Genomic DNA, 55,800 nt, shown 5'->3' with positions numbered 1-55,800 from the left:
CGTCAAAAAGTGACAGGGAATCTAGCCGGATCGTTTTCGGCCCCTGAACAATTTGATTGATCACCGGCGGAGGCGGAGGGGGGGGAGTCCAGCTATTGATGGCGGTCTCCAGTGGTGCGACCAACCGCATCCCCTGATATAAGCCCAATGACATACGCATTGGTGCTCCGCTGCGCAGCCAACCATCCAGTAAACCGGCGTCGGTGCGTAATTGTTGCTGAGCAATGAGCTTTGGCGAGGAGGGTGTGCCGGTGAGACGGTTATACAGGGCGAGATGGTCACCCACGCTTTGCACCAGACGCTGGTTATTTACAAAAGACGCCAGCAGGGCGAAGAGCAGGAAAACACCACATAGCAGCCCTGCCAACTGACAGGCTTGCATCAGCCGGGAAACGCCATGACGTTGCGGCAGATAGGGCAGCAACACCTCCGGCAATGGCAGGCATTCTTGTGAATGGACAACGCCGGGGGTTAGCGTAGTCACGTCACCTATGTGCGCTTGCCACAGATTGTCCAGACTCCCGGCGACGGGCGTAAAACAAGCACCCCATGCGCAAGGGGTCAGCGAGGGGACATCGCTTTGCTGACGCGTCAGAATGCTGCTGACGTGAGTTTCAAGCCAGGGCAGCAGGCTTTCTATCCAGAAGACCGTGCTCAACCTTTCCTGAGTGTTTCTGATATCCAGTTGCTGGCTCCAATCCATCAGCGGTATGACGCCTGCCCCTGCTTCATGAACCTGAACGTTCTTATTTCCCGGAATGATGGTAAACCACCGCTCAGCCAGGGTGTCTGTTACCACAGGCGGAGATAGCCAGGTGCTGACCCAGACGGGGGGAATTCCAGCCAGCCAGTTTTTGCATTGCACAATGGCACGGTGCCAGACATGGAGTTTTTGTGCGAAGTCGTCCTTATTCTGATGTTGCTCGGGGACTATGGCCAGAAGAATGGAGATCTGGGCGATTAGCGCCGGGCGTTCTGCCGCGAGATGCTTTGCCAACAAAGGCAAGTGCTCTGGAAAAGTGACCGGCAGATACCAGCCCTGACCTGTTTCACGGAAAGGGACCGAGTCGGAGAACAGCGGAGCACTGTCGCCACAAACCAGCACAACAGCGCCCTGAAAATCCTCAGGCGGAAGAACAGCGTCCGAAATATGTGCATGTGCAATTTCATTACGGTGATTTTTACGCCACTGAATATAGCCCGTAGCACCACTAATGATGACCACCAGCATGCTCAGTGCCATACGGCTTCCTGTGCCGAGCGGCCAGAAGCCGAGAATCAGCCATAAGGACAAACAGGTCGCCAGAAGCAGCAGTATTAGCTGTGTTAATCCGCGCATCCGTCAGTGGTTCCCTGTCAACTGAGAGACCATACGTGTCAATTGCGTATTTAGGACGAACCAGAGCGCAATCAGAATCACGATGCCTGCAACCCATGAAAACCAGTAGGTTCTGCGTCCGGAGCGCAATCGCAGCGAACGTGAAACAATGGGCATTTCCTGAGCCGAGGCGAAAGGCGGCACTAACTGATTTAGCTTGCGAACCACATCTTCTCTGCGCTCATCCCCTTGTTCGCGATAACGGCCAGAGAAACCCAACGTCAGCGCACGGTAAAAGCAGGTGAGCACCGCAATATCAGGAGCAGGTTCATGGAGCACATTGCGAATACGTTCCCATAACTCTTCCCCGGCATTCAGAGTATTGAAGTAGCGTGCCTGAAGTGGGTCTTTAAGCCATTTGGTGTTTCCGCTATCGGGTTCCTGGCGGTTAAGTACACTTTCATCTAATAAGGCACATTGCGTATAAAGCATGTGGTCGCAACTAGATTCGCTGAATCCTGCGCGTGATAAGGATTCTCTCGCGCCATCAATCCAGTCGCAGGCGCGGCGGTAAAGAGCCTCACCATCTTCGATTTTCTGGCCGTTACGCAACTGGCTGACCATCAACCAGCAGGGATAAAAAACTTCATCAACAATTGATCCATTTATCTTGCTCATGAGCGCAACACCGCAAATAGTTCAAGTTTGATTTCACCCAGTGAACCTGGGGTATAGAAAGCGCAGTTTCCAGCATCCAGCATTGCCTGGGCGGCAGCACTGTTCAGGTCCAATGCAAAATATTGGTTTTCAAGGCGCAACGGGATAGCGGCCGGTACATGAGACAGCGCCCTCATTACGACACCATTCAATGCCACGTTGACCACGTCAGAAACATCCTCAAAACTCCCTGCTTTGCAGAGCAGCGGGAACTGAGTTTGCAGCAGGTGGTTTGGAATGGATGAGCGCACGGAAAGATAGAAATCAGCGCCGTCGCGCAGACGGGAATCATGCAGCGATCCGGTCCAGAACTGGCCTTCATGCGTCAGTTCAATCGCGACCATACGTGATGGCAGACTGGCTTCGAGCAGGGCATCCAGCAGGGTAAACAGCGGAGGGAAAACGTTTTCCGGCGCATTATGCTGATACAGAGGAATATCTTCTGCCTTATGCTCGAGGGAAAACGTCAGCAGACTGCCCGCCAGACGCACCAGTTCACGATAGAACAGTTCAGGATGGCGGGCAGGGGACTGATAAAGCTCCATCAGCACAGGTTCGGCACTGTTCAGTGCGTTCAGTAACCAGAACAACGATACGTCGGCTACTGCAAAGTCGGCCATTCGCTCATTGCTTTCGCGGCGCATCGCCATCAGGCGTCGACGGCGGGCCTGAAGGCGGTGAATTAAATCACCGAGTTCCGTCAGGACTGCCGGAGAGGACGACAACGAGAGCATTGGCGGAATGAACTCTGCATCCGGTGTCCATTGGCCTTGTGCATTACGCACAAGACGTACAACAGGGCAGGTCAGATACGCGCTGTTTTCCTGATGGGCAAAACGGAGCGTTATCGCATAACGCTGAATAGCCAGTTCTGTCCGTTCATGCCCTGATAACTCCTGCACGGTGACCCATTCCTGCTGCCAACGACGTGGACGTTCACTGTCCTGACCGTCATCCAGATTGCCGCCATTGGCTGAAAGCAGAGGTAATGCCAGCACGACATCAACGCTGTCCCGGTCAGAAATTGCAGATAAATCGCAAGCTGGAGGCAAATTATCCGCCAGCTCGGTATCAATCAGCGTCCCATCAGGAAAACGAACCTTCAGGCGTAAAGCATTCAACCTGGAAAGGGCTAATGAGCCGATGTCGAATGTTGCATCAATCACTCCCCAGGGATTTGCCAGAGCCATATGAGCAACCCTGTCAGACACAAAAGCATCCCAACGGGCTTGTTGCTGGAACTGTTGCGGGGCCAAAAAGGCCCCGTCGCTCCATAATGGGCGATAAATTTTCATCGTTTCTCCGCTTATGCCTTAGCTTTAGGCATCTGAGAAACCAGTGAAAGATTCACGTCCATACCTTCCACCTGGAAGTGCGGCACGGCGTAGAGTTTCACACGGAAGAAGCCAGGGTTGTCTTCGATATCTTCGACGGTCACTTTGGCGTCACGCAGCGGGTGAGAGGCTTGCAGGTCGTCGCCCGGGTCAGTCATTTCAGTGACCAGCGTACGGATCCAGGTGTTCAGTTCCAGTTCCAGCAGACGGCGATCTTTGGTGGTACCGATATTTTCACGCTGAATTAGCTTCAGATAATGCGCGATGCGTGACAGCAGGAAGATGTACGGCAGACGCGCATTGATGCGGCTGTTTGCTGTGGCATCAGCAGTGTCATACAGCGCCGGTTTCTGTGCGGAGTTGGCGGAGAAGAAGCAGGAATAATCGCGGTTTTTGTAGTAAGACAGCGGGATAAAGCCCAGATTGGCAAATTCAAATTCGCGGGTTTCAGGGATCATCACTTCTGACGGGATTTTCACCTGATTGCCGGTGCCGAGATCGTACAGATGGATCGGCAGATCAGTCACTGCACCGCCCGCCTGCGGGCCGCGGATTTGCACACACCAGCCATTTTTGATGAAGCTTTTCACCATGTTGGCCGCAAAGGCGAACGCCGCGTTTGTCCAAAGATATTTCTCGTGATCCGGACCTTTCACTTCTTCAACGTAGTTGAAGCTGCGAACAGGAACGGTATCCGGACCATACGGCAGGCGACCGAGTACGCGCGGCATGGTCAGACCGATATAGCGGGAATCGTCAGAATCGCGGAAGGATTTCCACTTGATGTATTCCGCACGGTCAAAGTAGTTGCCGATATCTTTAATCGCCGCCACTTCTTCCATGGAATCTTTCAGGAAGAATTTAGGGCCGACCGCACCGACGAATGGCATATGCGCAGCGGCAGATACTTTAGAAATGTTACGCAGCAGGGCGACATCTTGCGCCGACGCGTCAAACTCGTAGTTGGAAATCACAGAACCGATTGGCTCGCCGCCCGGTGTGTCATATTCCTGAATGTAGGTATGACGGTACAGGCCGCTCTGGATGATCTCAGGACAATCTTCGAAGTCCTGACGCAGGTCGTCTTTAGATACATCCAGCACTTCGATTTTTACGTTCTGGCGGAAATCAGTACGATCAACCAGGAACTTCAGGCCACGCCAGCCGGATTCAATACGCTGAAATTCCGGGTGATGCATGACCACATCTAACTGACGGCTGATCTGGCTGTCGAGTTCGGCGATATGATGATCGAGCAGGGTTTTGTCCAGCCGTTCAACGGTTTGGCCTGACAACTTCAGGCGCTCAAGGAAGACCTGTACAGCGGCAGTGACACGCTGATCAGCGGTAACATCTGCCAGCGCAGACGTATCCTGAAAATCGTTCAGATCACCCAGTGAGGACACAGGCGTCAGGTTGATTTTATCAAACAGGGAAGCGTATACCGTACCGGCTTCAGGGCGATCCAGAACCGTTGTCTGGCTGGAAGAAGAGTTTTCAGTGTTGACTGACATGAGCATTATCTCGCATTAATCCATTAAGTGGAGGCAATTACGCCTTTGGCGCCAGGGCATTAAGTTCAGTGCGCAGTTCATTGCTCAGCGCAGGATCTTTTAGAATGGCTTCGAGCTCTTTACGGAAGGTGACGTTGTCGAGCAGATTGGATTTGAGGTCACGTAATAAGTTACGCATTGCCAGCATCGCGCGCAGTTGGGGGATCTGACGGGCAACCTGTTCTGGCTCAAAATCTTTCATTTCATTGAAATTGAGAGAGATATTTTCTTCGCTGCGATCACCTGTTAGCGTATTTTCCACAGTCAGGTTCAGTGAAGGGCTGAATTCAGCCAGTACGCTGTTAAAGTTATTCTTATTAATGTTAACTTTTTCGCGTTCAGATAACGGACGGTTCTCTTTTCCATTACTGTAATCACCCATTACCATCAATTTTAACGGTAATTCGACTTTCTTCTGTGCGCCGCCAGTGTGTAGATCAAGTTTTATGTTAACGCGCGTTTTCGGAATTTCATTCTGGAAGCTATTAGACATGCTTATCCCTTACTTATAGAGTGATAAACGCTGCCAATGATTCTTAAAATATGATATTGGCAACCCTGCCAAAACTACATCCTTTTCCGAGGAAAACGTCGGAATAATTCAGGGTCACAAGCGATTCAAAATATTTATGAGAAACATTTCGCAGTGTGTTTTGAATTTTTCTGAAAATAATATTGCAGGTAAATACCTGTGGTGACATTTTAGGTAAATATTACGCAGCATTGACATTTAAATGGTGTAACAAAACATTTCTATTGGTGCGGCGTGACATATTCGCTTATGTTCATTGATATATAGGAGTTTTATCCAAACTTTCAGCAGGCCTTATAGAATGCGGGTGTGACTTAAGTAAAATTTTATGAGGGTATGCAGATTCAAGTGAAAAGTGACAAAAAATAAATTAACTATTCTTTTAAATTGCTTCATTAAAACCATTCAACTTAACTCAGTATCGTATTTAATTCATAATCATTTCTCTATAAAAACAATAATAGTATTCACGGTGGTAATGTTTACAATTAATTTTCAAAAATAGTTCCATGAAAATTTTTTCATTTTTAGTGGGGTTAGTTGTATTAATAACGATAAGCAGGGGGGTAAGTATCCTGCATGAGGTCATATTCATATCTTTAATATAAGTGTTAGCAATAATTTTTTTGGGAAACACTCAGATTACTCACAGGTGTTTTGACTGCAGTAAACGTCTTTAAACATGTTCGGAAATTTCTCCTACGATCGATCATCGTGCCACAAATTGCAGATAGTGCGCTGGAAATATTAAACATTTGAACAGGAATGCCGATAAACAGATTCCCGCTTTATTTTGAGAATCTCCCGATGTCGCTTAAAAAGTCGTCTTTACTTGTTCTTGTTATTCTTTTCGCACTCTTTTTCACCAGTATGCTTTCGAATGTTTGGCTGCTCATCCGGAGTAATCATTCACTGGATGATGTGAACAAGGAAATCCGTGTGGTGCTTTCTATTATCGACCCCATTAACCACAGCCGAACCTCGCGTGTTCGCGTGATGGAATATATGAAAGAAATTGAAAATGGAGACGGTCAGCAGTCAAAATCTGCTCTGGACAGAGTCACTGAGGTCATCGGTAAAGCCGATGCGGCGTTTCAGACGTATCTTGATGTGCCGAAATTGCCTGGTGAAAGTGAACTGGCCGATGAATACCGCAATACGTACCAGGACTATCGCCAGAACGGTATCCAGCCCTTGATTGACGCTGCAAAGTCCGGTGATCAGGTAGCGTTCAAAGCCCGGATCCCTGCGGTGGTGAAACTCGATCGTCAGTATGAAATCGTGTTGGATAAAGTGTTGGCCCTCCATGAACAGTACGCAAAAAATCTTAATAATGTTGCACAAAGTCATTTCAAATTTGGTATCGGTTTGACGGTCGGTTTTGGTTTGTTATTTCTGATCATCATTATCAGTGTTCTGGTGTTAATGAAGCGCTTTGTTCTGCTACCGCTGCTGAGTTCTCGCGATCACTGCCGTCAGATTGCTGAAGGTTATCTCGATACGCCAGTACCGGTGAAAGCCAAATCCCGCAGTGAGATTGAAGAGTTGATGCAGTCGATAGAACATATGCGCCAGTCGCTGACCAGAATTATAAGGCAGGTACGCGACACCAGCCATACCGTGGCGCATGCATCGCAGGAAATCTCCGCAGGTAATATTGATCTGGCTTCCCGCACTGAACAACAGGCCGCTGCGCTGACACAAACCGCCGCCAGCATGGAAGAACTTGGTGCGACGGTAAAACAAAATACCGAAAATGTCTCCCGGGCAAGCAGTCTGACACGTGAAGCTGTCCAAAACGCGCGCGCAGGCGAGAAAGTCGCTCAGGACGTGATTGGTACGATGGGGCGTATTAACAGCAGTTCGAAAAAAATCGAAGATATTACAGGTGTGATCAATAGTATCGCTTTCCAGACAAACATTCTGGCGCTCAATGCCGCTGTTGAAGCGGCACGCGCGGGTGAGCAGGGGCGTGGATTTGCAGTGGTGGCCAGTGAAGTGCGCAGTCTGGCGCAGCGCAGCGCCATGGCAGCAAAAGAAATCGAAAGTCTGATTTCTGAATCGGTGGCGAATATTCGCGAAGGTTCGGATGAGGTCTCGCGCACCGGCGATTCCATTTCAGCGATCATTTCCTCTGTCACTCAGATTAATATATTAATGGAACATATCTCGATAGCCTCTGATGAACAAAGCCGCGGGATTAGCCAGATTGAACAGGCGGTGACAGAAATTGATGGCGTGACGCAACAAAACGCAGCGCTGGTTCAGGAATCAGCTGCCGCAGCGGCCTCGCTGGAAGAACAGGTTCTTCATCTGACCCGCTCAGTATCAGCTTTCAGATTGGCAACAGTGTAATCAGATCGTTGTAATGACATAGCTTATTGAAATAGATGCGGTGATTAGCCGCCTCTATTTTACTCAATAACGTTACCGGAACACCCCCACGGCTTCAACCAGACGGTCGGCCTGTTGCTTCAGACCTGAAGAAGCATTGGCACCTTCCTGAACCTGAATTGAATTTTGATGTGTGATGCGGTCCAGTTCTTCAATGGCTTTAGCAATATCCAGTAATCCCTGATTTTGTTCGCCAGTGGCACTTCGGATTTGCCCGATCAGTGACGTCACATTTCGCACCTGAGAGACGATGTCGGCCATCGTTTTCCCTGCCTGATCAACCTGCTTCGATCCCGACACTACCGTTTCCACACTGCTGTCGATCAGGCGTTTGATTTCGCTGGCTGCGCTGGCACTTCGTTGCGCCAGGCTGCGCACTTCTCCGGCAACCACGGCGAAGCCTTTGCCTTGTTCACCCGCGCGAGCCGCTTCAACAGCGGCATTGAGCGCCAGAATGTTCGTCTGGAAAGCGATGCCATCAATAACATTGGTGATGGTGGCAATTTGTCGCGAACTGCCGGTGATTTCCTGCATAGTGCCGACAACTTCCTGCATAGCATTGCTGCCTTTTTCTGCCGCCGCACTTGCTATCAGTGAAAGTTTGTCGGCTTCGGCTGCCGTCTGTGTGTTGCTTTCAACTGTCGTGCTCATCTCATTCATTGCTGCAGCAGTTTGTCCAACGTTAGCGGCAGTTTGTTCAGTACGTTGACTCAGGGCTTCATTACCATTCGCCAGTGACTCACTGGCCGTGCGGACTTTGTGCGCCTGGTCGTTGACATCATCCACCATCCAACGGCAAATCAATCCGAGCTGGCCAACAGATCGTAACGTCATACCAATTTCATCGACCCGCTCCATTGGCGTGATCGTATGACTCGCGCCGCTGGCAACACGCAAGGTCTGACTGCAAAGCTGTTCGACCGGGCGGGTAATCTGCCATTCCATCCAGAAATTCAGCAACAGAATGAAAAATGCATTGAGTGCCAATGCGGTATTCATCTGTATCACGGGCAGGGTAGTCAGCGCAGAAATGACGAGTGAGTTAAGGACGAGTAAAACCAGCAAACCGCTGCGGATCCGCCAGCGCACAGAAAGTGTTTTTAAAATAGAAAAACTGCGGGTAATGCCGGTACGGATCAACAACCCCCGATGCAAGCGGCGGTTGTTCAGTTCGCCGCGATTCATTTTGTCATAAAGCGCCTGGGTCGCATTAATCTCTGCAGTAGTCGGTTTGGTGCGGACAGAAAGGTAACCTTTGGTTTTACCACCACGAATGATCGGTACGACGTTGGCACGAACCCAATAATGATCGCCATTGCTGCGGCGGTTTTTCACCAGTGCTGTCCAGGGGAAACCCTGTTGTAATGTAGCCCACATATCTTTGAATGCCGAAGGAGGCGCGCACAACATTGTGAGGCTGCCCGATAATATCTTCACTGGCAAAACCGCTAACTTCTATAAATGCATCGTTGGCGTAGGTAATACGGCTTTCGGCATCTGTCGTTGACATCAATGTTGCGTCGTCAGGGTATTGATATTCCCGTTGTGATATTGGCTGATTATTGCGCATAGTGACATTTCCATGGCCAGACTGCGGTTTAAGTGAGATTAAGGATCCTTAACTATTAACATTTCGGCATAAGCAAAATTTTCTTTAGGGAAACATGACGTTATTTATGACGACAATCGTTATTAGGGCGAATGCATACGGGTGAAAACGTCGATTTTTTCGCCAATCCATAACGTATAACGAAGATATGAGTAAAAAATATGCGTTATATCATTATGTCTGTCGATTTTATGAACAACACACAACGGCTGGCTCACCATAATTCCCCTTCATAATCGCTCTATTTTTCGTTATTAGTGATCTGTGTGACTCCAGACTTAATAGGTCTGGAGTCATAAACCTTTTGCCTAAGATCCTCAGGCTTGTTATAACTCCGGCCTGTGATTTTTGAGGTGAATTGGGCAGATGAGTAAGATCGGATCCGTAACAATAGTCGAAGGAGATTTTGCTGCCGGAAATGTTGGTCAGCATGTTTTGGCTTATCTGCAGAATGTGAAAATGACACCGCTTGCCAAACTGGATGATTTTGATGAGGAGGGCAATGCGACGGTCGGGCAGGTGATCAATATCTGGATCCGGCTTTCACTGATCCTGACACGACGTCGGCCAGAAATTGCTGTTTCATCCCTGATGAAACATGTGTTGCCAGTGATCGGCGAAGTGCCTCTGAATAAAATCACCCGTTTACGACTGAACCGTTTGTTTAATGTACTGCTGGCGGACGGGAAAGTTTCAGAAGCAAAACGGGTATTCGCGCTTTGTAAGCAATTTTTTGGCTGGGCAGAAACCCAGGGATATCTGGCACATTCGCCACTAAGTACCATGAAGCGCCGCGACGTCGGCGGTCGGAATACCCCGCCACGCGAACGAACGTTAACCGATGCTGAAATCTGGGTTTTCTGGCATGGCCTTGATTTATGGGATATTTCTGAACAATGTCGCTGGGCATTGCGGTTGTGCCTGCTGACTGCACGACGACCAGATGAAGTGGTGCGCGCCAGAAAAGATGAGTTTCATTTGCAGATCGGCATCTGGCGACAGGGTACGCGAAATAAATCGGCCCGTGATCACAGCCTGCCGCTGACGCCATTAATGATCACCTGCATCAATGCTCTTCTATCAGCCAGTCCGAAACACAGTCCCTGGCTGGTGCCTTCACCGCTCGATGCACAAAGGCCGTTATCACGCGGTGCGGTGACACAGGTTATACGCCGCCTGCTACGCGCGGAACGGGGGCCGGGGATTGATGCTTTTACCACCCGCGATTTACGCCGTACGGCGCGTTCCAAGTTATCCTCCCTGAATGTGCCGAATGATGTTGCGCGCAAAATTATGAATCATTCGCTTGAAGGGATCGACCGTGTTTATGACACTCACGATTATCTGCCGCAGATGAAACAGGCGCTGGAAGCATTTTCTGACAATATTCAGGGCATCATTGATGCACCAGATTACTACGATTTACGTCATCATTTTGAGGGCGAATCTCTGCATGTTCGTGAAAGTTCGCTGTTGTTTATGGAGAGATAGCGAGCATAGGCCCGATTTTAAGGTTATGTTAATGTCTGACGATTGAGAATATAAAGCCGGTAAAAACCAGACCGGGAATAAGCCAAAGATGTGACCTGCTACAATTGTGTATTGATTTGGCAACGCAAGAAGACAGAGGACTAATAATGCTTTCAACACAAAACAAGGCTATCGGGTTGCCAGAACCGACGCAGACCATTTTGCTAAGCACCGGAACAGCGGAAGAAAAACGTCAGGAAATTCGCGATTATTTCATTCAAACCTGGGAGCTGTACGAGAGCCTGTTTGATTGTCTCGCGGATGAAAGAGCCTATTTCAATAAGGCAATTTCGCTTCGCCACCCGCTGATTTTTTATTTCGGTCATACCGCCACTTTTTATATTAATAAGCTGATGGCTGCAGGGCTGATTCCTCAACGTGTTGATTCACACATCGAAGCGATGCTGGCGATCGGTGTGGATGAAATGAGCTGGGATGATCTCGACGATCAGAACTATAACTGGCCATCTGTTGTTAACTTGCGTCAATACCGCGACAAAGTACGTGAAGAAGTGCTCGGTATTATTGACACCATGGCGCTGAGTTTACCCATCGGATGGGACAGCCCTGCCTGGGTGATTCTGATGGGCATTGAACATGAGCGCATTCATCTGGAAACATCCAGTGTATTGATCCGTCAGTTGCCGGTGGAATGGGTTAAGCCACAATCTCACTGGCCTGTGTGTGGAATCGCCCGTCATGACCGCAACAGCGTACCTGATAACACTATGCTGGCGGTGAAAGGTGACATTGTCACGTTGGGTAAGCAGGATGATACCTACGGCTGGGATAACGAATACGGCACATCTCAACAGAAAATTCAGGCATTTAGTGCCAGTAAGATGCTGGTCAGTAACGCTGAATTTTATACTTTTATACAGGCGGACGGCTATCACGATGCCCAGTGGTGGGATGAGGAAGGGCTTGGCTGGCGGGATTTTGCGCGGGCTGAAATGCCCACTTTCTGGGTGGGTTCGCCCCGCGAACCTGAACGGCTGAAACTTCGCCTGATGACTGAAGAAGTACCGATGCCATGGGACTGGCCTGCTGAAGTTAATCAACTGGAAGCGGCAGCATTCTGTCGCTGGAAAGCGGCGCAGACCGGTGAATCAGTACAGTTGCCGACTGAAGCTGAATGGATGATTCTGCGTAATCAGGTGCAGGGTGATCAGCCAGACTGGGAAACAGCACCGGGAAATATCAACCTCGCATGGTGGGCATCATCCTGTCCGGTTGATCATTTCGAACAAGGTGATTTTTATGATGTTGTGGGGAATGTCTGGCAATGGGCGTCTACGCCGATCAGTGGATTTGACGGCTTTCGTGTTCATCCTTTATATGATGATTTTTCGACGCCAACATTCGATGGTAAACATTCCATGATCAAAGGCGGAAGCTGGATTTCAACGGGCAATGAAGCGCTAAAATCTTCGCGTTATGCTTTTCGTCGCCACTTTTTCCAGCATGCCGGTTTCCGCTATGTGATTTCCAGCCATCAGGAAGTGGTGAAAGTGAATCCTTATGAAACTGACGGGCTGGTGGCGCAGTATCTTGATTTCCAGTACGGTCCGCGTCATTTCGACGTAACGAATTATGCAGTTCAACTGGTTGATATTGCAGTTGAAAATACAGTTAATCGTGGCAGGGCGCTGGATATCGGGTGTGCTACGGGACGTGCCAGTTTTGAACTTGCACGTCATTTCGACTCTGTGGTTGGAATGGATTATTCCGCGCGATTTATTGATGTCGCTCTGGCTCTGGCACGCGGTGAAGCCTGTCGGTATGTAATCCCGGAGGAGGGCGAACTGGTGGATTATTGCCAGGCTTCGCTCGCTGATGTCAATATCTCAGCAGAGCAGACAGTGCGGGTGAATTTTGTGCAGGGTGATGCCTGTAACCTGAAGCCGCAGGCGGAATTATACGATCTGGTCCTGGCGGCTAATTTGCTGGATCGACTGCGTGAACCTGCACGTTTTCTGACAGATATTACGCCAATGATTCGTTCTGGCGGCTTACTCATGCTTTCTTCACCTTACACCTGGCTCGAAGAGTTTACACCGAAAGAGCACTGGCTGGGCGGGTTCCGGGAAAATGGTGAAGCTGTTACGACGCATCAGGCGTTGAAACGTTTGCTGGCGAGTGGATTTGAAGAGGTTAGGCAACCGGCAGATGTTCCGTTTGTGATCCGTGAAACGGCGAGGAAATTCCAGCATACCGTAGCGGAACTTACACTGTGGCGTAAGCGGTAAATTCTCTATTTCTGAAAGAGGTTAATGGTCGCTTATGCGGCCATTTTTTTATCCGTGCTGATGGAGGCTGGTCAATAAATCTAAGACACGTTCGTCCTGAAGAAATACAGAAGACACTTTTGGTTAAGTTTTTGGTGTTTTGATTTATCTGAATATATGTATGTTGTAACTAAAATTGGCTGGTATGATCTTATGGCTCGGTAATGAAAAAAGGGGGAAACGGTAAAGATTATGAATTCAGGCGTTGCAGAATAGCAAATGCCGGACACTGAGGTCCGGCATGACAAAACTCGCTACTTATTTCTCTGCCGGACCACAACCCCCGATCATTTTAGAAATTGAAATCGCAGGGTGCAGCAAATAAGTATAGTCACAATTTTTCTCTTTATTAAAAACGCTACCGGTACAGCCTGAAAGTGTCGTAACTACCGCAGCGAGAAGAGCTAACTTAAATAAGTTTTTCATATAAATTCCTTTTTAAAATAGATGATTATGTATATAGGCCGTCATTTTAAATTCAGGCAAACGCGAATATACGCTTAACATCCATAACAGGCAAATAAATACCCATCACTGCGCATTTTTAATATTACCCTGCCTTGCTTTATTTTAAGATATTCATTATTAATATGTTTATAAACTCAATGATGTCGATAATTTTGCGAGAGATTAATATTCATCAGATATATAATTAATGCATATTGTGACCATTTTTTTAAACACTGAATAGTCAAAAGACTTCTTTAACAGGTCATTTAATGACAAACTGCCGCTACTTAGCCGCCGGAATGAACGTTGTCTGATGAAAGCTCCCTTCTGCCTCTGCTTGCTTATGCTGTTCACCGCTACTGTTTTAGCTGCCCCTGAAAAAGGCCTCACCGAAGCACAGTGCGTCGCCTTAAAAAATGTGCATATCAATGCAGACGCAATCGGGCTTCCGACAAGGGGGGCGCGGGTCACCACAGTGGCAATGGCGGGCCATCCGGGTAATCAACATTGCAAGATTGAAGGGCAGATCAGGCCCGTCGATCTCAACGCGCCCGATATTAATTTTCAGCTTTACCTGCCGCTTGACTGGAATGGTAAAGCCCTGCAACTGGGTGGCAGTGGTTTTGACGGTGCGATTAAAGACGCTGATACAGCACGTCTGGCGCCGGCAGCAACACCCGGCGCAATAAAGCAAGGTTATGCCACGTTTGGCAGTGATTCAGGCCATCAGGGCGGAGTATCCGATGCTTCCTTTACCCTTAACGGGGAAGCCTGGGATAACTTTGCCGGTGCGCAAATCAAGAAAACACACGATGTGGCCGTTGCCTTGATCCAACAGGCTTATGGTCGAAAACCTGCTCACATGTATTTTCAGGGTAATTCGCAAGGCGGCCACGAAGCGCTTGCGGCGATCCAGCGCTTCCCGCTTGACTATGACGGCGCGATTGCCATTCATCCGGTGTATAACGTCGTTGAACTGCACATGGCCGGGATCAGTATCGGGAAGGCAATCTACAACACGCCGGGCGCGTGGATTTCGCCGGCCAAAGCCGCACTGATTGCCAATGCCGTTACCGGTGCCTGTGACAAACTGGATGGTCTGGCTGATGGTGTAGTCGCCAATCCGGATGCCTGCAGTTCGACATTTAAACTGGCTCATCTGCGCTGCCCGGATGGGAAAGATATAGGCGCCAACTGCCTTTCAGATACGCAAATCGCGCTGGTCCAGATGCTTAATAAACCGGTGCCTCTGGGTGTCAACCTGCTAACTGGCGATCACTTTGCCCCATGGCCAATTTTACGTGGTGCAGACGCTTCTGCGTTAGTCAGTGTTTTTGGTTCCGGTGCAAACAAGCCAAAACCAGAAGCCAGTAATATCATTATTTCATTCCCTTACATGATGGGCGATCAAGCTGTCCGCTACGAAGTGATGCGAGATGCAAATTACGACTCTCTTCAGTTTAATCCCGCAGCCCATGAGACGAGGCTGAAAGAACTGGCGGCACAAATCGATAATGATAGTGCCGATATTCACACTTTTGTGCAGCATGGAGGCAAACTTTTACTGATGCATGGCACGGCGGATATGGCTGTTCCGCCGGGAAACACCGTAGCGTATTACGAGAAGCTGAAAGCTGAATTTGGTGAGCAAGAACTTCATCAGTTTGCCCGTTTCTACCTGGCACCGGGTTTCACGCACAGCAGCGGGACATATCGGGTGAGTTGGGATTCATTAGGAACCCTGGATAAATGGGTTGTTCATGGGATAGATCCGGGTCAGCAAGTGATGATTGATACAAACAAAGCAACTGCCGGGCGCGAAATGCCGTTGTGTGATTATCCGTTATTCCCACGATACAACGGACAGGGTGACACGAAAATGGCCTCCAGTTTTACCTGTTCCGCCAGATAATATTTCTCATATTCACTTTTCTGCCTGCCTCGGCGGGTATGCTTTTGCAGGAGATTGCAAGTCATTTACCTATATAAATTCACAGGTGAATGAGCGTTCTCAAATAACTTGAACATCCGTTCAAGTCTTGGCATTATCCTCAGCTATCTACTTTTCTTCGGTTACTCCTGTGGCTTATCTGTGTAAAGCAGCATGGATGCCATGTCACGCCTGGAAACGCTCGGGCTGAGCGCAGACTGTGCAGAATACAATCTTAACCGCGCCATCGAAAATGAGCTTTACGCCTGCCGAACGGTATGTGAGGAAACCTCTGATGTCTAAAAAACGTTAGCCAGAGCGCGGATGCCATTGTAGTGCATATGATTTCAAAATCTGTCGCGTCCTAATCACGCGACTTTATTGCAGCACAGGGAGTTCATTTTGCAGAGCGAACAAAAACCTGATTTTCATGACGATTTGATCAAAGAGTTACTCTACTGGATCGAAGTCAACTTAAGTGATCGTCTGACCATGGAAAAAGCCTCAAAAAAAACCGGCTATTCACCATGGTATCTTCAGCGTTTGTTTAAAAGTAAAACGGGTTACGCACTAGGTAAATACATTCGTGACCGCCGTCTCACGATGGCCGCTATCGCGTTGCGTCTGACCAATATGCCTATCCTCGATATTTCGTTGTACTACTCGTACGATTCGCAGCAAACGTTCACCCGATCGTTCAAGAAGAATTTCGCCGAAACTCCCGGTACGTATCGCCGCAATGCATCATGGACCATGAACGGGATCACCGCGCCGCTTACCGTCGATGAGTTTCCGCAGCCGGAATATGAAATCGTAGAGTTACCGGTGATGGCGTTTGAAGGGGATACGATCTCGCATTCTTACCCCATTGAAGCCTTATTCAACAGTAAGAATCACGTTCACCGCGCGGAGTTGCTGCGTTATCTGGAAACACCGGAATCTCTGCGGGCACCGGTCTGGGGATTGTCGGACTGCCGGCCTGATACGAATGATGAAGTGGCGAATGCGTTGCAGATGGATTATACAGTGGCGCATCAGGTACACACCAGCGACAGCCACAACATCCTGGTTCCGGCCAGCCGTTATCTGAAGATCAACTATCCGTACGATCTTAGCCGGTTGAACGATTTTATTCTTTATCTGTATTCTGTGTTTTTGCCTACGCTGGGTCTTGAATTTATTATGCAACCGGACCTGGAGAAGTACTCGCGTGAATCTGCGCTCAAAGGCGTGACCTGCGAATACTATATTCCGCTGGCCACACAGTGATCAGGTAGAAAAGAGAAACAAAAAAGCCCCTCATTATGAGAGGCCTGACGGGCGGGAAAGGGGATCAGTTGAACACCATACCGCCGTCGATCAGCAAAGCCTGACCCGTCATGTAATCAGAATCCGGCCCGGCCAGATAAGAAACGCAAGCCGCGACATCTTCCGGCTCAGAAAGGCGTTTCAGCGTAATATTCTTGGCGAATTCTTGTGTACCATAGCCCGCCGGTTTTCCGGCTGCCGCTGACACCTGACGGTCTATTTCTTCCCACATCGGTGTTTTCACAATCCCAGGACAGTAGGCATTGACAGTAATACCCAGCGAGGCCAGGTCACGCGCTGCAGTTTGTGTCAGCCCGCGCACCGCAAATTTACTCGAACTGTAGATCGCCAGTTCAGGGTTACCCACATGCCCGGCCTGTGATGACGCATTAATAATTTTGCCGCCATGCCCTTGTGACTTGAACGCTTTGACCGCCGCCTGAATGCCCCAAATGACACCTTTCACGTTGATATTATAAACTTTATCGACGATTTCCGGGGTGATGTCTTCAATCAGTGTCGTCGGCGCAATCCCGGCATTATTAACGATGACGTCAAAACCACCGAGTTGCCTGGTGGCCGCTTCTACGGCAGCAAAAACTTGCTCCCGGTCTGAAACGTCCGCCAACTGAGCAATGGCTTTACCACCGGCATGATTAATTTCTTCGGCAACTTTTTTCGCTGTTTCCCCATTAAAATCCACCACGGCCACAGCAAAACCATCCTTCGCCAGACGCAGTGCAATCGCGCGGCCGATCCCCTGACCACCACCTGTCACTAAAGCCACTTTTCCATTTTTAGACATACGACTATCCTCTATGTATTCGGTATCTTCTTCAGGTGCTGCGCGCAAGACACGGTCTACCCGACCCGGTGCCGTTGCGTGAGCTATCCACTGGTTTACGCCTGCCGCTCCCAATGTGCAATTGTTAAGCACGGTCATTAACTTTTTCTGATTTGGTCAAACGCAAATGGCTGTTCCTGCCAGCAAGTCGTTTAGAATGGCATACGTGTAAGAGAGTAAGGATGCAGAAATGACCGGCAATAATATTGTTCTTTTCCGTGAACGCCTGACTGCACTGGTGCGTTCATTACAGATTGCGCCTGACGTTGCCGAAAATCAGGTACTGGACCGGATGGCGCTCTGCTTTCGCAAGTTGCTGAATTTTTTCGCTGAAAACAATGAACTGACGCAGCAGGTGTTTTTGCTGCCACCTCTGGCGCAAGAGACACAGCGTTTGCTGATCAACCTGATGGCAGAAAACCTCGTGCAAAATCAGCAAAGCAAACTTTTCCGCAAAGAAATTTCTGCCGTCATGCTCGCGCAATGTTTTACCGGCATGCTGGTACAATTCGCGCAAGATCCCGCAGATCCGGCATTACGTCATCAGCAAAGTCTGGCCTGTGCAAAACTGTTCTGCGAAGGCGTTTGGCTGCGGGAGTTATAGTTCAAAACTTCATAAAGAAAGCAAAAATGGTTGGTTCAGTTTGCCGTTCATAAAAGGTTTACTACGTTCATTCCCGCGGCAGGCATCGTTTGCCACGATTTTGAAACCAGCGTTAAAGAAAGCTTTGATTTTGAAGCTGCGATTAACCGGAGGCCTGTATGTCAATCACTGTACACACTGCTGAGCGCCGTTCGCTATGGCAACGTATCACGCACCGCAAGGTCAGTCATCCACCAGCGGAGAGGGCGCAGGATACATCCCGTCTGCTGGAAAGCTTTCTCGCCACAGGCTGTCTTTACGGTATTGATGTGGGGAACAGTGATCCGGCCTGGTTTCGCCGCTCCTGATCGTTATATCCGTTTATTGCGGTTCAGTTACTGGAACGAGCTGTGCCATGAGAGAAGCCTTCTCCTGAAATTATGTGCTGTACCCTGAATAGCCGGTGTTTCCGCTGCGGATAACGCAACCGTGACATCTGTTATGCAGGTTGTTGTGGAAAGTCTCTCTGACCTCGTCGTAGAAATTTTAGTTCTCTCTCATTTGTTGAGCCCATAACTTTCGCCGGTTATGGGTTTTTTTATGCAAAAAAAAGCCCCGCAGTCAGGCGGGGCGACATACTAACGCCGTTAACAGGGGTAAAACGGCGACTAAAAAGAATATAAGTAAAACCAAGGAAGGGTAAATAGGATTGCAGTGATGATTCCACAACCCGGAAATAAAGTACCACAGAAAAATATATAATTATAAATACATATTTTATATGAAATTAACTATAACATTCATTCGAAATATTGATAATACCGACAGAAATAATTAGTAATAAATAATAAAATTAAAACCGATAATTTATCTACAGAACCACGGAACTCTGCAGGTAATATTAATACGAGTCTAACTCATTGAAAATATATATATAATAAATTCAAGTATCCAATTAAATGATAAAGGAATACATCATGAAATTAAAAGCATTGGCACTTATTATCCCGGCATTACTGGTTGCAGGCGCAGCTCATTCCGCAGAAATATATAATAAAGACGGCAATAAACTGGACCTGTATGGCAAAGTTGATGCACGTCACCAATTTTCAGATGATGCAGGTCAGGACGGCGACGTAACGTATGTTCGTGTAGGCTTTAAAGGTGAAACCCAAATTACCGATCAACTGACCGGTTACGGCCAGTGGGAATACAACGTCCAGGCTAATAATTCTGAAAATACAGGTACATCAGGCAACGCCACCCGTCTGGGCTTTGCAGGTCTGAAATTCGCTGACTTCGGTTCATTCGATTACGGCCGTAACTACGGCGTTGTGTATGACATTGAAGCCTGGACCGATATGCTGCCAGTGTTCGGCGGCGATACCTACACCTCTTCTGATAACTTTATGGTTGGTCGTACTAATGGCGTTGCGACTTACCGTAATACAGACTTCTTTGGTGAAGTAAAAGGCTGGAACTTTGCGCTGCAATATCAGGGTGCGAATGATGGCGATAACAACAGCGAAGACATTAACTATACACCAGCAGGTGAAGGCACGAATAATGGCCGCGACGTTCGTCATCAGAATGGTGATGGCTATGCTCTTTCTACCACTTATGACTTCGGTATGGGTATCAACTGCTAACTGACTATTATTTAAGAGTAAATGTTCATCCCTGCAAAACTCCTGCAAAATTCTTCTGCAAAACGGCATCTTAATTAAACAACAACTTCCTTCCAGTCTTTCCCCCGGTCGTCGTTATACTTCTCCGTCATTTGACTATTTTTATGTCCAAGTAAAACTTGCGTGTTTATTCCTTGCTCTCTGAACAAGCGTTCCGACAATGACCTCTGTTCATGGAATGTTGGAGGATTCTCTCCCTCCCACAGCAGACCACTTTTATCTCGGGCTTCAGCAAATCCTTTTGAGAGTGTGCTTTTAGTTATCTGCCCACCACGGGTACAGTTTCTTCGTGAACGGTGATGATGCAAGATCCACTGACTCAAAACAGAATCTCGGCATTCAGCTATCACATCCTGAAGAGACAGTCCCAACGCCTCACATTTCAAAGAAAGGGGTATAGCTACTTTAGCCCCGGTTTTTTGCTGAACTACATGAAGTTTGTCATCCCAGATATCAGTAAATTTCAACTTTGATATATCTCCTATCCGTTGGCCTGTAATTAAGGCCAATAGCATTGCCCTGGGAATATGCACCGGTAACGTTAATGCAGCCGAATAAATGGCTTTCCATTCATCAAATGAAAGTCTCTGTCGTGAAACTTTTGCCCGAGGTTGTTTTGTTGCCTTCGCAGGGTTATAACCAGCCGGAACTTCACCTGCATGCTGAGCTTCTTTGAATACATCACTTAGATTCGAACGCACCATCTGCGCCATCCTTCCCTGACCTTTTTCAATGTAAATATCGAGGATCCCAGCAATATCTCTGGCACCGACTTCCGACAATGGTTTTATCCCGCAATGAGAAATTAATGCTCGTAAAGAAGGTTCCCGCAATTTCGCTGTATCGGGTTTTATTTCACCAGCTTTAACCCTTTCTAGCTGAATCGCTCTGTATTTATCAACCCATGCATTGGTAGTGATGCCTTTATTCACTTCACGGCTAATTTCATTTCTTACTCTCAGGAGATTTGCCATTTTCCTCTGATTGAGTTGCATATTCGCATCTATTGCGATTGCTTTTGCCTCCTCTTCGTTGTCCCCCAAACCGTGGAACTTACCTGTGGCTGGATGCTTGTAACGCCAGTAAACCTTATTGGTTCTGGCGTCCATGTAACACGACAGCCCGGGAATATTCACGTTATATTTACGTGGACGTGCCATCTTCGAGAATCCTCATTAAACGTGGATCTATATCCTTGTTGATCACAGGCTTCTCAGCTATCCCAATGAAACGCGCTGATGCTTCAACACGCCAGCACCGCCCAGCTTTAAAGGGCAGGGGGTATATCATTCCATTTTTCGCATACCTCATCAGCGTTGGTCTGCTAGGTATTGGCGCGGAAAACTCTTCGAGAGCCCATTCATCAAGCGTTAATGTTCTCGTCATATATCACTCCACACGTTTAATTATAGCCAGCTGCACACCGGTTTACTGACTGACCCGAAATCGGCCGTAATATTTTCCAGCTCGCCACCAGAGCATTTTCATACCTGGCGGCACTGCTGGCGCAAACTCAACCGGAACAAACCACAGATTCAGCATTCTTTTCACGCAAAACCGCCTGACGAAATGTGAACGGGTTGTCTCAGCCATGGCTTCTTTCCCTCTGTTCGATTACTTCCAAACCCAACTTTAAGGCCAGCGCATGTTCAGCTCTGGCGCCTGCGCTGAACTGCCAACCGGTAAGCAGGTAAATCGCTTCGGCGCGTTGCAGCATCGTCAGGCCGATAGCCATGTAATCAGCTTTTGTTAGGCCATCAGGCATGATTGCCGGATTCAGTGGCACATGCTTTTCAAATGACAGGTTTATAGCTGCCCGTTTGAAAGCAGGGCGGTTGAAATGTGGCAGGCCTGTCATTGGCCCGGCGATATAAACTTTCATTTCAGCCCACCCTCGTAGCCGTGCGCAGTACCTGATAAATCTGGTGTGCGATAGTGCGTTCATTACCCACAGGGCAGGCTTTGAAATATTCATAAGCGGCGGTGATCGCCACCTGGTGCTTTTCCAAAAAGTCGGTTTTAAGGCGCGCAATTTCGGCTTGTTCTTCAGTATTGCGGCGGAACCAAACGCTATAAGGGCCGTCCTCGGTATCGTGAATTGAGGCAAGGAACCAGCCTTCACCGATTGGCGGAGTAGGGTTCCACGCAGAAACATCAGCTTCGCCTACTTCATAGGCGGCCTGAATATCGTCAGCTGCTGGATCGGCATCAAGTGACAGGGTATAAACCTCGACACCCTGAGCTTTTGCCCACGCTTCAAATTCGCCGGGCGCTGGGTATTCGTTACCGTTGGCCGGTTCGAAGAAATCAGGGTGAGTCCAATATCCCAAGTTATCGGCATTGCGTTCTGGTGTGACCGGTTGAATAAGTTTCATGGCTGCATTCCTAAGTAAGTGATTTCCAGATTTCGGCGTGAGCGAATCCCTTGCCAGCATTGGCAATTAAATTTCAGTAATAACGATTCACTAAATGCCCCAGTGGACCAGGGCATTTAAGGCCGCGCTATCAGACTTTGAATTCGCCGATACCGCGGCGCACACCGCGAGAAATTACTCACACACATAGACAAGGGCGGCCGGTAATGCACAGGGCGTGCTGGGTGGGTGCCAGCGGCCCTTGTCTATGCCTGCGAAAAAATTGGCGGTGGTCATGATCAGAACATTATCTTCGCTCCCCCTGATGTTGGATGGTTGAAGAGTCATGCCACCGCCGAAAGACAGCTACACACAGCAATTATCGAGGTTCCACGTCGATCTGAATGGGCGGCGGGAGTCGAACCCGCAATCGGGTAGGGAACCCGACCATCACCTGATGCTGGCCACAACGGAGAGAGCACTATCGGGACTGTAGGATGTTGAAAGCTTTGCCAGCTTGCTCACCGTCAGTGCTCTTTACGTTATGCACTCATTCAAGAATCTAAACGTCTGCTATACTTATCATTGGAATAAGAAAATTCTTAATAATCTGATTAAGATCATCACTTATCCGTGAGTTAAAAATGCCCGATATAAAACTTATCTGCGAAAAATGTAATTCTGAGAGATTCAATGTCACTTCTGACGTCGTATTCTCTGAGACTATCTCCTCCATCGTATGTGCAGTGTGTAAGCATCCAGTTAACGTTCATGAAGTTGTAACCTTCCGCGAAATTCCATATCTGACGCTAGTCCCTGACTTACAGATCCACTAATCCCTAAACATCGGCAAGAACACTTTTCAACTGTGGTCATGAGTGACTTCGGTTGATGAGCTCCTCAACCCCAGTGTTCTTGCCGTTGTATGCCTGGTCACTTCTCCACCTCAGGCGGCGGTGTTATCTTGGTAGTTCTCACACAGCCAAGAAGGAAATGAAGGTGGAAAACGCTTCGACTAATTTAGTCACTTTAGCCCGTAGGATTGAAGCTCTTGAGAACGCATTCACGGTAGCGCTTCATTCCGTTTCAACCGCCTTACCCACAGTAAAAAGCGACGTCATTGAAAATCTAAATCGTCATGCTCAAGCTTATAAAGGTAAGGATCCTGCCGTTGCCTCGGCAACCAAGTTGCTTATTAACCGAATTGAAGCTTTCAATCCGAAGATAAGAGATTAATTTTGGTAATCTCGCCGCCTTCCAAAAAGGCGGCCACTTGGTGTGCATGCTTTTGCAATATTTCAGAAACAGTTTCTTCAATTAACTCTTCATTCGAAGATCCCAAACCAATAATTTTCGGTTCTTGCTTATCCATCCTGATACCTCATTAAGCTGCTGCGTTCTTGCCGTCGTGCTGCTGATACCTGAGAGAATCATTCGATGCTTCTTTGCCACCTGCAACTACTGCGTGGGCATCCACGTTGATCACTGCTGATGGTGTAAATCTAAAATAATTTAGTTTTTAATGCAACGGTTAAAACTAAAAATATTTAGATTTTTAACTGGAAGGTGTTTTGAATGAAGTAGGGCTAGTAGGAAGGGGGGATCAACGCCGTCTGAATTTTCGGTGCTCTACCATTACGCCAATTATTGATATGGGTTCTTGGTCAGAATGTTTTGTTGGGAAATCTTGATTTAGAGGCACAAGGGAAAAAATCTCATTACCCCCAGCATCTCTGCCACGTGCTCTGTATTTTTTGAATGTTGCTTCATGTTCACCATTCTTCGCTACAACGTAATCACCAGGCAGCGGACCTATGTCCGGATCAACGATAATTAGATCACCTTCAGTAAACTCTGGCTCCATTGACTTTCCTTTGATTTTTAAGGCAAAAGAACGGGGTGATAGTCCTATGTCAGTTAGGATGTAGTCAATATTACCTTCAAGGTTGCTTGCGTCCGACGCGGATGTCCAGATACCAGCCTGAACGTAACTGATAATGGGGATCTGGCGTGTCCCAAATGATGCGGGAATGATGTTAGAAATTTCTTCTTTACCGTAAAGAATGAAAGCCTCAGAAACACCGAAAAAAGCCGCCAAATTACTCAAAGACTTCCCACCCGGTTCATTCAGGTCACGTTCCCAGTAGCCAATAGTCACATCACTAACACCTAACGCCTTTGCGACCTGAGCTTGAGTCAGTTTCCTGTCTTTACGAAGGTTTTTTATCCGCTGCCCTTGGGTAAGCATTTTCCATCCTCTTAATGAACCTAAGTTATTTTAGTTTTTATTGATCAAAATAAAATTAAATAATACTATCTAAATTAATTTAGAAATCGGAGGTGTTATGACGACGAGTGACCTTGAAAAATATTTTGGCGAACCCGGTAAAGTCGCTGAGTTTTTTGGGATATCCCCTGAAGCATTTTATTTGTGGAGAAAGCGCCCTGGCCAACTGATCCCAAAAGGCCGAGCTGCCGAGGCTGCATATAGAACCAAAGGTGAACTGAAATACGACCCAACACTTTACAAAAAGGCTATCACCAGTGGCGAACAACCATAACTACCAAAGGGAAAACAACATGGTAGACCTGAAATCAGTAGTTAAAACGATGTGCAAAGCCTATCCCGGCGGTCGGTCTGCTATGGCTGGCGCTCTGGGCATGACTGAAACGCAGTTCAACAACAATTTGTACGAAAAGAACGGCTGCCGGTTCTTCGAAATTGCCGAGCTGGAAGCGATGGAAGACATCAGCGGCACCAATCACCTGGCGGATTACTTCGCCCAGCGGCGTGGTGGCTTTTTCGTTGAAATCCCAAATCGCGATGAGCTGGACCACGTTGATCTGTTTATTAAGGGCGTAAAGGTGGCTGCAAAGAGCGGGAAGGTGGATCAGCAAATCAACACGTCTATTGCAGATGACGGCGTGATTGATCAGAACGAGAAGGCCGAGATTATGGCGTTGCATTTCAAGCACTTATCTGCGCGCGATGAGTATGTGAAGTCAGTTGTGGCTTTGCATGAAAGGGTTGACGCCTCAGGAGTGCAGTCCCGAGGCGTCGGCGCATTAAAAACGTGTGTGGAGTAATTAACGCATGAACAGTTTACTCATAAAAGCTGGCGTCCCGCAAATGCGCTGCAAAGCGACTGGCGGCAACAAACAAGCTTTGTCGTACGAAGTGATGGTATCGGGCCACTGGGTACCGTGCAACTACCAGATCGTCCGGTGGTGGGTAGGTTACGTCAGGGTGAAAAGCCGGAAGGTGACTGCATGTCTGAAGAAATCCAAACGCTGGACAGGCACTACAAAGATTGGCGGGGCGTTGTGGTACACGTCGTGGGCTTCGACAGAGCAGGGGATCGCGTCATCTTCATGCGTGCAGGTTACCCGCATGAATGCGCCCAGCCTACTGAACAATTCCGGCGAAAATTTAAGAGGGTCTTATGAGCGTTAAGTTATCCGCATACGTCTGGGATGGTTGCGCTGCTGCCGGTTTGAAAATATCGGCGGTGGCCATCATGGCGCGCCTCGCTGACTTCAGTTCTGACGAAGGCCTGTGCTGGCCGTCAATTACCACCATTGCCCGCCAGTTGGGTGCTGGTGAAAGCACTGTGCGCACTACGCTGGGCAAACTTGAGGCTGACGGCTGGATCACCAGCACTCAGCGCCGTAAGGGAAACCGCAACACGTCGAACATGTACCAGCTGAATATTGCGAAGCTTCGTGCTGCCGCTCAACCGTCAGATTCTGACGCATCAAAATCTGACACATCAAATTCTGACCGGTCAAAATCCGACGCATCAAAAACCAACACGAATACCGGTTTTCACCCGCCAGAATCTGGGGGGGATCCGTTAGTAAATTCAAAACAAGATCCATCAGATAATAAAACCTCTTGTCAGCCTGCTGCGCAGACCGACGCCGAAGTTGAAATTACTGATCAAGCCAAACAGGCACTGAAACACCTGAACCAAATCACCGGTTCACGCTATCAGCCCGCTAATAGCTCACTGGAAAACATGCGTGCCCGTCTCCGTGAAGGCCACACCCTGGAAGAACTGCAACTGGTTATCGAATACAAGCAGGTTCACTGGGGCGACTCTCCAAAAATGGCTGAATATCTGCGCCCGGCAACTCTGTTCCAGCCAGCCAAGTTTGAAGGCTACCTGCTCAGCGCGACCAAATGGGCGAAGAGTGGCCGTCCGGGCTGTGTGAACGGAAAGTGGACTTCTGGCAGTGACGTTGCAGTTGATACCGCAGAGCGAGACGCGGCATACCGCCGGTTCATCAGCGGCGTTGCGGCGAAGAAGGCACCGAGTACGCTGGAAAAAATGGTGTGCACAGAGGCCAGCAAAGCCAGCGTCCGCAGCATGCGCGCTGATTTCGCCATTACGACGTGGGCCAAGATTTGGAAAGACTGCGCCCAGCGCCAGCAGGGAGTGAAAGCATGAGCTATCAACTGATTTATGCAGATCCGGCCTGGCAGTATTCCAACAAAGTAAGCAATGGCGCAGCGGGTGACCATTACAGCACCATGCCAACCGAAGAAATGAAGCGCCTGCCGGTTTGGTCAATTGCTGATGAAAACGCGATTCTTGCGATGTGGTACACCGGAAACTTCGCCTCAGAAGCGGTTGAGCTGGCGCAGGCCTGGGGCTTCAAGGTCAAAACCATGAAAGCTTTTACTTGGGTCAAGCTCTACGAGCAGGCGCGCGGACGTATAGAAAGGGCGCTGGCAGATCAGACCATGCTCGATTTTGAAGATTTTCTTGATGCGCTTAGCACCGAAACGGTGATGAACGGCGGCAATTACACCCGTGGCAATAGCGAAGATGTTCTGATCGCCACACGCGGCGCCGGGCTTGAACGCCTCAGCGCCAGCGTTAAGCAGGTCGTTTACAGCTGCCGTGGCGAACATAGCGAAAAGCCTGCCGAAGTACGCTTCCGTCTTGAAGAGCTTTACGGTCAGGTTTCCCGCATCGAGCTTTTCAGTCGCGGTGAAGCTGCTGGCTGGCATCACTGGGGCAATGAAAGCCCGTTCAACGATATCGAGCTGGTACCAGCGACCTTTACCACGATCTCCCCGGCGCGTAACTCCCGAGTCAAGGTGCTGGCTGGTCATTACCTGGCTGTTCCTGCTGGCGCTGAAAACTTGAAGGAGGTGGCTGCGTGAGCGAATTCCAGAAAATCTGGCTGGCTGCTTATAACGGTTGGTTGACAGCCGTCTCCCCGGAAGGGGAGCTGCATCCCTCTGATTACACCGCGGCGCGGGAACATGCTGATGCTGTGCTGAACAGCCTGATCAAAGCAGGGGAGGTGAACTGATGATCCACTATCACGGCGGACCTATCACCCCGGATACCTGCGCGATGCGGGCCTGGTCAGGTGGCCATGCATTCATTTCTTTTGCCAATTCAAGTCAGCTCGGGCTGGCTTCCGAAATCTGCCAGTCATTCGCCTTAGACAATGGCGCGTTCTCTATCTGGAAGAAAGCAGGCAAAAACAAAATCGACTGGTCAGATTATTACGACTTCGTGGAGCGCTGGAAGAATCACCCTGGTCTCGATTTCGCCGTCATTCCTGACGTTATAGACGGCGGCGCGGCGGAGAATGATGCGCTGCTGGCTGAGTGGCCACACAGTAAATTTACCGGTTGCCCGGTTTGGCACATGAACGAAAGCGAAGAGCGTTTTATCCGGCTTTGCCATGAGTACCCGCGTGTAGCCATTGGCAGTTGTGGTGAGTATGACGTGAAATCACCGCTTAAAGCCGTGGCCCGTATGAAGGACATCATTCGTCACGTTGTTGATGCTCATAGCCGGCCAATTACCAAACTGCATGGTCTCCGCATGCTGAATAAGGACATCTTCACCAAACTGCCGCTGGCGTCAGCTGACAGCACCAACATTGCCCGCAATATCGGAATTGATAGTGCGTGGAAAGGGACGTATTCACCTCAGTCAAAGGAAACCCGCGCATATGTGTTGGCGGAGCGCATCGAATCCTTCAACAGCACCGGCACATTGGAATATTGCGAAATCCGGGACCGCTTCAACATGCAATTGCAGATGGAGGTCTGAAGCTTATGCGACTGATTTTGCCATTCCCGCCAAGCGTCAACGGTTACTGGCGCTCCACCCGAAAGGGCGTGCTAATCAGCGAGCGCGGGCGGATCTTCCGGTCAAATGCGCTGGCGGCGATTTATCAGCAGTTGCGCAGCCGTCCGACGGCGCTACTCACCGAACTGGATGTGCATCTGGTTCTATTCCCGCCGAGCAGGGCAAAACGCGATTTAGATAATTTCCAGAAGGCGCTGTTTGATGGCCTGACCCATGCGGGGATCTGGAAGGACGACAGCCAGGTCAAACGCATGACAGTTGAATGGGGAGAGGTAACGAAGGGTGGTAAGGCAGAAATAACGATTACTGATTTCAAAGCCGCCGGTGTGCAGCCGGTTTAACGTGTGGAGTGATTATGTCGAACAGTTTGCTGTCAGGAAAAGTGGTAACAATGTCGAGCCGTGAGATTGCTGGGCTGGTGAAGAGTAAGCACAGCGACGTGAAGCGCTCGGCTGACAGGCTTGCGGCTGGTGGAATTTTAAGCGCGCCGTTGGCGCACACCCCCTATATCCATGAGCAGAACGGTCAGGAATATGAGGAGTACTGGTTCAATAAGCGCGATTCTCTGGTGCTGGTCGCACAATTATCCCCTGAGTTCACTGCCGCTGTTATCGACCGGTGGCAGAAATTAGAAGAAGGCAGTCTGGTTCCGCAGTCATTGCCGGAAGCGTTGCGACTGGCTGCTGATCTGGCCGAAGAAAAGCAGGCGTTGGAATCACAGCTGGCGCTGGCGGCCCCGAAAGTGGAATTCGTTGATCAGTACGTTATGGCTAAGGGCTCTATGGGATTCCGCGCTGTCTGCAAATTGCTGCATGCGAAAGAACCGGAATTCCGAATGTTCCTGCTCGAGAAAGACATTGTTTACCGGTTGGAAGGCCAGTTGACGCCAAAGGCCAATCATTTAGAGGCAGGCCGGTTTCAGGTGAAAACTGGTACCAGCACGCAGAATCAGCACGCGTTTCGCCAGGCGCGATTCACGGCGAAGGGTGTTGAGTGGGTTGCCGGGCTGTGGGCTGGTTATCTGCAACAGAAACAGGAGGCCCACGCGTGAGAGCATTATTAAAACCGTATCCTCAGCGAGAACTGGGGATCGTGCAGTTCGCGCTGCCGGCTGACATGGTGAAGTTCTTCAGCAGTAAACGCCTGCTGATCACCAACGAGCCAGCCGAACTCCATAAACTGCCTGATGGTGTGGTACCGGCAGAAGCGCAGTCGCTTTCACGTGACCCGCGTCTGTCTGGTTTCCTGTCATCACCAGCGGTAATTGCCAGAGTGGGGGGAATGGACGCGCTGACGCTTTGGGTTAAACGCCACCGTGTGTGCCAGTGCCCGGACTACAACGGGGAATTTCATCACCATGAGCTGGTGCAGGTGCCCCGAGGTCGTGGCGTCGTCTGCCTGTGCTGGGCGCATGATAACGAGTTTCGGGAAAAAGAATCTCCAAAACTGGATGCTATCGCGCTGGCGAACGCCGCCGAGTTTGTGACAGAGGCAATCCGGTACCGGTATGGCCTTCCGGACGGGCGACACCTTACTTTGCCGGAGCTGTGCTGGTGGGCCGTGACGAAAGGGCTGGTTCATCTTCTTCCGCCGGAAATAATTTGCGAAGCGCTGGGTGTCAAATACAAACCGCCTGGTGGCCAGGGTAAAGAAGCGGACGTGAACCCGTGGGAGAGGCAACCCCGTGAAGAACTAGCGAACAACATCAAACCGGTGCTGGCGCTGGCCCTTGATCCGGAAACACCTGAATCATTCATGCTGCGACCGAAACGCCGCCGGTATGAAAACGCAAAATACACCCAATGGGTAAAGCGCCAGCCATGTTGCGGCTGTGGCAACGGGTCTGATGATCCGCACCACATTACCGGTAATGGATTTGGTGGAATGGCAACAAAAGCGCATGACATGTTCGTGATCCCGCTGTGCAGACGGTGTCACGACTCACTTCATGCGGATACCCAGGCTTGGGAATCAGAACACGGTACTCAGGAATTTCTGGTACTGAAGACATTAGACCGCGCGCTGGCAACTGGTGTTATCGCTACCAGCAAGCAAAAATAAAGTGTGGAGAGAATGATGCGTGATATTCAGGAAGTACTATCTCGATGGGGAGTTTGGGCAAGAGATAATAGCGGTGTCGATTTTTCCCCAATTGCTGCTGGGTTTAAGGGCCTATTGCCTCCTTCAGGCTCAGCGAAACTATCATGTTGCGACGACGATGGTTTGATTGTAGATGGTTGCGTTTTGCAACTTAAAATTCGCAGGCCGGAAGAGTATAAAATTCTTATACAATATTATGTGTTTAATAAATCGAAACGTTCTATAGCGAAAACTCAAAAAAAAGACGAAAGAATAATAAGAATTAGTATGCAGCTGGCTGAGGGGTTTATTGATGGCTGTTTGTCAATGTTAAGCGTAAAATTAGAAATTGAATAATGATGCTGCCCCTTATGAGAGTGAAAGGGGCATGCATTTATTTCCCATGCGTTATTGCAAGCATGTTGTCAGATGCGTTAATTATTAAACTATTTATTTTTGGGTGAAGTAGTCTGTCACCTTCATAGAAGTCAAAGAGAAATCTAATTTCATTTTCTTTTCTAAAGGATTCGGGCTTTAAAAACAATAATCCATCAAGCATGCTGCTTAAATCATGCTTGTACTTGTAAAAATAATTGTTGTTTATCAAGGTCCTTCTATCTCGGTAGCTAATTGATTGCACCTTAAACGCTAGCCTTAACTTATTAATATCATACGACTCTCGAAAGACCTGGCTACCTTTTTTTGTCAAATCTTCAATGCTTTTAAACAGAGATTTACTAATTTCACTTGCCATCAAGGGCGATAAATCAGCTCTGAAGTACCAATAGTCATTGTAATCCTTGAAAATACCTTCACAATCTTCGTGAGATTCAAGTTTGGATATGCAAAAGGCAAAGCGATTATTATTTTTGAAGGTAGCCACTGATTGGTATTTTTTTAAAAATAAACATTTTTCAAATAATGGACTTCTACAAGATATATGGAGCTCATCCATCACTACGTTCACTTCACTATTGTGACTGAAATTTAATGCATTAAATATATCAAATTCAATGTGTACTTCAGAAAGTGATATCTCTAAGCTAAAAGTACCTTCATAAAGATCTGCTATTTGAGCTTGTTCAGTTTCCCTATATTCCTCTAGAGTGCCAATCTTCAATGTTTTGCTTTTTTTAATATTAAATTCTTGATGGCAACTTTTCACAAAGAACATATTCAACCTCTTTTACGTTATGGAGTGAAAGTTAAAAAAAGCTTTTGCGGTCCGCATTTTATCATGTAATGTGTTAAGAGTGGTCACGTAGTCACAAAGCTTAGACAATCTCAGAACCTCGCTCCAGCGGGGTTTTGTCTTTTATAGGCATATGATACGTTTATGACGTTGCGGTGAATCTTACCTATGCGGTAGGGCTAATAAGCTAATCCCCTCGAAGTGAAGACAGCGAACCACGGTTAGCTTACCAACGGTTCACCGGGAGGCACCCGGCACTGCAACAGCCAAATTTGCCTTTCAGGCTGTGTGGATGAGAAAGCACACTACAACATGGATGTGATCAGTTTCTTCGGCTTTTTAAACTCACAAGTTTGCAATAGCTCGAGAAGTTCGCTTTTGGTAACTTCATGGCCGCAAGATGCGCAACTAAACTCAGCGAAGTTTGTTTCGACATTAAAGTTTTTTGGGTATATGAAAAATTCGCATCGGCAAGCTGAGCAGCTCAAATTCTCCAGAACTGTCTTAATATCCATAGGCTCATCCTATTTAAAACAAAGTATATTCAATAAATTGATGGAAAGTTCTCCTCTAGGAGACTTCTTGGTATACCTGTAAATTAAAATGTAAGTTTAGTTTTGCTTAAGTAAATTACAAGGGGGCCTAAAAGATAATCATCGCCATCGTTCGTTTGCTGGAAGCCTGCTATCTTATGTAAAACATCACATGAGACCATTGGCATGAAGCTACTGAATAACGAATTTGAATACAGAGAATGGATAGTAAAAGGCTACCTTCATTTGGATGAGGAGTTTCCTTCGGTTTTCGAACCTGACGAGCTTGAAAGAGAAATTCTGCGTCAGGCACCCAAAGAATTCCCTTGCCTTGCACAAATTGTAGAAGGGGAGGGTGGTTACTCCCTGCAGTCGGTTCAATTCATATATCGATCCCAGATAGAAGAGTGGGCAAAGCTGTTCGGCATTGTTAAATAGTCAAAATGAATATTCTAACTCATAGGCGTTTCAGTAGATGAGCACCTAGAAAAGCTTTGAGAGCCCTGCAAAAATGCGGGGCTTTTTCGTTTCTGCACATCAGGTAAGAGCATCGGCTTGGTAAGCTGGGACATTTCCGGCCAGTCAAAGGGGTTAATGCCCTTACCGAAAAGCTTTACCCTTATTCTTGGCTAGTATCAATAATCGCTGAGCCAGAATAAACAGGAGGAGTGCAGCCTTTCAGTTCGCCATACTCAACATTGCATTCAGAGTAACCACTACCTCTCTTGATGACTATTTCACCGTCATAATTTGATGAGCATGAGCCCACCTGTCCGCTATTAATCTCGCATAAAGAAACCTTTCCATCGCTTCTGAGTAGAGGGGCATTTTTCGTTGATGGATATGGCTGGCAATCGGAGAGATTGCCGACGTTGATACTGCACTGCAAGAGTTCCGCAAGTCCTGAAAAACTGGTGAACATGCCGGTGAGCATTAAGACAACGAAGATTTTATTTTTCATATACATGTCCTTATTGAGTAGTGCCGTCACTATAAAACACTTTCTAGAAGCTGCCGATTCGCAGCCTTTTTTATACTCTAAATTCAGTTGTGAGGACACTCACAGCGATAAAGGTTTATTAATGTCCGAGCAGGTATCACCACGGTCGCTGATTCCTGGGGCTGGATCACAATGTTGTATTTTATTGGTCTAAAAATGGTTAAATTCGCAAATATTGTTAAATGTCATCAGGATTAATCTGAGATGATGAATTCGCCCCTTCAAGAGCTAAGCCATTACGAGTGCCGGAGATAAGCGCCGGGTGGGGCAGGCACTACATCTTTAATTACAGAAGTTACTTGAACCCGCCAATGTGCGGGTTTTTGCGTTTTTGAGGCTGCCAATTTGGTGGCCTTTTCTCGTTTTGGCGGCCAGTCAATCAGCTAACCACTCATCCTTTCGCAAACGGACTGAGCCGCTAAACCCCTCACTACTACGCACCCAACCGGACAACCGGAGGGGGAGATTATGAGAATGGACAAATTGACTACAGGCATTGCGTACGGAGCCTCTGCCGGTAGCGTCCTGAACGGCCTGTTGAATGCATTTAGTCCGGATCAGTGGAACGCTATAGGTGTGCTGGCAGGTATAGCTGTTGCGCTCCTCACATACCTGACAAACCTTTATTTCAAAATTAAAGAAGACCGCCGCAAAGCACTCAGAGGTGAATGATGGCAACTCAGCCTGGTATCAAAAGCAAACTCAGCAAAGCTGTAATTGCTCTGATTATTTCTGGTGCCAGTGCTTCAGCAATCCTAGGCCAGTTTCTTGATGAAAAGGAAGGTAATCGCCTGACTGCTTATCAAGATGGCGTGGGGGTCTGGACTATTTGCCGCGGCGCAACCCGTGTTGATGGCCGTCTTGTTTACAAGGGAATGAAGCTCACAGCAGCGAAATGCGCCCAGGTAAATAAGCTGGAGTCAGATAAGGCGATTGCCTGGGTAAAGGGAAACGTCACCGTCCCGCTGACGCAGCCACAAATTGCCGGAATCGCTTCATTTTGCCCTTACAACATCGGTCCGGCGAAATGCTTTACTTCGACGTTCTACCGCAAACTTAATACTGGTGATAAACGCGGTGCCTGCTCGGAGATAAAACGCTGGGTGAGGGACGGTGGCAAGGATTGCAATATACGTGCGAATAATTGCTTCGGTCAGGTGCAACGACGTGATCAGGAAAGCGAACTGACGTGCTGGGGGTTGGATGAATAACAATTTATTGATTGTGCTGGCCTTCTTCGCTGGCGCTGCCCTTACCTGGTGGATTGAGGGAATACGCTGGGATGCTGACGTTTCCAAACTTAATGGAGCCCACACCGCAGAGCTGAAGAGACAAAGCGATCAGGCAGTGATTGACCTGACCAACCAGAAGAAGCGTACAGAAGCGGCACAGATTGCGTTGGCGGCGCTGGATGCGAAACACACGAAGGAAATGGCAGATGAGCAAACTAAGAATGAAAAGTTGCGCGCTGATGTCGCTGCTGGTACTCGCCGGGTGCGAATCGCCGCGGCAAACCTTGCTACCTGCAAACTCATCGGGAATGGCACTTCCGGCACCAGCAGCTTGGGCGATGCAGTACAAATCGACCTCACTCCTGCAGGTGGACAGACTGTTCTCGATCTCAGAGCAAGCATTATCAAAGACAACGAAGTAATAGAGTATCTTCAAGGCTACATCGAGTATTTAGCCAAACAAAGTACACCTTAATGGCCTAAGTTAACCCCATCAATATGAACTGAATGGGATGGATGTTGCGCCATTTTTACAGCCTCCCACTCGCTCAGGCTGTATGGCACCGCTTTCTGAATCGCGACAAAATGGCCCTTGTCATGGTTGGCTATATATCCGTCGATGACAGGCGTAAGCATGCAGTTTAAGGGGACTTCAAGGTTAGACTTAATCCATATCAAGAACTTTAAATCCCCCTCCGCCGTAACTTTTAATATTTGCAGGTTATCAGGCGTTAGAAAGATTCCATCCACAACTTTCCATTCCATCTTTTCTACTCTATTGGCATTGTCATCTAACAATAGAGCACAAAATGGTAATTTACGTTAAAAAATTAAAGATACTTGAGGTAGGTCCAAAGGCTGTTCTCAGTCTCAGAGAATCAACCAGCAGAGACGACGAAGTGATCCAATACCTTCAGGGCTATGCCGCTGAAGCCCAGAAGCGTTGCAAAATTTATTGAATAGAAATCAAGTGGATTCAATTGATTGAAAATGGTGACAAAGTTGTCAAAAAATCGTTGATTTACATGAGTATTTTTATGTGTTCTGATAGTTTTCACACCAGTAGGAGATAATGATGAAAACTTCAGAGTTAGCAACGTTTTTGGATTTAACTGACGAGCAATTAGAACAAATACCACTGGGGTTAGAAGACCTGAACGAGAATACAGGTAACTCTGGTGACACTATATATAACTACTATTTCGAAGTTCCTGAGTCGACTCCTTCAGAAATTTTAAATTCTAAAGGATGGGAAATTGGTGAAACAATCGAAGTGCCTCGAGATGTGGTTGAAGGTGATGACGAATACGAAGAAGACTGATTAACAATACTGTAAATAAGCTCAACACGAAAATTCGTTTTGTTCTTGAATCGACGAGACTTTACAGCAGGCATTAACTGAGTGCCTGTGATAATGGTTTATATTCGAATACCTTGAGAGCTATATTGTAATCTCGTTTAATTAAAAGGAGTTTACAATGTTAGAAGGTTATTTTAACGACACAAGCAAGAGCGTAGAAGAGGCCATAACTAAATCTCAACGTTTGCTAGCTGTACAAGCAGCACTTGAAATTGCAAAAGCTAGCGCTTCCTCCCCTACGAGTTCAACTGCAGCACACAAAATGAAATTTGATTTGGAGAATGCAGCAGATCAAATCAAAAACTTAGCAGATGCAATCCAAGAATCGCTTAAGTAAGAAATACAATCCCTATAACCGCCTTTTTAGGCGGTTTCTTTATATTTAATAACCAATCCAGGAGTAATTATGCAGGTCACTATCGATGGTGTCCCGTATGCGCCTGCGTGCAATTCTGGCGCTCGGATTGGAATCGCCATCACGACACACAACCGGCCTGCTGTTCTGGCAAAGACAATTGAACAGCATCTGAAATATCTACCGGCTGGCGCTAAATTAATCGTGATTGATGATGGTTCAGCGCCAGCAGCAACAGCCGCCGGTATCGAAATAATCCGGCATGAGAAATCGCTCGGGATCGTGGCTTCGAAGAACCGGAGCCTCGAGGCGCTGATCGATGCTGGCTGTGAGCACTTGTTCCTGTGGGACGATGATGCCTATCCGATCAGCGATAACTGGCATGTCCCATATATTGAATCGCCTGAGCCTCATCTGGCTTACCAATTCCTTGATCTCGCAGGCGCGAAGAAGCTGAACGATATGGCTGTGCTATATCGCGACGACCTGCATGTCGCTTACACCGGCCAGCGCGGCGTGATGCTTTATTACCACCGCAGCGCGATTGAAAAGGTAGGCGGCTTTGACCCGGTTTATGGGCGCGGTATGTATGAACATCCCGATTTGGCGCAGCGCATTCATAACGCTGGCCTGACGACGTGGGCAAATGCTGACGTGGCTGGTTCAAAAGCCCTCATTTATTCACTGGACGAACATGAAGCGGTTGAACGTTCTGTCGCTAGGTCTGACCGTGAGGCATTGGTTCGCAATAACGTAACCATCTTCAATGCCCGGCGTGATTCAGGTTATGCCGGTTATGCGGAATTCCGGCGCCAGCGTGATGTGGTGATCACTTCATTGCTGACCGGTCAGCCGGATCCTCAGCGCGGTGCCGTGATTAGGCCGGATGCATCTCTGCTCAGCACGTGGGCATCGTCAATCCGCGGCGCGGATGCTGTTGTGCTGGCTGACCAACTCAGCAATGCACCCGCGGGCGCGGCACTCGTTTCAGTTCCAGCTTTGCAAATGAGTCCTTACTTCGCTCGCTGGCTGCACCTCTACCAGTATCTCAGAGTTCACCCTGAATACCGCTTCGTGTGGTGTACCGACGGCACTGACGTTGAGATGTTGCACGAACCGTGGGAAGAGATGGAACCCGGCAAGATATATGTCGGATCAGAGCCTAAGACATACGCGGATCAGTGGATGCTGCAGAACCATCACGGCAAAGCTTACGCTGACTTCCTGAGCGAACACCGAAACAGCCCGCTGCTTAATGCTGGCCTGCTCGGTGGCTGTCGTGCGGATGTAATGGATTTTGCACACCAGATAGTCCGGCTTCATTACCTCAGCGAAAGCCACCGGTTCTGGGATAAGGGCAAGACTCCAGTGACTCAGTTTGATATGGGTGCCTTTGGCATCGTGGCGAAGTCATTCGGTGATCGAGTAGTAACTGGGCCCAAGGTCCACACCATTTTTAAATCTGACGGCATCGGTAAGGAGTTCGCATGGTATCGGCACAAGTGACCTTCTGCGTTGTAGGGCACCATAAGCGCCGAGACATGGCGACTCGCCTCGCTGACATGTTGTCCGCGCACCTGTTGATCGATGAAGAAGATCACGGCGCGAACTGGAATCACAGACGCGCTATTGAGTGGGCCAGACATCAGGACTGTCGCGTGGTAATACTTGAGGATGATGCTCTGCCATTACCGGACTTTACCCAAGGAGTGAATGAGTGGTTGGCCAAGTTTCCCGATAATCTCATCAGTTTCTATCTGGGTACTGGGCGTCCTCCGCAGTACCAGCAGCATATCGCAGCCAGCCTGATTGATGCCGATAGACGCCGAGCTGCCCACATCACGATGGACAGGCTAATACATGGAGTGTGCTACAGCCCGCCAGTTAGCGGACTAAGCCGCATCATGCAGAACTGGAACCGAACCAAGGCGGCTGACTATGCCGTCGGTGACGCGTTGGGAGGAAAGGTTATCTACCCCTGTTACTCGCTGGTAGATCATGCCGATGGCGAGACAGTTGAACGGCATCCCGACAACCAGCCAAGAAACGAACGCCGCCGAGCCTGGCGACTGACTTTATTTCCCGCTTGGAACAGCTGATGCAGAAGAAAGAACCTCGGGTATACGGCAGCAAGTGGAACAGAGCCCGCCTCGACTTCCTGAATGATAACCCGCTGTGTGTGATGTGTCAGGAGCAGGGGCGGACCGTGGCCGCCAGTGTGGTTGACCATATCGTTGCCCACAAACTTAAAGAGGCATTGCTCTCTGGCAATGTTGCCAGCATTAAGACAGCTCAGAAGCTGTTCTGGGACAGGAAGAACTGGCAACCGCTGTGCAAGGTGCATCACGACTCCACAAAGCAACGTATGGAGAAGAGCGGGCGCATCTCAGGCTGCGATGAGAACGGCCTGCCGATCGACCCGAACTCGCACTGGCACGCCGCCTGACGGCAGGCGATGGCAGAGACGGCAGAGGGGAGGGGAAATCTCTACCCCTCTCGCGCCAAATGACCGAGCTCCGTGCTTTGTACGCACAACCGCGAAATGAAAAGTTTTTTTCTGGGGCGTTTTTACCCCAAAAGCCAATAATTTCAACTGAAACCATTTTATTTGAAATTGATATTAATTCTCGTTTGATGGGAGGTTTCTATGGCCGGTCGTCGCCCGAAACCGACCAAATTAAAATTGGTTACCGGTAATCCGGGCAAACGAAAACTGAATGACAAAGAACCCAAACCCGCCCGCGAAATCCCGAGTCCGCCGTCTCATCTGACGGATTGGGGGAAAACCGCCTGGGGCCGATTAACCGTTCTGCTTGATGGAATGGGTATCCTCACTGTTGCAGACACAATGGCCCTTGAGCGGCTTTGTGATCTGTATGCCGAAATCCTGCATTTGCGGCAACTCATCGATATCGAAGGGCGTACCTACACAACGAAGACCCAAATGGGTGATTTCCTGATCAAGGCCAATCCGGCGGTTTCAATGCTGGCGGATGCCGATCGTCGTTTTAAAAGTTATCTGGTGGAATTCGGCCTGACGCCTGCCGCCCGTACAAAGGTGCAAGTGAATGGTGGAGAAGAAGAAGACGACCCGCTCAACCAGTTCTTCGGTTGACGCGCCAACGAAATATGCGCGGGATGTCACCGAAGGGAAGGTGCTTGCCGGTCCCGATATTCGTAATGCCTGCGCCCGGCATTTAAGGGATTTAGAGCATGGTCCGGCCCGCGGTCTTTTTTGGGACGTTGAGGCGGTCGAACGAGCAATCACCTTTTTTGCGAAAGTCCTGAAACTCAACGGCGGAGAACATGAGGGGAAGCCGTTCATCCTTTTACCCTGGCAAACTTTTATCGTTGGCTCTCTGTTTGGCTGGAAAGCAGAGGATGGAACGCGTCGGTTTCGCATGAGTTACATCGAATCGGGGAAGGGTTCAGGTAAATCGCCGCTGGCTGGCGGGGTCGGCCTGTATTGTCTGGTCGCGGATAAAGAACCGCGCGCAGAAATCTACGCGGCGGCCACCAAAAAAGACCAGGCAATGATTTTATTCCGGGACGCCGTATCGATGGTCGATCAGTCTCCGGCGCTGGCGCAAAGAATTGTTAAGTCAGGCACCGGTTTGAATGTGTGGAACCTGGCTTTCCTGCAAACCGGTTCGTTTTTCAAACCGATCAGTTCCGATGACGGCCAGTCAGGCCCGCGCCCGCATTGCGCGCTGATCGATGAAGTACATGAACATAAAACCAATACCGTCGTTGAAATGATGCGCGCCGGTACTAAGGGGCGGCGTCAGGCTTTGATGTTCCTGATCACCAACAGCGGACATGACAAAACAAGCGTTTGTTATGACTACCACGAATACGGCCGCAAAATTGCGGCTGGGATGGAAGAAGATGACAGCTTTTTCAGTTTCATCTGCTCTCTCGATGAAGGGGATGACCCTTTTAAAGATGAGTCCTGCTGGGGTAAAGCAAATCCGTCGCTCGGCCAGACATTTACTGAAAAGTACCTTCGTGAGCAGGTTACCCAAGCGCGCGGCATGCCAGCGAAAGAAAGCATTGTCCGGCGCCTTAACTTTTGTCAGTGGGTCGATGCCGCTAACCCGTGGATGGGCAGCGATGTCTGGATGGGATGCGAATCTGACTTTGACCCGGATGAGATGATAGGAGAGGAATGTTTCGGCGGTCTGGATCTGTCAGGTACCCGAGATTTAACGTCGCTTGCACTGTATTTCCCTCATCGAAAACGGCTGATAGTGGAGTTCTGGACGCCAAAAGACACACTTCTTCACCGCGCTAAAACTGACCGCGTGCCCTATGACATGTGGGAGAAGAAAGGTTTTATTCATGCGCCGCCAGGGAACGCCGTCAAATACGGTTTTGTTGCGGAGCGAATTGCTGATCTTGCGTTGAAATTCCAGATAAAGGCGATCGCCTTTGACCAATACCGTATTAAGTACCTTGAACCCGAGCTCGAAGAGGCTGGCGTGGGTGTGCCATTGATCCAACACGGGCAGGGGTTCTATAAGGCAGCCGATTCCGGTTTGTGGATGCCTCATTCGATTGAATTATTCGAAGGGCTACTGGACGACAAAGAAATCGAAATCCACCTGAACCCTTGCCTGAGGTGGAATGCAGCATCTGCTGTTATCGAAACAGATCAGAAAAATAACCGTATTTTTGCAAAGAAAAAGAGTACCGGTCGTATCGATGGCGTCGTGGCTTCGGCAATGGCAATCGGTGCAGCTGATGGGGAGGTTGAGGAGGAATTCAACCTGGATGATTTTCTGTCGAGACCGATGAGCATGTAATGTCAGAAACCAACTATAGCATTGACCTTCGCACCAATAATGGTCTGTGGGCGCGCATGGCATCGTGGTTTGTCGGCGGCCGCCTGGTAACTCCGGATCAGGGTTCACAAACTGGGCCCGTATCGGCACATGGTCATTTAGGTGACTCATCAATCACCGATGAACGAGCCCTGCAAATTTCTACTGTCTGGGCCTGCGTGCGGTTAATTTCCACCGTAACGTCGTGTTTGCCGCTGGACGTCTTCGAAACGAAAAACGACAACCGTGCCAAAGTGGGACTGGATAATCCCCTGGCGCGTCTTCTGCGCTACTCGCCGAACCAGTACATGACCGCTCAGGAATTTCGGGAATGTATGACCATGCAACTGGCTTTTTATGGCAATGCCTATGCGCTGGTTGAACGAAACGGCGCAGGTGATGTGATCAGCCTTCTGCCGCTGAATTCGGTGAATATGGATGTACGCCTTGAAGGAAAGAAAATCGTTTACCGCTACAAACGGGATTCTGAGTACGCCAATTTTAACCAGAAGGAAATTTTCCATCTTAAAGGCTTCGGGTTTAACGGGCTGGTAGGCATGTCTCCGATTGCCTTCGCGACAAAAACGGCGGGCGTGGCGGTGGCAATGGAGGATCAGCAGCGTGAGTTTTATGCCAACGGTGCGAAATCCCCGAAAATTCTGTCTACCGGCGATAAGGTGTTAAGCAAAGTTCAGCGCGACCAGTTAGAGGAAAATTTTAAAGAGATTGCCGGTGGTCCGGTTAAAAAGCGACTTTGGATCCTTGAGGCTGATTTTAAAGCTGAGGATATCGGCGTCAGCCCGCAGGACGCTGAAACGATGGCGTCCCGTAAATTTCAGGTCAGTGAAATTGCCCGGTTCTTTGGTGTTCCGCCGCATCTGGTTGGCGATGTCGAAAAATCTACCAGTTGGGGAACCGGTATCGAGCAGCAGAACCTCGGTTTTCTGCAGTATACCCTCGCGCCTTATTTAACCCGATGGGAACAAACGATCTGGCGCTGGTTAGTCAAACCTACAGATATCGGGCGTATTCATGCTGAACATAACCTGGACGGGTTGCTGCGTGGAGATTCAGCTTCCCGCGCTACCTTCATGACAACTCTGGTCAACAGTGGCCAGCGTACGGTGAATGAAATGCGGCGGCTCGATAACATGCCGCCGCTACCGGGCGGCGATGTTGCCACCCGACAATCGCAGAACGTGCCGATTACTGAATTAGGAAACAAGAACCCCGCCAACAGCGGGGTTTAGTCATTTATGGGGGTAGCGATGCGCAGCATCAATAAAACACTCGCCTTTGATCAGGCGGAAATCAAGTTTTCCGGTGACGGCACGCAGGGCGTTTTTGAAGGCTACGCCTCTGTGTTCAATAACACTGATTCCGATGGCGACATCATCTTGCCTGGTGCTTTCAAAAACGCGCTTACCAATCAGACGCGAAAGGTGGCGATGTTCTACAACCACCGCACATGGGAAATGCCTGTAGGGAAATGGGAGAACCTCGAAGAAGACAGTAAAGGGCTGCTGGTGCGCGGTGTTCTGACGCCCGGTCACTCTCAGGCCAATGACCTGAAGGCTGCTATGAAACACGGCACCGTAGAAGGGATGTCTGTCGGGTTCTCGGCGGGCAAAGATGATTACAGCCTAGGCACATCGGGCCGAATTTTCAAAAACGTAGCGGCGCTGCGTGAAATCAGTATCTGTACTTTCCCTGCCAATGAGCTGGCCGGGGTTTCATCCCTGAAAAGCATCGACGGCGTGGAAAGTATTCGCGACGCGGAAGAGTGGCTGAGGGACTCAGTTGGCCTATCCAAATCAGAAGCACAGGGCTTTATTGCCCGCATTAAGTCTGCAGTTCGGAGCGAGTCCGAAGGCAGTGACAAAGAAATCACCGCTCTGCTCGAGCGTATTAAAAACTTCTCCCCACTCCAGATAGGAAAATAAATATGTCTGAATTAACTGATATCCAAAAGGCCATTGAAGAGTCCCAAAAGAATGTGACTCAGCTTTTTGAAGCACAGAAACAGGAAATTGAAGCCACCGGTAAAATTTCCAAACAGTTGCAAGATGATCTGGTGAAAGTTCAGGAAGAACTGAAAACCGCCGGTTCTCGTCTGTTCGATATGGAACAGAAATTCACTTCAGGGGCCGAAAATCCAGAGAACAAAAAATCGTTCTCAGAACGGGCTGCAGAAGAATTAACAAAATCTTGGGATGGCAAATCGTCCCATTTCGAGGCGAAAACCTTCAATAAGTCGCTGGGCAGCGATGCGGGCTCTGCCGGTACCTTGATCCAGCCAATGCAGGTGCCGGGCATCATTATGCCGGGGCTGCGCCGCCTGACTATTCGTGATTTGCTGGCGCAGGGGCGTATCTCCAGTAATGCGCTGGAATATGTCCGTGAAAATCTGTTCACCAACAATGCGGCGACGGTCGCGGAAAAGGCGCTGAAACCCGAATCAGATATCACCTTCAGTAAAGAGACGGCCAATGTCAAAACCGTTGCACACTGGATCCAGGCATCACGTCAGGTGATGGATGATGCCCCTATGCTGCAATCCTATGTCAACAACCGCCTGATGTACGGTCTGGCGCTGAAAGAAGAAGACATGCTGCTCAACGGCGACGGAACCGGTGACGATCTCGAAGGTATCAATCTGGTTGCTACCGATTATGACAGCAGCCTGAATGCCACCGGAGACACCCGCGCCGACCTGATTGCACATGCCATCTTCCAGGTTACAGAGTCTGAGTTCAGCGCCTCCGGCATCATTTTGAACCCGCGCGACTGGCACGGCATTGCACTGCTGAAAGATAACGAAGGGCGCTATATCTTCGGTGGCCCGCAGGCCTTCACCAGCAATGTCATGTGGGGGCTCCCGGTCATTCCTACGCGTGCTCAGGATCAGGGTACTTTCACCGTGGGTGGTTTTGATATGGCTTCGCAGGTCTGGGATCGCATGGATGCAAGTATCGAAGTCAGTCGCGAAGACCGCGATAACTTCGTGAAAAACATGCTGACTATTCTGTGTGAAGAACGTCTGGCGCTGGCGCACTACCGTCCAAAAGCCCTGATCAAGGGCACTTTCGAATCTGGCTCATGATATGACGGGGCGGGGCGGGGAAACCTGCCCTGATTTCACATGGCGATTGTAGTCACTGAAGTTGTGCCGATCGAAGAATTACGCCAGCACATTGAGTTTGATGGTGACGACCGTGATGCACTTATCACCCGTTATGCCCAGAGCGCGCTGGACCATTGCTTGCGTTGGTGTGATGACCCGGCATGGAAAGCTGCTGAAGATATCCCTTCGCCGGTCGTAACAGCCATGCTTCTGGTGTTTGGCGATATGTTTGAACATCGAACCAGTCAGACTGAAGTTCAGCTTTATGTTAACCGCGCTGCCGAAAGCCTGATGTGGCATTGCCGCAACTGGAGCAACACCACGCCCACAGAGGAAACATCCTGATGGAACCTGGTCGCCTCCGGCATCGCGTCCGGATAGAAGTCAAAACTGATGAGCGTGATGATCACGGTCAGCCAATAGGCTGGCGTTCAGTCGCAGAGTCTGTCGCTGCTGATATTCGCTCTGTATCAGGTAAAGAATTCATCAGCGGCAGCGCGGAACGAACCTCCGTCACCACGAAAATTTTCATGCGTTACCGGGATGACATTCGGGCAACTACGACGCGATTTATTGAAATTGTTGGACGAGGCAGCGGACGAGTATTTATCGTCACCGCCCCCCTGCCTACAAGGGAGCGTCGGAATATTGAGGTGTTGTGTACGGAGGATTTCAGCCGTGTTTACTGACCTGAAAACCGAAATTGAAGCGTTATTGCAGGTTAATGCCTACCCGCTTATTGGACCGCAAACAGAAAGCGAATTCGTGACAATTCAGCTTATCAGCGATCCGCCCATTGTTTCAGGAACGATTCGTACAAAGCTTGTGGCAGGGCGGTATCAAATCAGTTTCGTGTCTTCTCAATACAGCCGCACCGAGGATATGGATAAAACGTTGTGGGGCGTATGGCAAAACATTGTGCAGGGTTTTATCGGTACTTATCCAGTCCAGTACGTAGAGCGATCCGGACTATCAGAAAGCTATGACACAGCTGACGGGGGTAAATACCGGCGGGCGCGTGATTACATCTTCTATTACCCGGAGGGCGCTTCATGATCCGAATGGAGGTTCAGGGGCTGCAAGAACTTGAACGGCAACTTGAAGCTCTGGGGGAAAAAATTGCCGTGAAGGTGATGGCTTCTGCAGGAAAAGAAGCCATGCAGATTGTCAGCGACGATATGCAGCAGCATGCTGGTTATGATGCGGAAAGCACCGGTCCGCATATGCGCGACAATATCAAAACCACTTCACGTAATCGGATGAAAGACAGACGTTTCCTGACCGTCGTTTCTATCCGGGTTGGCCCATCCAAAGAACACACCATGAAAGCGCTGGCGCAGGAATTTGGCACTGTAAAACAGGTCGCCAGCCCGTTCATGCGTCCTGCGCTTGACTTTAACCGTTCCAAAATACTGAGCATTCTTGCGGTACGTCTCCGTGAGGGTATCGAAAACAATCGTTAAATGAGGCAATGAAATGGCAGATAAAAGCTCTCCGGAATACGCAATGCTTCCCGCTGGAACAGTTGTTCTGTGGGGGGGGATCGGCGATGCCGTAGCGGATATGCAGCCGCTGATTAACTGTAAAGCCCTCGGCGCGACAGGTGCCACGGGTTCCTTTGTTGACTGTACGACCCTGATTGATAAACAAAAACAGTTTATTTCTGATCTGCCGGAAGGCCCGGAAAAATCACTCGGATTTGTCGATGACCCTTCTAACACCAGCTTTACCGCTTTCATCAATGCCGCAGAACAACGTCAAACCGTGCAGTTTTACATCCAGTTGCCGAACGGACGTACTGCGACAATGGTGATGGCACTGTCCGGCTGGCAACTGAACGAAATCACGGCTCCGGCCAGTGATGTTATTCAGATCACGGTCAACGGCAAACAGAACAACATCGACTGGGGCTACACGGCGCCGGGCAGTTAATCACCATTCTAAAAACCTTTGAGGCCTCCATATTGGCGGCTTTTTTAATGGAGAATTTTAATGAAAGACCTTAAATCCCGCTTGCTGTCCCCCGAAACTGTCGCTCATCCCATCGTCTTATTGGGTACGGAGCTATTTATTCGCCGACTCACGGCCTACGAACTGGCAGATTTCGAAGACAAAGCCGCGCAACTTCGTGCTGAGGGTAATACCCGGGACATGGCGCTGGCCGGTGCCTCACTCGTTCTGAATTCCCTGGTCGATGAAAACGGGTTACCGGCTCAAGATCTGCCAGCCCCGGACGAATTAATGAAGTCCCATTCCTATGCGTCGCTCATTGAAGCGTTGACCAAAGTGCAGCGCTACAGTTACGGCACGCTCGAGGAAGCGAAAAAAAACTAAGGGACTCCCCCTGGCTGACGCTGGTTTTCTCACTGGCTGAGCGCTTCGGGGAGTCTGACCCACGTAAAATTGCCAACTTACCGGCTGATATTCTTTTGCATTGGGAGGCTTGGTTCTCTCTTTCAGGCACCGTCGCTTCAACTGAGCCGGTGTCGCCGGTTGTTTCCACCAGCACCCACGCTGACCGGCAGTGTGCCGACGTTATGAGGATCCTTGGACAATGAGTGATGTCGCAAGCCTGTCAGTTGCCCTGCATCTCAATTCTGCCACCTTCAAATCTCAGATTACGGATGCGTATCAGAAAGCGGGGCAGGCCAGCAAAAAATTCAACGAGCAAGCGACGTCTCAGGCAAACGAACTGTCCGACGCCATTGCAAAGACCGTCAGCGCGGCAAAAAATATTGGCGGCCAAAGTGCAGGCTCCGACCAGTTTGCCGGAGCGACCCGTGGCGCAGGCCAGCTTAACTTTGTACTTCATGAGGTGGCTGCTGGAAGCAACATTGCCAGCAGCACGATCATTAATGCACTGATCCCAGCCGTTCATTCCCTGAAAGGCCAGCTTGATGGTTCTACCAGCGGGTGGCAGGCACAGCAGGAAGCTGCCAAGAACGCGGCTGCTGAACTTGCATCAGCTGCTCAGGCTCAGATCGCGGCGGCGCAGGCTGAAAAGCAGGCTGCCATTAACAAAGCCGCAATTGCTGAAAAAACGATTGTCGCCGCCCAGGCTCAGCGGGATCAGGCGATTGCGCTGGATGAGTATTACGCCAAACAGACGGAAGTAAACAAACTCTATGGGCTCAGCGTTAGTTATCAGGATGAACACCTGAAAAACGAACGTGCGATCATCGAAGCGAACAGGCTGGAAGCCAGCGGGCTGGAAAAACTGAAAGCGGCAAAAGCTTCTGCAATCGCCGCAGATTTGGCGGAAATAGAAGGTAAAGCTGCGCTTGTCGGGGCTACAGAAGCAGCGGCGGCGGCCAACACGCAGCTTTCTATAACACAGCGGATTGCCGCCACCAGCAGCCGTGCTTTGAGTGGTGCGATGAGCTTGCTTGGTGGACCTGTTGGCATCGGGCTGAGTGTTCTGGCCGCGGGCGGCACACTGCTTTACACCGAATTCAAAAAAGCTGAAGAGCAAACCAAAAAACTCAATGCTGCCGTGCTCAACCTGAGCACTTCCTCCCTTGTCTCAGCCTCAGACCTTAAAAAACTGAATGGTGAACTGGGGAACACTGACGCCGCGGTCGATGCCATTACTGCATCAGCTAAAGGCGGATTCAGCGGCCAGATGTTAACGAACGTCGCCACACTGGCAAATGCCTATGCGCAGGCCGGTGGCAGTGCTCAGGATTTGGTTAATTCTCTGACGTCGCTTCGCGGTGACCCTTTGTCAGCGATGGAAAAACTGACGGCATCAGGCGTTGCTCTGAGTAGTTCCGTCATCAGCCAGGTCATGGCGCTAAACCAACGCGGTGAAGCTGCGCAGGCCAGTCAAATTCTGATCGAGACGGCAATTCAGGCAGAGAAAGAGCGTCTTGCAGAACTGGGGATTGAAGTCGATAAGACCGCCGAATCGGTGAAGAACCTCGGGATAATGTGGGGAACTACCGGTGAGCAATCCTCCATAGCGCTCGGTGGTGCTATCGACAAGGCCAAGGTTGCACAGCAGCAGTTTGATGATGTTTCGCGGCGTTTCATTGCATCCAGTAAAGCCGGTTATGCGGAAGCACAAAATGAAAGGCTAAAAAATTCAGCTGGCCTGAAGAATTATCTGACCGAGGGAACCAGCGCTGCTGAAAAACGCGCAGCAGCCATCAAAAAACTCAACAACAGTATTTATTCGTCCAATTCATCAGAGTATCAGAACATCCTGATGGGGATTAATGACGAATACGATAAGGCAACCAAAAAACGCAAAACAGGGGGAACTGGTGAGAGCGAAGGCCAGCGCGCTCTGGAACAGGCTCAGCAGCGTAATGCTGTGCTGCGTGAGCAGGCACAAACCACTGATGCGCTGACCGACTCGGAACGTCAACTTGCAGCGTTTGATCAAAAAATTGCGGGTCTGAAAGGCCAAACCCTGAATGCCAGCCAGCAGAGCCTGGTCAACATGCAGGGGCAAATCCGCGCGCAGATGCAGTCAAACGTCCAGTTGGAGAAAGAAGCGGCGTTGCGGAAGGTTTCGCAGAAATACCAGGAAGAAAGCCGTAAATGGACGGAAGAAGCGGATGCCATGCAGCGCGAAGCTGCGATTAATCTCGGTAAATACAGCCAGTCTGACAGCGAATCTGAAGATGCTGATGCGCGAAATGCCATTATTAACCGGTTTAATCAACGCCGGATCGCGCTTGAAAAGGACTTCACGGATAAATCCTCCACGGAATATCAGGCCAGACTGGCAGATCTGGAGAGTGCCAAACAGCGGGAATTGCAGATCACCGAGCAAACCAACCAGGACAAACTCACCGCTGAGCAGGATTACAGCGCGGGTTTCCGCCGCGGTACGCTCAACTGGATTGACAGCGCCCGGGATGCAAACAATCAGATGGCCAGCTTCTCTTCAGGCCTGTTCGACAGCATGTCGGATTCTCTGGCGTCGTTTGCAACCACGGGGAAATTCAGTTTTAGCGCATTTACCACGTCGGTCCTGTCCGATCTGGCAAAAATTGCAGCCCGGGTCGCTATGTCCAGCGCGCTTGAAAGCATCTTTGGTTCTGCCTCGAGCTGGTTTGGCTCCTCTGGCGCAGTTTCTTCAAGTGCTGGCGCTGCATCAAGCGGCTTCTCCACCGGCGCATACAGCGGACTTACGCTGAATGCAAAAGGTGGGGTTTATGACTCTCCGAGCCTGAGCGCATACAGCAACGGCATCGTCAGTTCGCCGACCATGTTCGCTTTTGCGAAGGGGGCCGGATTGATGGGCGAGGCGGGGCCGGAAGCCATCATGCCGCTCACGCGGGGATCTGATGGTTCGCTTGGGGTGCGCGCGGTCGGAGATAGTTCTGCGGCCACGACCACCTCTGCTGCACCTCAGGTGTATATCACCATCGACAGCAACGGCGATTCCTCATCGCAGTCCACATCTGGCTGGGAACAATTCGGTTCACAGATCGCCAACTATGTTAACCAGCTCTATCAGCAGAATAAATCCAAGGATTTACGCCCTGGCGGCGATATCTGGAATGCGATTAAAAGCAGGTGATAAATGGCTATTGAAACATTCACATGGTATCCGCGGGTGAGCGCCGAAGCTGATGTAAAACACCGCGTAAGAAAGGCCAGTTTTGGCGATGGTTATACACAGGTCACGGGGGATGGGATTAACCCGCGCACGCAAGAATGGAATCTGAGTTTCATCGGCACAGAAGAATATATTCAGCCCATTCTGGACTTTCTCGATCGCATGGCAGGGACTAAATCATTTCTCTGGAAGCCACCACTCAATCCGCTAGGCTTCTGGCGCTGCGATGAATATAAAGCGGTAGCAATGGGGGCAGATAATTACACCCTCACTGCCACCTTCGAACAGGCCTTTAAACCATGATAAACAGTGATTATCAGAAATTAGAGCCGGGCGATACTGTCCGGCTGTTTGAAGTGGATGGCACTGCTTTTGGCACCGGTGAAGTCCTCAGATTTCATAATTACAATCTGGCTTACACCGAAGATGAAATTGCCGCGGCTAATCCACTGAGTCCTATCAATTTGACAGAAACCACGCTGGATAATCGCGTGGCCTTCCAGCGCGCTGGCGCGGCCAGTTATATCGGTCAGGATGGGAAAATCTACCAGGCAGCGGCTAACCAGTGGCCGCTTGAACTTGTTGGTAGAACAGAGCCTGAGCCTGCAGCAACTAACATCCTAAAATATTCCGGCAATATAGGTGTGTCCAACTGGACAAAAGGGGCCATGACAATTGTCACGAACCGGCCTTCACCAAATAATGGAATTTCAGCCACAAAATTAACCCCATTAACATCTAACGGTACTCACCAGCTGGTGCAAAATGTCTCTGGTTCGCTTTCTCAAGGGGATACGTTAACGACATCAATTTTTGCAAAAGCTAATGGATATAGTGTCTTGCAGATAATCTGGGGTGCTGGCGTAAATGGAATCAGCGGGTCTTACGCGAACTTTGACCTCAATACGGGGGTTACTCAAGGAAATGCCGACAACATTCAAATCGTCCATTTGGCTGACGGATGGTTTTTCTGTAGCGCAACAACCTTGGTATCAGGATCCGCCAGTACCACGGGGAATGTCGGATTTGGTGTTATTCAGGATGTCTCTCAAACGCGGTCACCTTCCTGGACTGGTGACGGCGTTAATGGGATTGATATCTGGGGGCCGCAGGCAGAAAAGGGGCCTCAGCCAACAAGCTATATAGCAACCAGTGCAGCCGCGGTAACACGTCCAGCAGCGGCCGCCACCATTCCTGCCAATGGTGCTTCAGGAATAAAAATAACTTATTCAACCGGCGAGACAGCCAGTCTGTCTTTCGGGTCTGCCGGTTCAATTGCGCTACCTGCAGCAACTAAGCCGTGGGGCACCCGTTATATCACCAAAATTGAATATATTGGTGGGACACCGGTTTACGACGAATCAAAACTGCCTGCAAAATCCATCTGGTGGCAGGGTAACGAATATTCAGCGTGGCCGGTTCAGATTGAAGGCATTGAGGCTTCAACAAGCGGCAGCGGCGCGCAGCCGAAACTGACCGTGGCGAATCTTGACGGGTCGATTACTGCGTTGTGTCTGGCTTACGATGACATGCTTCAGGCTGTGGTGACCATTCACGATACGCTGGCGCAATACCTCGACGCCCGAAACTTTGCTGGCGGGAATGCCACGGCGGACGCCACGCAGGAGAAGTTGCAGGTTTTCTACATCGACAGCAAGAGCATGGAAACCAACATCTCCGTTGAGTTCACGCTGAGCAGCCCGATGGATTTGCAGGGGCTGATGATCCCGACGCGGCAGCTTCATTCTCTCTGCACCTGGTGCATCCGTGGCAAATACCGTTCAGGGGATGGCTGCGATTACGCCGGTACCAACTATTTCGATAAGCACGGTAACCCCGTTAGCGATCCCTCGCTCGACGTGTGCAACGGTACGCTGAACACGGGCTGCAAACCTCGCTTTGGGCCAAATAACGAATTGCCATTCGGCGGCTTCCCGGGCACTTCTCTGATTAAGAGCTGATTATGCGTGATAAAACCCTGCAGGCTATTTTTGAACATGCCCGGCAGAGCTACCCGCACGAATGTTGTGGCGTGGTAGCGCAGAAAAGCCGGGTTGAGCGTTATTTTCCCTGTGCCAATCTGGCAGCCAATCCCACCGAAGATTTTCACCTCGATCCCGTGGGTTATGCTGACGCCGAAGACTGGGGAACGGTTATTTCCATCGTTCACAGTCACCCTGATGCAACGACACAGCCCAGCGAACTGGATAAAGCACAGTGCGATACAACCGAATTACCCTGGCACATCGTGAGCTGGCCGGAGGGGGATTTTCGTACCATTCAGCCGCGCGGTGAATTGCCCTTGCTCGAGCGACCGTTTGTGCTCGGGCACACCGATTGCTGGGGTTTGGTCATGAGCTATTACCGGCAGACACACGGCATTGAGCTGACCGATTATCGCGTTGATTATCCGTGGTGGGAGAATGACTATCCGGATAACTTTTATCAGGACTGCTGGTATGAATGTGGGTTTCGCGAATTCAGCGGGCCACCAGTGCCAGGTGATATGGTGATCATGCAGGTTCAGTCCAATAAGTGGAATCATGCGGGAATCCTGCTCGAAGGCAACATGCTACTGCACCACATGTACGGCATGCTCAGTAATCGAGTTCCTTACGGCGGATACTGGCAGGAACGAACTATGAAAATTGTAAGGCACAGAGATTTTTATCAATTCAGCAAGAGAGTTTTCTAGCTTCCAATTGCGTAAGTTAGGAATTAGGATTACTCCGAACTTAACTTATGGGATAGGGATATGAAGAAGTTGTTTGTGGTATTTGCAGTTTTAATTCTTGCGGGTTGTGCTCGGCCTCATGGACCTGCAGAAAAAATATTGGACCCAGAATTAGTCACTCCTAAAACTGGCGTTGCTCAAACTAAAGTTACTGTAACAAGAAACAAACAATTCATTGGTGGTGGCAGCGGGGGACTTTGTAAGTTCCTAGTATCAATTGACGACAAAGAGGTAGCGTTATTGCGTCAAAACCAATTTGTTACAGCTTATCTTAATAACGGGCCTCATAAATTAAAAGTAAGTAACGATTGCAATGTAATGTCTATGGGTATGCGTAAAACGTTAGATATTATTGGGGATGGACAAGACCAAGAATATATAGCGGAACAAGGTATATGGGGGCAGTACAGGATGTGGCGCGAAAAATAGCCAATATAATTAATATTAAATCGCCGAAAGGCGATTTTTTTATGGAGTAAATATGCAAGAATTAATGACTCGAATTGAACTCGGAGGTTCGCTCGGTAAAATTTTTGGTAAATCTCATTACCGACTTATTCGCACTGTTTCAGAAGCCGGAAGAGCGCTTAGTTGCACCATTCCTGGATTTGAAAGATATATGAATAACAGCAAAAAAAGAGGCATTACTTATGCTGTATTCAAAGGAAAGAAAAACATTGGTGAGGATGATTTAGGTTATCCGGTAACAGGTGATGCAATTCGTATTACACCTGTAATTATCGGCAGTAAACGAGCAGGGCTACTACAAACAATACTCGGTGCGGTACTGGTCGTTGTTGGAACATTAACATCTGCATATGGTGGTGGTGTGCTTATCGCTCCTGGTGTGGCTCTAATGGCTGGCGGCGTCATTCAAATGCTATCCCCGCAGACCGCCGGTCTCGCCAGTAAGCAGGATGCAGACAACCAGGCTTCCTATGCCTTCGGCAGCGTTACAAATACGGCCGCTCAGGGCTATCCTGTTCCGCTTCTTTACGGAAAGCGCCGGATCGGCGGCGCGATTATTTCCGCCGGTATTTATGTAGAAGACCAGCAATAATCTCATCCCCCAATCCTTACCTCTAAGGTTGCTTCGGCGGCCTTTTTTTATGGGCGCAATATGGCAACCGCAACCAAAATAAAAGGCCGCAAAGGTGGCAGTTCTTCATCACGCACGCCCGTAGAACAGCCAGATGATCTTCAATCCATCGCGAAGGCAAAACTGCTTATCGCTTTGGGCGAGGGGGAATTTGGCGGCGGCCTGACTGGGCAATCAATTTATCTGGATGGAACGCCGCTGCTTAACAGTGACGGTTCAAGCAATTTCAGCGGGGTGGCGTGGGAGTTCCGCGCCGGGACGCAGGCGCAATCCTATATTCAGGGATTGCCGGGTACTGAGAACGAAATTAGCGTCGGCACTGAGGTGAAAAGCACAGTTGCCTGGACGCACACTTTTACTAATACCCAACTCTCAGCTATTCGCCTGCGGCTGAAATGGCCGTCTTTATTTAAGCAAGAAGATGACGGTGATCTGGTTGGGTATTCGATCAATTACACCATCGAATTGCAAACCGACGGCGGAGCATTTCAGACGGTAATCAACACAGCAGTTACTGGCAAAACCACGTCAGGATACGAGCGCAGCCATCGCGTTGACCTTCCACCGGCTGGCACCACCTGGACAATTCGTCTGCGCAAGATTACTGCAGATGCGAACAGCGCAAAGATTGGCGATGCAATGACGATCCAGAGCTACACGGAAGTCATCGATGCAAAACTTAGATATCCGAACACCGCACTGCTGTATATCGAATTCGATTCCAGTCAATTCAATGGCTCCATCCCGCAAATTTCATGCGAGCCACAGGGCCGCGTTATTCGCGTGCCTGATACTTATGATCCGGTAACACGAACTTATAGCGGTACATGGACCGGTGCTTTCAAGTGGGCATGGTCAGATAACCCGGCGTGGGTTTTCTATGACCTTGTGGTCACTGACCGTTTTGGCCTAGGTAACCGGCTTACCGCGGAGAACATCGACAAATGGGAACTTTACCAGGTCGCACAATATTGCGATCAGATGGTTCCAGATGGAAAAGGCGGTAACGGCGCAGAGCCGCGTTATATCTGCAACGTTTACGTACAAAGTCGAAACGACGCATATACGGTTTTGAGAGACTTTGCGGCGATTTTCCGCGGCATGACGTACTGGGGCGGGAATCAGATAGTTGCCTTGGCTGACATGCCGCGTGATATCGATTACAGCTATACCCGCGCGAACGTCATCGATGGCCAGTTCAGTTACTCGAGCAGCACGACCAAGACCCGTTACACAACGGCCCTTGTGTCATGGTCTGATCCGGACAATGCCTATGCTGATGCTATGGAGCCAGTTTTCGAGCAGGATCTGGTTACGCGCTACGGGTTCAACCAACTTGAACTGACGGCTATTGGCTGTACCCGTCAGTCAGAGGCAAACAGGAAAGGGCGCTGGGGTATCCTGACCAATAACAAAGACCGGGTGATAACTTTTGGTGTCGGGCTGGATGGCATGATCCCGCAGCCGGGTTACATCATTGCGGTTGCTGATGAAATGCTGTCGGGAAAAGTGACCGGTGGCCGCATAAGTTCAGTGAACGGTCGCGCGATTACTTTGGACCGCGTGCCGGATGCTGTTGCTGGTGGCCGGCTGATTTTAAATCTTCCATCAGGTGCAGCTCAGTCACGCACAATTCAGTCGGTGTCGGGGAAGGTTGTCACCGTCACCACGGCTTACAGCGAAACACCAGAGTCCGAAAGCATCTGGGTGGTTGAGTCAGACGAGCTGTATGCGCAGCAATATCGCGTGCTCAGCGTGGCTGACAACAACGACAATACGTTCACCATTTCCGCGGCGTATCACGACCCGGATAAATATGCGCGCATCGATACCGGCGCCATTATCGACGAACGCCCGATCAGTGTTATCCCGCCGGGTAACCAGTCTGCACCGGCTAATATTCAGATCGGCTCTTATTCTGTGGTCAATCAGGGGATCAGCGTTCAGACCATGCGGGCTACGTGGGACGCAACGACGAACGCTATCGCATACGAGGCACAGTGGCGCCGTAACGATGGGAACTGGGTAAACGTTCCGCGCAGCTCTACCACGTCGTTTGAAGTGCCTGGCATTTACGCTGGCCGCTATCTGGTGCGTGTGCGTGCCATTAACGCAGCGGAGATATCAAGCGGGTGGAGTTATTCGG

General features: G+C 49.4%; 62 protein-coding genes and 5 pseudogenes (2 of these 67 running past the window's edge). 49 read left to right on the top strand and 18 right to left on the bottom strand.

The window, feature by feature from the left end; translation table 11 throughout:
- The 5 genes in view from GW591_RS17360 to tssB are tightly spaced (at most 31 nt apart) and all read right to left on the bottom strand, a layout consistent with a single transcriptional unit that may run on beyond the window.
- Positions 1 to 1,339, bottom strand: the 5' portion of a protein-coding gene (locus GW591_RS17360; RefSeq protein WP_119262427.1) for an OmpA family protein. The gene continues 356 nt to the left of window position 1, outside the view; only the first 1,339 of its 1,695 coding nucleotides appear in the window; the start codon lies at positions 1,337 to 1,339; its stop codon lies off the left edge, out of view.
- Positions 1,340 to 1,342: 3 nt separating this feature from the next.
- Complete coding sequence (gene tssL, locus GW591_RS17355) at positions 1,343 to 1,996, bottom strand: type VI secretion system protein TssL, short form (protein ID WP_119262428.1); 654 nt, start codon at positions 1,994 to 1,996, stop codon at positions 1,343 to 1,345.
- Entirely contained in the window at positions 1,993 to 3,330 is a 1,338-nt protein-coding gene (tssK, locus tag GW591_RS17350) for a type VI secretion system baseplate subunit TssK (protein ID WP_119262429.1), read from the bottom strand. The genes tssL and tssK overlap by 4 nt, the downstream gene beginning before the upstream one ends.
- A gap of 11 nt (positions 3,331 to 3,341) precedes the next feature.
- Positions 3,342 to 4,889, bottom strand: a complete 1,548-nt coding sequence (gene tssC / locus GW591_RS17345) for a type VI secretion system contractile sheath large subunit (protein ID WP_119262430.1) — start codon at positions 4,887 to 4,889, stop codon at positions 3,342 to 3,344.
- Positions 4,890 to 4,920: 31 nt separating this feature from the next.
- Positions 4,921 to 5,415 (bottom strand): type VI secretion system contractile sheath small subunit, encoded by a 495-nt coding sequence (gene tssB / locus GW591_RS17340; protein ID WP_121019810.1) that lies wholly within the window; start codon positions 5,413 to 5,415, stop codon positions 4,921 to 4,923.
- 846 nt (positions 5,416 to 6,261) lie between these two features.
- Here tssB and GW591_RS17335 point away from each other — a divergent pair.
- The gene (locus tag GW591_RS17335) at positions 6,262 to 7,809 is read left to right on the top strand and encodes a methyl-accepting chemotaxis protein (protein ID WP_119262432.1); all 1,548 of its coding nucleotides are present in this window, start codon (positions 6,262 to 6,264) and stop codon (positions 7,807 to 7,809) included.
- 72 nt (positions 7,810 to 7,881) lie between these two features.
- Here GW591_RS17335 and GW591_RS17330 read toward each other — a convergent pair.
- Positions 7,882 to 9,418: pseudogene (locus GW591_RS17330) on the bottom strand (methyl-accepting chemotaxis protein).
- A 405-nt stretch (positions 9,419 to 9,823) separates the two neighbouring features.
- Between GW591_RS17330 and GW591_RS17325 the strand changes: the two are divergent.
- Both GW591_RS17325 and ovoA read left to right on the top strand, forming a co-directional pair.
- Positions 9,824 to 10,948, top strand: a complete 1,125-nt coding sequence (locus tag GW591_RS17325; RefSeq protein ID WP_119262433.1) for a tyrosine-type recombinase/integrase — start codon at positions 9,824 to 9,826, stop codon at positions 10,946 to 10,948.
- Positions 10,949 to 11,094: 146 nt separating this feature from the next.
- Positions 11,095 to 13,236: a 5-histidylcysteine sulfoxide synthase gene (ovoA, locus tag GW591_RS17320; RefSeq protein ID WP_013577821.1), complete on the top strand. Its 2,142-nt coding sequence runs from the start codon at positions 11,095 to 11,097 to the stop codon at positions 13,234 to 13,236.
- Positions 13,237 to 13,533: 297 nt separating this feature from the next.
- Here the strand turns inward: ovoA and GW591_RS17315 are convergent, their stop codons facing one another.
- On the bottom strand, positions 13,534 to 13,701 hold the full coding sequence (locus GW591_RS17315; protein ID WP_013577820.1) for a YhfL family protein: 168 nt from the start codon (positions 13,699 to 13,701) through the stop codon (positions 13,534 to 13,536).
- Between the two features lie 505 nt (positions 13,702 to 14,206).
- On the opposite strand from GW591_RS17315, the gene GW591_RS17310 reads away from it, so the two are divergent.
- On the top strand, positions 14,207 to 15,637 hold the full coding sequence (locus GW591_RS17310) for a tannase/feruloyl esterase family alpha/beta hydrolase (RefSeq protein ID WP_225444967.1): 1,431 nt from the start codon (positions 14,207 to 14,209) through the stop codon (positions 15,635 to 15,637).
- Positions 15,638 to 16,057: 420 nt separating this feature from the next.
- Positions 16,058 to 16,924 carry a helix-turn-helix domain-containing protein gene (locus tag GW591_RS17305; protein ID WP_013577818.1) on the top strand — a complete coding sequence of 289 codons (867 nt, stop codon included), beginning with the start codon at positions 16,058 to 16,060 and terminating at the stop codon, positions 16,922 to 16,924.
- Positions 16,925 to 16,988: 64 nt separating this feature from the next.
- Here the strand turns inward: GW591_RS17305 and GW591_RS17300 are convergent, their stop codons facing one another.
- Positions 16,989 to 17,768, bottom strand: coding sequence for a (S)-acetoin forming diacetyl reductase (locus GW591_RS17300; RefSeq protein ID WP_013577817.1), 780 nt, complete (start codon positions 17,766 to 17,768; stop codon positions 16,989 to 16,991).
- A 229-nt stretch (positions 17,769 to 17,997) separates the two neighbouring features.
- On the opposite strand from GW591_RS17300, the gene GW591_RS17295 reads away from it, so the two are divergent.
- The 3 genes and pseudogenes from GW591_RS17295 to GW591_RS17285 all read left to right on the top strand — a co-directional run.
- Positions 17,998 to 18,411: a hypothetical protein gene (locus GW591_RS17295; protein ID WP_119262438.1), complete on the top strand. Its 414-nt coding sequence runs from the start codon at positions 17,998 to 18,000 to the stop codon at positions 18,409 to 18,411.
- Positions 18,412 to 18,569: 158 nt separating this feature from the next.
- Complete coding sequence (locus GW591_RS17290) at positions 18,570 to 18,758, top strand: hypothetical protein (RefSeq protein WP_037033048.1); 189 nt, start codon at positions 18,570 to 18,572, stop codon at positions 18,756 to 18,758.
- A 609-nt stretch (positions 18,759 to 19,367) separates the two neighbouring features.
- Positions 19,368 to 20,033, top strand: a pseudogene (locus tag GW591_RS17285) (porin); the annotation flags it as partial.
- 80 nt (positions 20,034 to 20,113) lie between these two features.
- Here the strand turns inward: GW591_RS17285 and GW591_RS17280 are convergent.
- The 4 genes from GW591_RS17280 to GW591_RS17265 form a co-directional block, all read right to left on the bottom strand.
- Positions 20,114 to 21,238 (bottom strand): site-specific integrase, encoded by a 1,125-nt coding sequence (locus GW591_RS17280; RefSeq protein WP_013577814.1) that lies wholly within the window; start codon positions 21,236 to 21,238, stop codon positions 20,114 to 20,116.
- Complete coding sequence (locus GW591_RS17275; RefSeq protein WP_013577813.1) at positions 21,222 to 21,464, bottom strand: excisionase; 243 nt, start codon at positions 21,462 to 21,464, stop codon at positions 21,222 to 21,224. The genes GW591_RS17280 and GW591_RS17275 overlap by 17 nt, the downstream gene beginning before the upstream one ends.
- Positions 21,465 to 21,663: 199 nt before the next feature.
- Positions 21,664 to 21,960 (bottom strand): DUF4406 domain-containing protein, encoded by a 297-nt coding sequence (locus tag GW591_RS17270; protein ID WP_013577812.1) that lies wholly within the window; start codon positions 21,958 to 21,960, stop codon positions 21,664 to 21,666.
- Between the two features lies 1 nt (position 21,961).
- Positions 21,962 to 22,453 (bottom strand): hypothetical protein, encoded by a 492-nt coding sequence (locus GW591_RS17265; protein ID WP_013577811.1) that lies wholly within the window; start codon positions 22,451 to 22,453, stop codon positions 21,962 to 21,964.
- 978 nt (positions 22,454 to 23,431) lie between these two features.
- Between GW591_RS17265 and GW591_RS17260 the strand changes: the two genes are divergently transcribed.
- Complete coding sequence (locus GW591_RS17260; RefSeq protein WP_132964301.1) at positions 23,432 to 23,668, top strand: hypothetical protein; 237 nt, start codon at positions 23,432 to 23,434, stop codon at positions 23,666 to 23,668.
- Here the strand turns inward: GW591_RS17260 and GW591_RS17255 are convergent.
- Positions 23,646 to 23,804, bottom strand: coding sequence for a hypothetical protein (locus tag GW591_RS17255; RefSeq protein ID WP_162906098.1), 159 nt, complete (start codon positions 23,802 to 23,804; stop codon positions 23,646 to 23,648). The two genes, GW591_RS17260 and GW591_RS17255, sit on opposite strands and share 23 nt — an antisense overlap.
- Positions 23,805 to 24,035: 231 nt before the next feature.
- Positions 24,036 to 24,680 carry a LexA family protein gene (locus GW591_RS17250; RefSeq protein ID WP_112198718.1) on the bottom strand — a complete coding sequence of 215 codons (645 nt, stop codon included), beginning with the start codon at positions 24,678 to 24,680 and terminating at the stop codon, positions 24,036 to 24,038.
- A 97-nt stretch (positions 24,681 to 24,777) separates the two neighbouring features.
- Between GW591_RS17250 and GW591_RS17245 the strand changes: the two genes are divergently transcribed.
- The 11 genes from GW591_RS17245 (at position 24,778) to GW591_RS17195 (ending at position 30,987) form a co-directional block, all read left to right on the top strand.
- Complete coding sequence (locus tag GW591_RS17245; protein WP_112198719.1) at positions 24,778 to 24,993, top strand: Cro/CI family transcriptional regulator; 216 nt, start codon at positions 24,778 to 24,780, stop codon at positions 24,991 to 24,993.
- Positions 24,994 to 25,012: 19 nt separating this feature from the next.
- Positions 25,013 to 25,519, top strand: a complete 507-nt coding sequence (locus GW591_RS17240; protein ID WP_166861124.1) for a YmfL family putative regulatory protein — start codon at positions 25,013 to 25,015, stop codon at positions 25,517 to 25,519.
- Positions 25,520 to 25,702: 183 nt separating this feature from the next.
- Positions 25,703 to 25,879, top strand: a complete 177-nt coding sequence (locus tag GW591_RS17235) for a DUF4222 domain-containing protein (RefSeq protein ID WP_071882959.1) — start codon at positions 25,703 to 25,705, stop codon at positions 25,877 to 25,879.
- Positions 25,876 to 26,883, top strand: a complete 1,008-nt coding sequence (locus GW591_RS17230; RefSeq protein ID WP_166861122.1) for a conserved phage C-terminal domain-containing protein — start codon at positions 25,876 to 25,878, stop codon at positions 26,881 to 26,883. Before GW591_RS17235 ends, GW591_RS17230 begins: the two co-directional genes overlap by 4 nt.
- The gene (locus GW591_RS17225; RefSeq protein WP_166861120.1) at positions 26,880 to 27,605 is read left to right on the top strand and encodes an MT-A70 family methyltransferase; all 726 of its coding nucleotides are present in this window, start codon (positions 26,880 to 26,882) and stop codon (positions 27,603 to 27,605) included. The genes GW591_RS17230 and GW591_RS17225 overlap by 4 nt, the downstream gene beginning before the upstream one ends.
- On the top strand, positions 27,602 to 27,757 hold the full coding sequence (locus GW591_RS17220) for a hypothetical protein (RefSeq protein WP_166861118.1): 156 nt from the start codon (positions 27,602 to 27,604) through the stop codon (positions 27,755 to 27,757). Before GW591_RS17225 ends, GW591_RS17220 begins: the two co-directional genes overlap by 4 nt.
- Entirely contained in the window at positions 27,757 to 28,512 is a 756-nt protein-coding gene (locus GW591_RS17215; RefSeq protein WP_166861116.1) for a hypothetical protein, read from the top strand. Before GW591_RS17220 ends, GW591_RS17215 begins: the two co-directional genes overlap by 1 nt.
- A gap of 5 nt (positions 28,513 to 28,517) precedes the next feature.
- On the top strand, positions 28,518 to 28,892 hold the full coding sequence (locus GW591_RS17210; protein ID WP_166861114.1) for a RusA family crossover junction endodeoxyribonuclease: 375 nt from the start codon (positions 28,518 to 28,520) through the stop codon (positions 28,890 to 28,892).
- 14 nt (positions 28,893 to 28,906) lie between these two features.
- Positions 28,907 to 29,602, top strand: a complete 696-nt coding sequence (locus tag GW591_RS17205; RefSeq protein ID WP_166861111.1) for a phage antirepressor KilAC domain-containing protein — start codon at positions 28,907 to 28,909, stop codon at positions 29,600 to 29,602.
- Complete coding sequence (locus GW591_RS17200; RefSeq protein WP_166861109.1) at positions 29,599 to 30,612, top strand: DUF968 domain-containing protein; 1,014 nt, start codon at positions 29,599 to 29,601, stop codon at positions 30,610 to 30,612. The genes GW591_RS17205 and GW591_RS17200 overlap by 4 nt, the downstream gene beginning before the upstream one ends.
- Positions 30,613 to 30,627: 15 nt before the next feature.
- On the top strand, positions 30,628 to 30,987 hold the full coding sequence (locus GW591_RS17195) for an antiterminator Q family protein (RefSeq protein WP_166861207.1): 360 nt from the start codon (positions 30,628 to 30,630) through the stop codon (positions 30,985 to 30,987).
- A 37-nt stretch (positions 30,988 to 31,024) separates the two neighbouring features.
- Here GW591_RS17195 and GW591_RS17190 read toward each other — a convergent pair whose 3' ends face one another.
- The gene (locus GW591_RS17190) at positions 31,025 to 31,804 is read right to left on the bottom strand and encodes a hypothetical protein (protein WP_166861107.1); all 780 of its coding nucleotides are present in this window, start codon (positions 31,802 to 31,804) and stop codon (positions 31,025 to 31,027) included.
- A 323-nt stretch (positions 31,805 to 32,127) separates the two neighbouring features.
- A complete protein-coding gene (locus GW591_RS24305) occupies positions 32,128 to 32,337 on the bottom strand; it encodes an ECs_2282 family putative zinc-binding protein (protein WP_449649249.1) in 210 nt (69 codons plus the stop codon).
- A gap of 204 nt (positions 32,338 to 32,541) precedes the next feature.
- Here GW591_RS24305 and GW591_RS17185 point away from each other — a divergent pair, with 204 nt between their 5' ends.
- Positions 32,542 to 32,793 carry a hypothetical protein gene (locus GW591_RS17185; protein WP_166861105.1) on the top strand — a complete coding sequence of 84 codons (252 nt, stop codon included), beginning with the start codon at positions 32,542 to 32,544 and terminating at the stop codon, positions 32,791 to 32,793.
- A gap of 181 nt (positions 32,794 to 32,974) precedes the next feature.
- Here the strand turns inward: GW591_RS17185 and GW591_RS17180 are convergent, their stop codons facing one another.
- Positions 32,975 to 33,316: a hypothetical protein gene (locus GW591_RS17180; RefSeq protein ID WP_166861103.1), complete on the bottom strand. Its 342-nt coding sequence runs from the start codon at positions 33,314 to 33,316 to the stop codon at positions 32,975 to 32,977.
- A 504-nt stretch (positions 33,317 to 33,820) separates the two neighbouring features.
- On the opposite strand from GW591_RS17180, the gene GW591_RS17175 reads away from it, so the two are divergent.
- The 3 genes from GW591_RS17175 to GW591_RS17165 are packed head-to-tail and all read left to right on the top strand — an operon-like array spanning position 33,821 to position 35,062.
- Entirely contained in the window at positions 33,821 to 34,027 is a 207-nt protein-coding gene (locus tag GW591_RS17175; RefSeq protein WP_041689160.1) for a class II holin family protein, read from the top strand.
- On the top strand, positions 34,027 to 34,566 hold the full coding sequence (locus GW591_RS17170) for a lysozyme (RefSeq protein ID WP_166861203.1): 540 nt from the start codon (positions 34,027 to 34,029) through the stop codon (positions 34,564 to 34,566). Before GW591_RS17175 ends, GW591_RS17170 begins: the two co-directional genes overlap by 1 nt.
- Positions 34,559 to 35,062 carry a lysis protein gene (locus GW591_RS17165; RefSeq protein ID WP_013577790.1) on the top strand — a complete coding sequence of 168 codons (504 nt, stop codon included), beginning with the start codon at positions 34,559 to 34,561 and terminating at the stop codon, positions 35,060 to 35,062. The genes GW591_RS17170 and GW591_RS17165 overlap by 8 nt, the downstream gene beginning before the upstream one ends.
- Here the strand turns inward: GW591_RS17165 and GW591_RS17160 are convergent.
- Entirely contained in the window at positions 35,059 to 35,352 is a 294-nt protein-coding gene (locus GW591_RS17160) for a hypothetical protein (RefSeq protein ID WP_166861101.1), read from the bottom strand. The two genes, GW591_RS17165 and GW591_RS17160, sit on opposite strands and share 4 nt — an antisense overlap.
- Positions 35,353 to 35,662: 310 nt before the next feature.
- Here GW591_RS17160 and GW591_RS17155 point away from each other — a divergent pair, with 310 nt between their 5' ends.
- From GW591_RS17155 to GW591_RS17040, 25 genes and pseudogenes are all read left to right on the top strand, one after another.
- Positions 35,663 to 35,908 carry a hypothetical protein gene (locus tag GW591_RS17155; protein ID WP_166861099.1) on the top strand — a complete coding sequence of 82 codons (246 nt, stop codon included), beginning with the start codon at positions 35,663 to 35,665 and terminating at the stop codon, positions 35,906 to 35,908.
- Positions 35,909 to 36,065: 157 nt separating this feature from the next.
- Positions 36,066 to 36,284, top strand: coding sequence for a hypothetical protein (locus GW591_RS17150; protein ID WP_166861097.1), 219 nt, complete (start codon positions 36,066 to 36,068; stop codon positions 36,282 to 36,284).
- 69 nt (positions 36,285 to 36,353) lie between these two features.
- Positions 36,354 to 37,808 (top strand): glycosyltransferase family 2 protein, encoded by a 1,455-nt coding sequence (locus tag GW591_RS17145; protein ID WP_166861095.1) that lies wholly within the window; start codon positions 36,354 to 36,356, stop codon positions 37,806 to 37,808.
- Positions 37,790 to 38,401, top strand: coding sequence for a hypothetical protein (locus GW591_RS17140; RefSeq protein WP_166861093.1), 612 nt, complete (start codon positions 37,790 to 37,792; stop codon positions 38,399 to 38,401). The genes GW591_RS17145 and GW591_RS17140 overlap by 19 nt, the downstream gene beginning before the upstream one ends.
- Entirely contained in the window at positions 38,401 to 38,748 is a 348-nt protein-coding gene (locus GW591_RS17135; RefSeq protein WP_166861091.1) for an HNH endonuclease signature motif containing protein, read from the top strand. Before GW591_RS17140 ends, GW591_RS17135 begins: the two co-directional genes overlap by 1 nt.
- Positions 38,749 to 38,949: 201 nt before the next feature.
- Positions 38,950 to 39,417, top strand: coding sequence for a phage terminase small subunit P27 family (locus GW591_RS17130; protein WP_166861089.1), 468 nt, complete (start codon positions 38,950 to 38,952; stop codon positions 39,415 to 39,417).
- Positions 39,371 to 41,107, top strand: a complete 1,737-nt coding sequence (locus GW591_RS17125) for a terminase large subunit (protein WP_159282902.1) — start codon at positions 39,371 to 39,373, stop codon at positions 41,105 to 41,107. Before GW591_RS17130 ends, GW591_RS17125 begins: the two co-directional genes overlap by 47 nt.
- The gene (locus GW591_RS17120) at positions 41,107 to 42,375 is read left to right on the top strand and encodes a phage portal protein (protein ID WP_166861087.1); all 1,269 of its coding nucleotides are present in this window, start codon (positions 41,107 to 41,109) and stop codon (positions 42,373 to 42,375) included. Before GW591_RS17125 ends, GW591_RS17120 begins: the two co-directional genes overlap by 1 nt.
- An 18-nt stretch (positions 42,376 to 42,393) precedes the next feature.
- A complete protein-coding gene (locus tag GW591_RS17115; RefSeq protein WP_166861084.1) occupies positions 42,394 to 43,068 on the top strand; it encodes an HK97 family phage prohead protease in 675 nt (224 codons plus the stop codon).
- A 2-nt stretch (positions 43,069 to 43,070) separates the two neighbouring features.
- Positions 43,071 to 44,228, top strand: a complete 1,158-nt coding sequence (locus tag GW591_RS17110; protein ID WP_166861082.1) for a phage major capsid protein — start codon at positions 43,071 to 43,073, stop codon at positions 44,226 to 44,228.
- 39 nt (positions 44,229 to 44,267) lie between these two features.
- On the top strand, positions 44,268 to 44,594 hold the full coding sequence (locus tag GW591_RS17105; protein WP_191996264.1) for a head-tail connector protein: 327 nt from the start codon (positions 44,268 to 44,270) through the stop codon (positions 44,592 to 44,594).
- Positions 44,594 to 44,938, top strand: coding sequence for a phage head closure protein (locus tag GW591_RS17100; RefSeq protein WP_166861080.1), 345 nt, complete (start codon positions 44,594 to 44,596; stop codon positions 44,936 to 44,938). The genes GW591_RS17105 and GW591_RS17100 overlap by 1 nt, the downstream gene beginning before the upstream one ends.
- The gene (locus GW591_RS17095) at positions 44,928 to 45,305 is read left to right on the top strand and encodes a hypothetical protein (RefSeq protein WP_166861078.1); all 378 of its coding nucleotides are present in this window, start codon (positions 44,928 to 44,930) and stop codon (positions 45,303 to 45,305) included. Before GW591_RS17100 ends, GW591_RS17095 begins: the two co-directional genes overlap by 11 nt.
- On the top strand, positions 45,302 to 45,712 hold the full coding sequence (locus tag GW591_RS17090; protein WP_166861076.1) for an HK97-gp10 family putative phage morphogenesis protein: 411 nt from the start codon (positions 45,302 to 45,304) through the stop codon (positions 45,710 to 45,712). Before GW591_RS17095 ends, GW591_RS17090 begins: the two co-directional genes overlap by 4 nt.
- Before the next feature lie 13 nt (positions 45,713 to 45,725).
- A complete protein-coding gene (locus GW591_RS17085) occupies positions 45,726 to 46,181 on the top strand; it encodes a phage tail protein (protein WP_166861074.1) in 456 nt (151 codons plus the stop codon).
- Between the two features lie 60 nt (positions 46,182 to 46,241).
- Positions 46,242 to 46,583, top strand: coding sequence for a phage tail protein (locus tag GW591_RS17080; RefSeq protein WP_166861072.1), 342 nt, complete (start codon positions 46,242 to 46,244; stop codon positions 46,581 to 46,583).
- 220 nt (positions 46,584 to 46,803) lie between these two features.
- Positions 46,804 to 49,782, top strand: a complete 2,979-nt coding sequence (locus GW591_RS17075; RefSeq protein ID WP_166861070.1) for a phage tail tape measure protein — start codon at positions 46,804 to 46,806, stop codon at positions 49,780 to 49,782.
- Positions 49,783 to 49,785: 3 nt separating this feature from the next.
- Positions 49,786 to 50,124 (top strand): phage tail protein, encoded by a 339-nt coding sequence (locus GW591_RS17070; RefSeq protein WP_166861068.1) that lies wholly within the window; start codon positions 49,786 to 49,788, stop codon positions 50,122 to 50,124.
- Positions 50,121 to 50,264: pseudogene (locus GW591_RS17065) on the top strand (phage minor tail protein L); the annotation flags it as partial. The gene GW591_RS17070 and the pseudogene GW591_RS17065, both read left to right, overlap by 4 nt.
- A gap of 48 nt (positions 50,265 to 50,312) precedes the next feature.
- Positions 50,313 to 50,939: pseudogene (locus tag GW591_RS24300) on the top strand (phage head spike fiber domain-containing protein); the annotation flags it as partial.
- A 237-nt stretch (positions 50,940 to 51,176) separates the two neighbouring features.
- Positions 51,177 to 51,782 (top strand): annotated as a pseudogene (locus tag GW591_RS17060) (phage minor tail protein L); the annotation flags it as partial.
- Between the two features lie 2 nt (positions 51,783 to 51,784).
- Positions 51,785 to 52,516 carry a C40 family peptidase gene (locus tag GW591_RS17055; RefSeq protein ID WP_013577773.1) on the top strand — a complete coding sequence of 244 codons (732 nt, stop codon included), beginning with the start codon at positions 51,785 to 51,787 and terminating at the stop codon, positions 52,514 to 52,516.
- A gap of 60 nt (positions 52,517 to 52,576) precedes the next feature.
- Positions 52,577 to 52,984: a hypothetical protein gene (locus GW591_RS17050; protein WP_013577772.1), complete on the top strand. Its 408-nt coding sequence runs from the start codon at positions 52,577 to 52,579 to the stop codon at positions 52,982 to 52,984.
- A gap of 52 nt (positions 52,985 to 53,036) precedes the next feature.
- Positions 53,037 to 53,615 (top strand): tail assembly protein, encoded by a 579-nt coding sequence (locus GW591_RS17045; RefSeq protein WP_013577771.1) that lies wholly within the window; start codon positions 53,037 to 53,039, stop codon positions 53,613 to 53,615.
- Between the two features lie 60 nt (positions 53,616 to 53,675).
- Positions 53,676 to 55,800 carry the 5' portion of a host specificity protein J gene (locus GW591_RS17040; RefSeq protein WP_166861066.1) on the top strand. The gene runs 1,061 nt beyond the window's last position, so the window shows 2,125 of its 3,186 coding nt (coding positions 1-2,125); its start codon is at positions 53,676 to 53,678; its stop codon lies off the right edge, out of view.

Origin of the sequence: Rahnella aceris (assembly GCF_011684115.1) — a bacterium.
Classification (GTDB): domain Bacteria; phylum Pseudomonadota; class Gammaproteobacteria; order Enterobacterales; family Enterobacteriaceae; genus Rahnella; species Rahnella aceris.
This window is presented reverse-complemented; position numbering and strand designations above follow the sequence as displayed.

Coding starts and splice junctions, on each gene's coding strand:
- tssL (WP_119262428.1), bottom strand. CDS start 1,996: ATGAGCAAGATAAATGGATCAATTGTTGATGAAGTTTTTTATCCCTGC.
- tssK (WP_119262429.1), bottom strand. CDS start 3,330: ATGAAAATTTATCGCCCATTATGGAGCGACGGGGCCTTTTTGGCCCCG.
- tssC (WP_119262430.1), bottom strand. CDS start 4,889: ATGCTCATGTCAGTCAACACTGAAAACTCTTCTTCCAGCCAGACAACG.
- tssB (WP_121019810.1), bottom strand. CDS start 5,415: ATGTCTAATAGCTTCCAGAATGAAATTCCGAAAACGCGCGTTAACATA.
- GW591_RS17335 (WP_119262432.1), top strand. CDS start 6,262: ATGTCGCTTAAAAAGTCGTCTTTACTTGTTCTTGTTATTCTTTTCGCA.
- GW591_RS17325 (WP_119262433.1), top strand. CDS start 9,824: ATGAGTAAGATCGGATCCGTAACAATAGTCGAAGGAGATTTTGCTGCC.
- ovoA (WP_013577821.1), top strand. CDS start 11,095: ATGCTTTCAACACAAAACAAGGCTATCGGGTTGCCAGAACCGACGCAG.
- GW591_RS17315 (WP_013577820.1), bottom strand. CDS start 13,701: ATGAAAAACTTATTTAAGTTAGCTCTTCTCGCTGCGGTAGTTACGACA.
- GW591_RS17310 (WP_225444967.1), top strand. CDS start 14,207: ATGGCGGGCCATCCGGGTAATCAACATTGCAAGATTGAAGGGCAGATC.
- GW591_RS17300 (WP_013577817.1), bottom strand. CDS start 17,768: ATGTCTAAAAATGGAAAAGTGGCTTTAGTGACAGGTGGTGGTCAGGGG.
- GW591_RS17295 (WP_119262438.1), top strand. CDS start 17,998: ATGACCGGCAATAATATTGTTCTTTTCCGTGAACGCCTGACTGCACTG.
- GW591_RS17290 (WP_037033048.1), top strand. CDS start 18,570: ATGTCAATCACTGTACACACTGCTGAGCGCCGTTCGCTATGGCAACGT.
- GW591_RS17280 (WP_013577814.1), bottom strand. CDS start 21,238: ATGGCACGTCCACGTAAATATAACGTGAATATTCCCGGGCTGTCGTGT.
- GW591_RS17275 (WP_013577813.1), bottom strand. CDS start 21,464: ATGACGAGAACATTAACGCTTGATGAATGGGCTCTCGAAGAGTTTTCC.
- GW591_RS17270 (WP_013577812.1), bottom strand. CDS start 21,960: ATGAAAGTTTATATCGCCGGGCCAATGACAGGCCTGCCACATTTCAAC.
- GW591_RS17265 (WP_013577811.1), bottom strand. CDS start 22,453: ATGAAACTTATTCAACCGGTCACACCAGAACGCAATGCCGATAACTTG.
- GW591_RS17255 (WP_162906098.1), bottom strand. CDS start 23,804: ATGGATAAGCAAGAACCGAAAATTATTGGTTTGGGATCTTCGAATGAA.
- GW591_RS17250 (WP_112198718.1), bottom strand. CDS start 24,680: ATGCTTACCCAAGGGCAGCGGATAAAAAACCTTCGTAAAGACAGGAAA.
- GW591_RS17245 (WP_112198719.1), top strand. CDS start 24,778: ATGACGACGAGTGACCTTGAAAAATATTTTGGCGAACCCGGTAAAGTC.
- GW591_RS17240 (WP_166861124.1), top strand. CDS start 25,013: ATGGTAGACCTGAAATCAGTAGTTAAAACGATGTGCAAAGCCTATCCC.
- GW591_RS17235 (WP_071882959.1), top strand. CDS start 25,703: ATGTCTGAAGAAATCCAAACGCTGGACAGGCACTACAAAGATTGGCGG.
- GW591_RS17230 (WP_166861122.1), top strand. CDS start 25,876: ATGAGCGTTAAGTTATCCGCATACGTCTGGGATGGTTGCGCTGCTGCC.
- GW591_RS17225 (WP_166861120.1), top strand. CDS start 26,880: ATGAGCTATCAACTGATTTATGCAGATCCGGCCTGGCAGTATTCCAAC.
- GW591_RS17215 (WP_166861116.1), top strand. CDS start 27,757: ATGATCCACTATCACGGCGGACCTATCACCCCGGATACCTGCGCGATG.
- GW591_RS17210 (WP_166861114.1), top strand. CDS start 28,518: ATGCGACTGATTTTGCCATTCCCGCCAAGCGTCAACGGTTACTGGCGC.
- GW591_RS17205 (WP_166861111.1), top strand. CDS start 28,907: ATGTCGAACAGTTTGCTGTCAGGAAAAGTGGTAACAATGTCGAGCCGT.
- GW591_RS17195 (WP_166861207.1), top strand. CDS start 30,628: ATGCGTGATATTCAGGAAGTACTATCTCGATGGGGAGTTTGGGCAAGA.
- GW591_RS17190 (WP_166861107.1), bottom strand. CDS start 31,804: ATGTTCTTTGTGAAAAGTTGCCATCAAGAATTTAATATTAAAAAAAGC.
- GW591_RS24305 (WP_449649249.1), bottom strand. CDS start 32,337: ATGGATATTAAGACAGTTCTGGAGAATTTGAGCTGCTCAGCTTGCCGA.
- GW591_RS17185 (WP_166861105.1), top strand. CDS start 32,542: ATGAAGCTACTGAATAACGAATTTGAATACAGAGAATGGATAGTAAAA.
- GW591_RS17180 (WP_166861103.1), bottom strand. CDS start 33,316: ATGAAAAATAAAATCTTCGTTGTCTTAATGCTCACCGGCATGTTCACC.
- GW591_RS17170 (WP_166861203.1), top strand. CDS start 34,027: ATGGCAACTCAGCCTGGTATCAAAAGCAAACTCAGCAAAGCTGTAATT.
- GW591_RS17165 (WP_013577790.1), top strand. CDS start 34,559: ATGAATAACAATTTATTGATTGTGCTGGCCTTCTTCGCTGGCGCTGCC.
- GW591_RS17160 (WP_166861101.1), bottom strand. CDS start 35,352: ATGGAATGGAAAGTTGTGGATGGAATCTTTCTAACGCCTGATAACCTG.
- GW591_RS17155 (WP_166861099.1), top strand. CDS start 35,663: ATGAAAACTTCAGAGTTAGCAACGTTTTTGGATTTAACTGACGAGCAA.
- GW591_RS17150 (WP_166861097.1), top strand. CDS start 36,066: ATGTTAGAAGGTTATTTTAACGACACAAGCAAGAGCGTAGAAGAGGCC.
- GW591_RS17145 (WP_166861095.1), top strand. CDS start 36,354: ATGCAGGTCACTATCGATGGTGTCCCGTATGCGCCTGCGTGCAATTCT.
- GW591_RS17140 (WP_166861093.1), top strand. CDS start 37,790: ATGGTATCGGCACAAGTGACCTTCTGCGTTGTAGGGCACCATAAGCGC.
- GW591_RS17135 (WP_166861091.1), top strand. CDS start 38,401: ATGCAGAAGAAAGAACCTCGGGTATACGGCAGCAAGTGGAACAGAGCC.
- GW591_RS17130 (WP_166861089.1), top strand. CDS start 38,950: ATGGCCGGTCGTCGCCCGAAACCGACCAAATTAAAATTGGTTACCGGT.
- GW591_RS17125 (WP_159282902.1), top strand. CDS start 39,371: ATGGTGGAGAAGAAGAAGACGACCCGCTCAACCAGTTCTTCGGTTGAC.
- GW591_RS17120 (WP_166861087.1), top strand. CDS start 41,107: ATGTCAGAAACCAACTATAGCATTGACCTTCGCACCAATAATGGTCTG.
- GW591_RS17115 (WP_166861084.1), top strand. CDS start 42,394: ATGCGCAGCATCAATAAAACACTCGCCTTTGATCAGGCGGAAATCAAG.
- GW591_RS17110 (WP_166861082.1), top strand. CDS start 43,071: ATGTCTGAATTAACTGATATCCAAAAGGCCATTGAAGAGTCCCAAAAG.
- GW591_RS17105 (WP_191996264.1), top strand. CDS start 44,268: ATGGCGATTGTAGTCACTGAAGTTGTGCCGATCGAAGAATTACGCCAG.
- GW591_RS17100 (WP_166861080.1), top strand. CDS start 44,594: ATGGAACCTGGTCGCCTCCGGCATCGCGTCCGGATAGAAGTCAAAACT.
- GW591_RS17090 (WP_166861076.1), top strand. CDS start 45,302: ATGATCCGAATGGAGGTTCAGGGGCTGCAAGAACTTGAACGGCAACTT.
- GW591_RS17085 (WP_166861074.1), top strand. CDS start 45,726: ATGGCAGATAAAAGCTCTCCGGAATACGCAATGCTTCCCGCTGGAACA.
- GW591_RS17080 (WP_166861072.1), top strand. CDS start 46,242: ATGAAAGACCTTAAATCCCGCTTGCTGTCCCCCGAAACTGTCGCTCAT.
- GW591_RS17075 (WP_166861070.1), top strand. CDS start 46,804: ATGAGTGATGTCGCAAGCCTGTCAGTTGCCCTGCATCTCAATTCTGCC.
- GW591_RS17070 (WP_166861068.1), top strand. CDS start 49,786: ATGGCTATTGAAACATTCACATGGTATCCGCGGGTGAGCGCCGAAGCT.
- GW591_RS17055 (WP_013577773.1), top strand. CDS start 51,785: ATGCGTGATAAAACCCTGCAGGCTATTTTTGAACATGCCCGGCAGAGC.
- GW591_RS17050 (WP_013577772.1), top strand. CDS start 52,577: ATGAAGAAGTTGTTTGTGGTATTTGCAGTTTTAATTCTTGCGGGTTGT.
- GW591_RS17045 (WP_013577771.1), top strand. CDS start 53,037: ATGCAAGAATTAATGACTCGAATTGAACTCGGAGGTTCGCTCGGTAAA.